We start from the raw sequence: 56,211 nt of genomic DNA, 5'->3' as shown, positions 1-56,211 counted from the left end.
ATGACCGCATCGGCGCGTGGCAGGCGGAGATGGAAGGAGCTGAGGCCGGTCCCATCCATGATCCAGCGTTCCGCCGCCGCGGCAGTGGCGATCAGGCGGTCGATCTCGTCGCGCGGCCTCTTTCTCCAGCCGGGCAGCCAATAGAAGTCGCGGTCCATGGAGATGTAGCCAAGGTCGAGGGCTCGCGAAAGCCGCTTTGCGAGCGTGCTCTTGCCGCTGCCGGGGCAGCCGATCACCAGGATACGGTCGGCGCTTCTGACGATTTCCGCCGGACGATCCGGATCAACGACATGGATTGGCATGGATTTCGATTTCTGTTCCACCGGGTGATTGCCCTGACGATCCTTAATCTTGCCGATATAGTATAGTTATGGCACGCTCCAATAAGATTGCTTGCCAGACCGGACTGCTGAACCTATATGTGGGGCACCCAATTATGGGTGGTGGCGCACATGAGCTTTTTGACAGAACATTTCATCACAAATGCAAAAGATATACTTTTTGCCGGGAACACACCTCTAGACTATAAATTTCTACAGTCCGAATTTTTGTTCGACCACCGATTGAAGAGCAGACAATTCCTCTGTGATTTGCTTCCTAAGGGTGGTGTCGGCGCTGAGCTTGGCGTGTTCACCGGATTGTTCTCGACCATTCTGCTCGACCGGGCCAGACCGAAGTCCGCCTATTTCGTCGACCCTTGGTGGTTGATTTTCGGAAATCGCTATCCGGACTGGGGCATTTATACCGCCAATGGCCGGTTATCGACTAGGCGTGCCCACGATGTGGCTTCGCGACGTATCAAAAAGAATGCGCATGGCGCAAGCGTATCGGTGCATGTGGCCTATTCAGTACCCTTCCTTGAGCAGCTTCCCGACGACCATCTTGACTGGGTCTATCTGGATTCTTCGCATTCCTATGCTGGCACGGCCGAGGAGCTCAAAGTGCTGAGGCGTAAGGTAAAACCGGGCGGTATTGTCGCCGGTGACGATTGGCACGACACTCTCGGGCATACCCACAGCGGCGTAGCTGTCGCCGTTCGCGAGGCAGTCGGGGTTGGCGCGTTCCAGATGATCGGCAGCTACCCCGCGCTGCAATGGGCGATACGCCGACCCTGAGGCCGGCTCTTACTCGGCGGCGATCAGCAGCTTCTTTTCGCGCGCCGCTCTCAGCCGGGCGAAATCGTCGCCGGCATGGTGGGAGGAGCGGGTCAGCGGGCTGGAGGCGACCATCAGGAAGCCCTTGCTGTAGGCGACGGTCTCATAAGACTTGAACTCGTCTGGAGTGACGAAGCTTTCGACCCTGTGATGTTTGCGGGTCGGCTGCAGGTACTGGCCGATCGTCAGGAAATCGACGTCGGCGGTGCGCAGATCGTCCATCAGCTGCAGCACTTCGTTGCGCTCCTCGCCGAGGCCGACCATGATGCCCGATTTGGTGAACATGGTGGGATCGAGTTCCTTCACCCGCTGCAGCAGGCGGACCGAATGGAAATAGCGCGCGCCGGGGCGAACCGTCAGATAGTTGCCGGGCACCGTTTCCATATTGTGGTTGAAAACGTCAGGCTTGGCGGCGACGACGCGTTCCAGCGCACCAGGCTTCTTCAGGAAATCCGGCGTCAGGATCTCGATCGTCGTCATCGGCGAGGCTGCGCGGATCGCCCAGATCACCTTTTCGAAGTGTTCGGCGCCGCCGTCCTCCAGGTCGTCACGGTCGACCGAGGTGATGACGACGTGGGATAGGCCCATCTCCTTGACCGCCTTGGCGACATTCTCCGGCTCGGCCATATCGAGCGCGTTCGGCTTGCCGGTGGCGACGTTGCAGAAGGCGCAGGCGCGAGTACAGATCTCGCCCATGATCATGAAAGTGGCGTGCTTCTTGTCCCAGCACTCGCCGATATTCGGGCAGCCGGCCTCTTCGCAGACGGTGACGAGCTTGTGCTCCTTCACGATCGCGCGCGTCTCGGCATACCCCTTGGAGGTCGGCGCCTTGACGCGGATCCAGTCCGGCTTGCGCATGACTTCCGTATCGGGCCGATGCGCCTTTTCGGGATGGCGCACGCGCTTGGCGTCAGGATTGATCGTGTCGAGAATGGTCACCATTGCAGTATCAGCTTTCTACCGCTCCTTGCGGCAAATCATCCGGATCTAGCGCCGCACGAGCCGCGCCAGGAATATCAGCAGGCAGGCGCCGAGGAAACCCGTCACGAAGTAACCGAGCCGCCCACCGACCACTTCGACATCAAACTGCGCGAGCACGGCGCTGGCGACGACCGAACCGACGATGCCGAGCACGATGTTCAGGAAAATCCCGTATCGCGCTTCCATCAGCTTGCCGGCGAGCCAGCCCGCAAGTCCGCCGATGATGATTGCCGAAATCCAGCCGACACTTTCCATTCTGCCCTGCCCTTCAGTTGCGCCTCAAGCGACCGCTCTGGCGATCAGCACCACGATGATGGCGCCGACGGTGGCGTGGATGATCTGCACCACCAGCGCGTTTTCAATGCCCAGCGAAATGCCGAGCGCGCTGAACAGGTAACCGCCGACGAAGGCGCCGATGATGCCGCTCAGCAGGCATCTTATCAAGCCGCCGCCACCGACGACCAGACTTGCGAGGAAGCCTGCAACGAGGCCGATCAGCAAAAACACCAGCAACGCCTGCGTCTCCATAGACATGATAATTGCCTTTCGTTTTTTCCACCCCGGAGGAATAAGCCACGACGGGGATGGTTTTGGCCACCCGGCGGGACGGCTTTGCCGCCCTGAGATAAAGGGCGGCCCTGGAAATTATCAAGCGTTCAGCACACGGCCATAGGCATCGAGCACCGCTTCCTTCATCGTTTCGGAAACGGTGGGATGCGGGAAGATGGTGTGCATCAGTTCTTCCTCGGTCGTTTCGAGGTTCATCGCGACGACGAAGCCCTGGATGAGCTCGGTGACTTCAGCGCCGACCATGTGGGCGCCGAGCAGCTCACCGGTCTTGTTGTCGAAGATCACCTTCACCATGCCCTGGTCTTCGCCGAGCGCGATCGCCTTGCCGTTCGCCGCGAAGGAGAAGCGGCCGACGCGGATGTCGCCGCCCTGTTCCTTGGCCTTGGCTTCGGTGATGCCGACGGAGGCGACCTGCGGATTGCAATAGGTGCAGCCCGGGACCTTGCCCTTATCAGTGGGATGAACGTTCGGCAGGCCGGCGATCTTTTCGACGCAGACCACGCCCTCATGCTCGGCCTTGTGCGCCAGCATCGGCGGGCCGGCGACATCGCCGATCGCATAGATGCCGGCGACACTGGTCTTGCCGTAACCGTCGATGACGACGCAGCCGCGGTCGGTCTTGACGCCGAGCGCCTCGAGGCCGAGGTTTTCGATGTTGCCCTGAACGCCGACGGCCGAAATCAGCCGGTCGGCAGTGATTTGCTGGACCTTGCCGTCTGCGGTCTCGACATGCGCGGTGATGCTGCCCGCACCTTTCTCGACCTTGGTGACCTTGGCGCTGGTGAAGATCTTGAGGCCGCGCTTTTCAAGCTGTTTGCGGGCGATGGCGGTAATCTCGGCATCCTCGACCGGCATGATGGTCGGCATGACTTCGACAACGGTCACGCCGACGCCCATCGAGCGATAGAAGCTTGCGAATTCGATACCGATCGCGCCCGAACCCATGACGATCAGCGACTTCGGCAGTGCATCCGGCTTCAGCGCCTCGAAATAGGTCCAGATCAGTTTACCATCAGGCTCGATGCCGGGCAGCGCGCGCGGGCGGGCGCCGGTGGCGATGATGATATGCTTGGCGGTATAGGTGCCCTCGCCCTTGACGTTCTTCGGCAGCGGGTGCTGCGGCTCGACGGCGGGCTTCGACGACTTGCCGACGACGATCTCGCCAGGCTTGGTGATCTTGCCCTCGCCCCAGATGATGTCGATCTTGTTCTTTTTCATCAGGAAGCCGACGCCGGCATTGAGACGGGCGGAGACGGCGCGCGAGCGGCCGACGACGGCCTTGGCATCCGGCTTGACCGTGCCTTCGAGAACGAGACCGTAATCCTTGAAGTGATTAGCATGGTCGAGCACCTCGGCCGAGCGCAGCAGCGCCTTTGTGGGTATGCAGCCCCAGTTCAGGCAGATGCCGCCCATATGCTCGCGCTCGACAATCGCGGTCTTGAGGCCGAGCTGGCTGGCGCGAATGGCGGCGACATAGCCGCCGGGGCCGGAGCCGATGATGATGACGTCGTAGGATTCAGCCATGTGTTTCCTGCCTTTGTTACGCTGCGCTGCGGGTCATGAGCACCCACGCGTGTCTTTTGCTGTTTTCGAAGAGCGGCACGGCATCGGCGCGCGCAGCCTCCAGGAATCCGTTTCTTCCATAAAGCGACAGAGCCGCTTCGTTATCACTTGCGGTAATGAGACTGACGGGGCGGCGATCGGCCCTGTCGATCTGATCCTCCAGCAGCCTGCGTCCGATGCCGATGCCGCGCAGATGGCGATAGACGCCGAGACTGCCGACGAACCAGCTTCCGACTACCGTTTTCTGCAAGGCGAGCATCGGCTCGGTCGCTGGAATCGTCGCCTCGATATCGCCTATGCCTTCCTGCAGCGCATGGCCGATCGCCACACCCGCGACCTCGCCATAGGCCTCGGCGATGACGGCATCCTGCCAGCCGCCGACAACTTCCTCTTCGCTCATCTTCAGCCGGCCCCGCTCTAAGGGCGTGTCGCTGATGCCGTTCGCCACATCGGCGAACCAGAGCCGGGAAGCAAAACCGTGCGAGGCAATATCCGCCAAGATCGCCAGCTCCGAGGCATCCCGCCGTGAGGCCTGCCGCAGGGCGATGAAGGCGGTCATGGTCAGATCCCCAGCATCATCCGTACGATCGATTCCAGCCCACGCCCGAGCGCACGCGTATTTTCCGCATCGAGGTGAATGCCGTCGATCGGTGTGGTCCTGGCGACGGAATTGCCGTCGAAAAAGCCGCAGCCGAGTTCGTCGGCAAGATCACGATAAAGGGTTGCAAGCTTTGCCGATTCGTCGATGCCGCCGGGAAAGGATGCGGCGAAAGGCACATTGCCGGTCGCGCAGATCGCCGGCGGCGCCACGATCAGGATCTCCGGCCCGTCGAATTCGAAGGGCCAGGCATGATTGCGGATCAGCCGTACGAGCCGGCTGATGCCCTGGCAGGCGGCAAAAGCCGAGCCGGCCACGACCGGCTTCATGTCGTTGGTGCCGAGCAGAAGGATGACGAGGTCGAGCGGCGCGTGCGTCTGCAGGATCGTCGGCAGAATGCGCGCACCGTTGCGGTCGCAGTCGGCCAGGTGATCGTCGAAAGCGGTCGTGCGACCATTCAGGCCTTCGGCAATGACACGCGCCTCACTGCCGAGCGCTGCCTGAAGCACGCTCGTCCAGCGATTCTTGTAGTCATGACGGCCGATCGTCTCGGCGTCATAACCCCAGGTCAGCGAGTCGCCATAACAAAGAACGGCCTTGGTCATTTCCGCCTCCGCCCAGTTGTCAGACCAGCATGCCCATCGGGTTTTCGATATAGCCCTTGAAGGCCTGGAGCAGCTCGGCGCCGAGCGCGCCATCGACGCAGCGATGGTCGGTCGACAGCGTGACCGACATCACGGTGGCGATAGCCATTTCGCCCTTCTTGACGACGACCCGCTGTTCGCCGGCGCCGACCGCAAGGATGGTCGCATGCGGCGGGTTGACGACGGCGGCGAAGTTCTTCACGCCCATCATCCCCATGTTCGAGACCGAGCTGGTGCCGCCCTGATATTCCTCGGGCTTCAGCTTGCGGTCCTTGGCCCGCTTGCCGAGATCGCGCATCTCGTTGGAGATCGCCGACAGCGTCTTCTGCTCGGCCTTGCGGATGATCGGGGTGATCAGGCCGCCGGGGATCGAGACGGCGACGCCGACATCGGCGTACTTGTGCTTGACCATGTTGTTGTCGGTCCAGGAGACGTTGGCATCCGGAACGTCGCGCAGCGACAGCGCCATGGCCTTGATGACCATGTCGTTGACCGAGAGCTTGTAGGCGGGAGCGCCATCCTTGCGCGGGGCTGCATCGTTCAGCTGGGCGCGCAACGCCATCAGAGCATCGAGCTCGCAATCGACGCTGACGTAGAAATGCGGGATCGTCTGCTTGGATTCGACCAGGCGTCTGGCGATCGTCTTGCGCATGCCGTCATGCGGCACGAGCTCGTAGGAACCCGGTTCGAACAGCTTGAGCACGGCCTCCTCGGAAGCGCCCTTCGGCGCTGCAGCGGCCGGAGCCGGAGCCGCAGCAGCTTGCGGAGCGGTAGCTGCGGGTGTGGCGGCCTTGGCGCCACCACCGGCAACGGCGGCTTCGACGTCGTTCTTGACGACGCGGCCATGCGGGCCGGAGCCCGCGACAGCCGAAAGGTCGATACCGGCCTCCTTGGCGAGCCTGCGGGCAAGCGGCGAAGAGAAGGTGCGACTGCCGTCTGGTGAAACCGATGCAGGTGCAGCGGCAGGTGCCGGTGCTGCAGCCGGAGCGGACTGGGCCGGTGCAGCCTCCGCTTTTGCGGCCGGTGCGGCTTCGGCCTTCTGCGCCGGAGCGGGCGAGCCCGCGCCGCTTGCGGCAGCGGCGACATCCTCGCCATCGGCGGCGAGAACGGCGATCAGCGCATTGACCTTGACGCCTTCGGTGCCGGCGGCAACGACGAGCTTGGCGACCGTGCCTTCATCGACGGCTTCGACTTCCATCGTCGCCTTGTCGGTCTCGATCTCGGCGATCACATCGCCAGACTTGACCGTGTCGCCTTCCTTGACCAGCCATTTGGAAAGATTGCCTTCTTCCATGGTCGGAGAGAGGGCGGGCATCGTGATATTGATCGGCATCGAGATACCCTCCCCTTATTTGTAACAAACAGCCTTCACCGCATCGACGACTTCGCCGACGTTCGGAAGCGCCAGCTTTTCGAGATTGGCGGCGTAGGGCATCGGCACATCCTTGCCGGCAATCGTCAGAATCGGCGCATCGAGATAATCGAAGGCCTGCTGCATGACGCGGGTGGCGATTTCGGTGCCGACGGATGATTGCGGATAGCCTTCCTCGACGGTGACCAGGCGACCGGTCTTCTTCACCGATTCGATCACGGTCGGCAGATCCATCGGGCGGATGGTGCGAAGGTCGATCAGTTCGACGTCGATGCCGATCTTTTCGAGTTCGGCGACAGCCTTCGTCGCATAGGTCATGCCGATGCCGAAGGAGACCACGGTTACGTCCTTGCCCGGACGATGGATGCGAGCCTTGCCGATCGGCAGGACGAAATTGTCGAGCTTCGGCACATCGAAGTGCTGGCCGTAGAGAATTTCGTTCTCGAGGAAGATGACCGGATTCGGATCGCGGATCGCAGCCTTGAGCAGGCCCTTGGCGTCGGATGCCGTGTAGGGCATGACGACCTTCAGGCCGGGGATTGCGCTGTACCAGGCAGCATAGTCCTGGCTGTGCTGGGCGCCGACACGGGCGGCGGCGCCATTCGGGCCGCGAAACACGATCGGCGCGCCCATCTGGCCGCCGGACATATAGAGCGTCTTGGCGGCGGAGTTGATGATATGGTCGATCGCCTGCATGGCGAAGTTGAAGGTCATGAATTCGACGATCGGGCGAAGGCCGGCCATTGCGGCGCCGACACCGACGCCGGCAAAACCGTGCTCGGTGATAGGCGTATCGATGACACGGCGAGGGCCGAATTCCTGCAGCAGGCCCTGTGTGACCTTGTAGGCGCCCTGATATTCGGCGACTTCCTCGCCCATGACGAAGACGTCTTCGCTGGCGCGCATTTCCTCGGCCATGGCGTCGCGGAGCGCTTCGCGCACGGTGGTCGACACCATTTCGGTGCCGGCCGGAATTTCCGGGTCATTCGGCACGACGGCCTTCGGCTCGGCCGGAAGCGGCGCTGCAGCAGAACCGGTGTTGGTCGGCTTTTCTTCCTGGGCAACCGCTGGGGCGGCAGCGGCGGCCGGTTTGGCGGCGGAGATATCCGCGGCGGATTCGCCGTCCTGCAACAGCACGGCGATCTTGGTGTTGACCTTGACGCCTTCGGTGCCGGCGTCGACGAGCAGCTTGCCGATGACGCCTTCGTCGATGGCTTCGACTTCCATCGTCGCCTTGTCGGTTTCGATTTCGGCAATCACGTCGCCGGAGGTGACCTTGTCACCTTCCTGTTTCAGCCATTTGGACAGCGTGCCTTCTTCCATCGTCGGAGAGAGGGCGGGCATGAGGATATCGATAGGCATGGGTTCCCTCCCCGATTAGAGCAGAATGTCGGTGTAGAGCTCGGATGCATCCGGCTCCGGATCGGCCTGGGCGAAGTCGGCGCTGTCGGCGACGATGTCGCGGACATCCTTGTCGATCGCCTTCAGATCGTCTTCGGAAGCCCAGCCCTTTTCGACGAGGCGTGCTTTCACCTGTTCGATCGGGTCATGTTCGGAGCGCATCTTCTGCACTTCGTCCTTGGAGCGATACTTCGCCGGGTCGGACATGGAGTGACCGCGATAACGATAGGTCAGCATTTCGAGAATGATCGGACCCTTGCCGGAGCGGCAATGTTCGAGCGCCTCGTCGGCCGCCGCCTTGACGGCGCGAACGTCCATGCCATCGACCTGAATGCCGGGGATGCCGAAGCCGGAACCGCGCAGCGAGTAGTTCGACTGGGCGGTGGCGCGCGCCGTCGACGTGCCCATGGCGTAGCGGTTGTTCTCGACGATATAGACGATCGGCAGCTTCCAGAGGGCCGCCATGTTGAAGCTCTCGTAGACCTGGCCCTGGTTGGCGGCGCCGTCGCCGAAATAGGCGATCGAGACATTGCCGTTGCCGCGGTAATGGTTGGCAAAGGCAAGACCGGTTCCGAGTGAAACCTGGGCACCGACGATGCCGTGACCGCCGTAGAAATGCTTTTCTTTCGAGAACATGTGCATCGAGCCGCCCTTCCCGTGGGAATAGCCGCTGCGGCGCCCGGTCAGTTCCGCCATGACGCCGCGCGCTTCCATGCCGGTTGCCAGCATGTGGCCGTGGTCGCGATAGGCGGTGATGACCTGGTCGCCTTCCTTCTGCGCCATCTGCATGCCGACGACGACAGCTTCCTGACCGATGTAGAGGTGGCAAAAGCCGCCGATGAAGCCCATGCCGTAAAGTTGGCCGGCCTTCTCCTCGAAGCGGCGGATCATCAGCATCTCGCGATAGGCCTTGAGCTCTTCATCGCGATCGAAGTCGGCTACCGGGCCTCCATTCGATGCTTTGGCTGCCGGTTTTGCTGCAGTTTTGCGGCTGGAAACGGTCGCGGTCTTTCGCGGCGCCATTCAACCCTCCCTATGGGTTTGTCGGTTCTTGGTGGCGCGTACCATAGGGAAGAAAGATGACCACAGCAATGCCATAATTGCATGGCTCATATTCAGCACTAAACAGTTGATTACATTTCGGAAATACCAATTAACCTGATTTCAGTTAATTGGAATAATGGTTGAATATGACGATCTCGTCCGCGCGCGACATGTTGAGCTGATAGCGCGCTTTTTCGTCCAGCATATCCTTGTCGAGCGAGCCGTCACTCAGCAGCGCGACCTGATTTTCCAGATGTTCGCGCTTCGCCTTCAAGATCGCAAGCTCTTTTTCACGCGCGACACGCTGATGCTCGAACGTCTCTGTTGCGCGCAGGCCGTAATCGCCATGAATGCAATGATAACCGAAATAGGAAAGGAAGGCGACCGTCATGGCCGGAATGACGAAGCGGCCGAACTTTCTCTTCTTATGATGCTTTGTCCACATACACGCATGCTCTTGAACGCATTACCAATTCGTTCAGCATAACGCGCAGAGATTAACCGTTCATTGACCGTAAAGACGGGCAACAAAAAACCCGCGCCGGAGAGGCGCGGGCTCAAGCCGTTTGAAAATCAGATTCGATCAGGCGCGGATGATCGAGCGGCCGGCATACTGAGCCTGCGGGCCCAGGCCCTCCTCGATGCGGATCAGCTGGTTGTACTTGGCGAGGCGGTCGGAACGCGACAGTGAGCCGGTCTTGATCTGGCCGCAGTTGGTGGCGACCGCGAGGTCGGCGATGGTCGAATCTTCGGTTTCGCCGGAGCGGTGGGACATGACGGCGGTATAGGCTGCCTTGTGCGCCGTGTTGACGGCGTCGAGCGTTTCCGTCAGCGAGCCGATCTGGTTGACCTTGACGAGGATCGAATTGGCGACGCCCATGCGAATGCCGTCGCGAAGACGAGCGGAGTTGGTGACGAAGAGATCGTCGCCGACGAGCTGGGTCTTCTTGCCGGCCAAGTCGGTCAGCGTCTTCCAGCCGTCCCAGTCGTCTTCGGCCATGCCGTCCTCGATCGAGATGATCGGGTACTTAGCAGCGAGTTCGGCCAGATATTCGGCCATGGCGCCCGATTCGAGCGTGCGGCCCTCGCCTTCAAGAACGTACTTGCCGTCCTTGAAGAATTCCGTCGAGGCGCAGTCAAGGCCGAGGCACATGTCGTCGCCCGGTGTATAGCCGGCTTTCTCGATCGACTTCATGATGAAGTCGAGAGCCTCGGGCGCGCTCTTCAGGCCGGGTGCAAAACCGCCTTCGTCGCCGACATTGGTGTTGTGGCCCTGCGCGGCCAGTTCCTTGCGGAGCGTATGGAAGACTTCCGAACCCATGCGTACGGCTTCAGCGATCGTATCGGCGCCGACCGGCAGGATCATGAATTCCTGGAAATCGATAGGATTGTCGGCATGGGCGCCGCCGTTGATGATGTTCATCATCGGAACCGGAAGCAGGCACGCGGACGCGCCGCCGACATAACGGTAGAGCGGCAGGCCGGAGGCCTGGGCGGCAGCCTTGGCGACGGCCAGCGATACGCCGAGAATGGCGTTGGCGCCGAGGCGCGACTTGTTCGGCGTGCCGTCGAGCTCGATCATGATGTTGTCGATCTGGATCTGGTTTTCGGCATCGATGCCGCCGATCGCGTCGAAGATCTCGGTGTTGGCGGCATCGACCGCCTTTTGCACACCCTTGCCGAGGTAGCGCTTGCCGCCGTCGCGCAGCTCGACCGCCTCATGCGCGCCGGTCGAAGCGCCCGAGGGAACGGCCGCGCGGCCCATGCTGCCGTCTTCGAGATAGACATCAACTTCGACGGTGGGGTTGCCACGGCTATCGAGAATCTCGCGGGCGATGATATCGGTGATTGCAGTCATGGGTTCTTCCTGCTCGGTGGGTGATCAATCGTTCGAAGCCTGTCATAATCGAAGGCGTGCAAATTACAATGGCGCATTGCGACACCCTCGACCTGCATGTCTGAACGTCGCTATAGCACGAACATGTCAGGCTTTTGACTGTCAGCCCTTGGCGACAGCATCGAAGGCGAGCAGCTTTTCCAAAAGCCGCGGCATGTCTTTGAGATAGACCATGTTCGGGCCGTCGGACGGTGCGTTGTCGGGGTCCTGATGGGTTTCGACGAACACGCCGGCGATACCGGTCGCCACCGCTGCGCGCGCCAGCGTTTCCACGAATTCCCGCTGACCACCGGAGGAATCGCCCTGCCCGCCCGGCTGCGCCACGGAATGCGTTGCATCGAAAACAACCGGCGCGCCCATCGACGCCATGATCGGCAGCGAGCGCATGTCGGAGACCAAAGTGTTATAACCGAAGGAGGCGCCGCGTTCGCACAGGAGCACGTTCGGATTGCCGCTGGCATTGAGCTTCTTCAGGACGTTTTTCATATCCCAGGGAGCGAGGAACTGGCCCTTCTTGACATTGACGGCGCGGCCGGTCTCGGCGGCGGCGATCAGAAGGTCGGTCTGGCGGCAGAGGAAAGCCGGGATCTGCAGGACATCGACCACTTTTGCCACCGCGGCGCATTGCTCGGCGGTGTGGACGTCGGTCAGGACGGGAAAACCGAACTCCTTCTTCAGGTCGGCGAAGATCTGCATGCCCTTTTCAAGCCCGATGCCGCGTTCGGCAGAGAGCGAGGTGCGGTTTGCCTTATCGAAGGAGCTCTTGTAGACGAGACCGATGCCGAGTTTGGCGCAAAGCTCCTTCAGTGTGCCGGCAACCATGAAGGCGTGGTCGCGGCTCTCCATCTGGCAAGGGCCGGCAATCAGCGACAGGCGGCCGGTATTGGAAAATGTGACCTGGCCTGCGCCCTCGCCGATCCTGACTTCGGAATTCGTATCAGTGCTCATCGTGTTTCCTCGAAGGCGAAGAGCGTGCCCTGCCCGGGCGCGGGCTTCACCAGAATGCGATTGTTCTTGCGCGTGTAGGTCACTCCGTTAGCAGCCAAATGCGCTTCTGTCACGGCAAGATCGGTGACGGTAAAGAGGATAGCCCGGCCGCGCAGGCCGCGGTCGGCGGATGCGACGGCGATCTCGAAATAGGCCTCCAGCCCTTCCGGCGTCATCAGGCTGATTTTCGCATTCGGCGCCGCGATATTAACGCCGAAACCGGTTTTCTCGACGGCCGATTGCGCCGTTGCAAGGCTGACGAAGGCGGCGAATGCAGAGGGGTCCGGCGCGCAAAGCGCGATCTCGGCAATGCCGGTGACGCCATTGGCATGCGTCTCTAGCGCACCGCGATCGGCCGGCAGAGGATTGATGCGCTCAACACAGAAGAGGAAGAAATCCGGCGCGCGCAACTCAGCGGCAAAGGCCAGCTTGAAGCCGGCCATGGTCTCGGAACCGTCCGGCATTTTCATCGGCCGGCTGAACTGCAGCATGTCGCCGGCGCTCGATCCGCTGCCGACGAAGCTCCGATGAGCGCGGCCGGCATCCCCGGTGCCGAACGCCACCGCCGAAAGCCCCTCCTCGCCACAGCGGAAGCGGAAGGCCCGATTGCGGGCGGTGAAGACATTGCCTTGCCGCGCCGATGCCTCGCTCTCCTCGCGGCTGGCGATACCGAGCGGCTCCAGATAGGTCTTGTCGGCAAAGAAGACGCAGGCATTCTCCGTTCCGAAGGGATGGCGGGCATCGGCGGCAACGGTGAAGCCAAGCTTGCCGAGCCTTTCGCGCGCCAGGTCGATATTGACAACGGGCAGCACGACATGATCCAGCGGGTGCGGTTTGGCCGAGTGCTCGTTCATGATATCCCTCCCTGAAACGCCAAGAGGGTGCGACAGCGCCACCTTCAATGCAAGACATGTGCGCCAATCCGGCGAATGAAAATAAAAAACTCAACGAGTTGGCGGCAAGTTTTACGGAAATTTAGCTACTTGCGGAACACATATGGAACATATAGTGTTCTGTTCTGGATTTGTTTCAATCAAGGGGTCACACGTCGATGCTCACGCGCAAACAACAGGAGCTCCTGCTTTTCATTCATGAGCGCATGAAGGAATCCGGCATTCCGCCCTCTTTCGACGAAATGAAGGATGCCCTGGATCTGGCCTCGAAATCCGGCATTCATCGTTTGATCACAGCGCTTGAAGAGCGTGGCTTCATTCGCCGCCTACCGAACCGCGCCCGGGCGCTCGAGGTCATCAAGCTTCCGGAGGCCTACAGCCCGAGCATCCAGCCCCGGCGCGGCTTTTCGCCAAGCGTCATCGAGGGCAGCCTCGGCAAGCCGCAGCCGGTCGCCGCCGCCGCTCCTGCAAAACCGGTCGCCGATAACGGCAACTCCGTCTCCGTGCCGGTCATGGGCCGGATCGCTGCCGGCGTTCCGATCTCGGCGATCCAGAATAACACCCACGACATCGTCGTTCCCGCAGACATGCTCGGCTCCGGCGAACATTATGCGCTGGAGGTCAAGGGCGATTCGATGATCGACGCCGGCATCTTCGACGGCGACACGGTAATCATCCGCAACGGCAGCACCGCAAGTCCCGGCGACATTGTCGTTGCCCTGGTCGATGACGAAGAAGCGACGCTCAAACGTTTCCGCCGCAAGGGCGCCTCGATCGCGCTGGAGGCTGCCAATCCGGCTTATGAGACCCGGATTTTCGGGCCGGACCGCGTCAAGGTGCAGGGCAAGCTCGTCGGCCTCATTCGCCGCTATCACTGACATTGGAGAGGCCGGATTCGGCAAAACTGTTGCTGCGCCAGTCATAGGCGCGATGGCGCTTCCATGGGCGCGACAGGGTTTCGAATGCGGTCACGACCTCCAGGCCGGCATCGGCGAAGCGCAGCTCGACGGAGCCAGTCCTGCGCAGCGTCTCACCGGTAAAGAGCGTCGCTCCTGATCGGCAGCTGTTGAACCGCAGGCGGACCGACGTCACGACGATATCCGCCGCGTCGCAAGCCGGACCGAGATAGGCAGCGTTGTCGATGACGGCAACCACATGACCATTGCCGAGCCTTGATGTGCACCAGGCCTTTTTGACGCAGGAAAAGCGGTTTGCTTCACCACCGGCGACAGCCGCCCGCATCGCCGCCCTCGCTTCATTCTGCTGATCGCGGGAAAGCCTGACGCGGCGGTCGTCTCCCTCCGGCGGGACAGCGGGACCATCCAGCATTTTCGGCGGGAAATGCGTCGGCAGGACAAGTGCTCTCTGCCACTGATCGAAGATGAAATCCGGCGGGTTTTCGCGGTTGGAAGCGATTGCCGCAGCCGCGACCACTGCGACGAGACTGCCATCCTCCGAAATCACCAGATCCGGCGCCCGGGGAAGCGGCAGAAGCAGCACGCCGAGCGTAGAGACGGCGATAATCGATGTGCCGATATGGCGCAGCCGGGTGCGCAGCAGCGTCAGCAGCAGAAAGCCGGCCACGGCGACAGCGAAATACCAAGCCGGCAAGCGGCCGATGCCGATATCACCGCCCCAACCGGACACCGTTTTGGCGACCGCAATCACCAGGTCGAGGCCGAGGCCGACCACCTTCCAGAGCGGAACGTCCAGACCGAACGGCATGAGCAACATCGCCAGCAGCCCGGCCGGCATGACGATGAAGGAGATGATCGGCATCGTCGCGAGATTTGCCGGCAGCCCGTAAGCGGTCAGGCGATGAAAATGTTCGATCGAAAACAGCGCCGTGGAAAAACCGCCGATCAGCGAGGTCAGGAAGACGCCGCCGAAGAAGCCGGCGACGGCAACGACCGGTCGGAAGACCGGCAGTTTCAGCAAGGCGTTTTCGCGGACGCGCCGGTCCTTCCACAGTTGATAACCCGATACGAGTGCCAATGTCGCGGCAAAGGACATCTGGAAGCTCGGGCCCAAGACTTCGGACGGCGAAATGGCGATGATGACGAGCGCCGAGAGAACGACATTGCGCAGGCTGATCGACGGCCGGTCGAAGAAGACGGCGACCAGCATGATCGCCATCATGATGAAGGCACGTTCGGCCGAGACCCCGAAGCCGGAAATCAGGTAGTAGGCGGTGACGGCGCTGAGCGCGCCGGCGGCGGCGATCTTCTTTGTCGGATAGGCCTGAGCGACGCCCGGAAAAAGGCTGAGCAGCATCCGGAAGCCGACGAAGAAGATGCCGGCCGACAGCGCCATGTTGAGGCCGGAGATCGCGACAATATGAGCAAGGCCGGACTGGCGCAGCGCCTCCGTCGTCGCATTCGAGATGGCGCGTCGCTCGTCGGTCACCAAAGCAGCGGCAAAAGCGCCGGTGTCGCCGGGCAGGATCGATCGTATGCGGTCGCCAATGCTACTGCGCAGGCGGTAAAGCCATTCCAGCAGAGCTGCCGATGTCGATCTGGCAGCCTGCGGACCCGCCTCCAGATCCTTCTCTGGCGCACCGTAGAAGAAGCCGTTGGCGCCGATGCCATCGAAATAGGCACCGAAGGAGAAGTCGTTGAGCTCGGGAAGTGCGGGGCCTGCCGGCGGCGTCAGTCGTGCCCTGCCGGTGATGAGGTCGCCGATGTCGAAAGGCATGTCGGCGCCGCGGACGATCGCGGTTATGCGTCCCGGCGGCCGCTTCAACTCCGGCGCCTCCGTGCCGGTGACGGCAAGAATGTAGCGCCAGCGCCCACGGCCGTCGCCTTCTCGCCGCTCGACTCGGCCGGTCACTGTCGTCGTCACCGAGGAATCGAGGATCACCGTCGAAGCCCGCCAGCTCTCGAATTGTGCGCAGAGCATGCCGCCGGCCACGAGTGCAGGCGCCAGCAGCGTCGCCCGCAATGCCGCCCGGCTGCGGCCGACGATGAGAACCGCGATCGTCAGCACCAACAGAGAGAGCAGCGATGCAACAAGCGGAAATTCGGATGCCGCAACAAACCAGAAGGCCGCCCCGGCGCCGAGAAACACCGGCGAAAAAAGCAGCAAGCGGCCATGATCCGCCTCCTCGCCCAGCATGCGCATGCCGGCGCCAATCGATTGCCGGGCTGCGGCGAGCAGCCGGTGGCGCAAAGATGTCGTCGACTGCGTCCTGGTCGGCCGTATCACCACGATAGGCGGCGAAAAACCGGAGGGACCGGCTGAGCCGGCGCCTGCTTCCGGCCGCAATTCGACTGTCGTCACTTCCTGCATGTGCCGCCCAAGGTCACCCGCGAAGACGGCCAGAATGCATTCTCTAATCAAATCCGGCAAGGATAATCGATTGAAATATGAGGGAAAATCGCCAGCGCCAAAAGACTAAGCGAATCATCGGCTTCCGATATGCACGGGGCTCATCGCTGCAGTGCCTAAAAGGTGATACCGCAATGCACAAAATGCCGGCACGGTAACTTGGCATTAGCTTCACGATCATATAGCTATCGGTAAGGACGCTTAACCCCTATGGCGCTTTTATGGCGCCACCGCCATTTCGGAGGATCAGCATGACGGATCAAAGCGCTACAATAAAAATCGGTGACAAATCTGTCGACCTAGCCGTCAAAAGCGGCACGATCGGCCCGAGCGTCATCGATATCGGTGCCCTTTACAAGAACACGGCTTCCTTCACGTACGATCCGGGTTTCACCTCGACCGCATCCTGTGAATCGAAAATCACCTACATCGACGGCGACGAAGGTGTGCTGCTGCATCGCGGCTATCCGATCGAGCAACTGGCCGAGCATGGCGACTTCCTCGAGGTCTGCTATCTGCTTCTCTACGGCGAACTGCCGACCACCGTACAGAAGAAAGATTTCGATTATCGCGTCACGCACCACACCATGGTGCACGAGCAGATGAGCCGGTTCTTCACCGGCTTCCGCCGCGACGCCCATCCGATGGCCGTCATGTGCGGCTGCGTCGGCGCACTGTCGGCTTTCTATCATGACTCAACCGACATCACCGATCCGCACCAGCGCATGGTCGCCAGCCTGCGCATGATCGCCAAGATGCCGACGCTTGCGGCCATGGCTTACAAATACCATATCGGCCAGCCCTTCGTTTATCCGAAGAACGATCTCGACTACGCCTCGAACTTCCTGCGCATGTGTTTTGCCGTGCCTTGCGAAGAATATGTGGTCAATCCGGTGCTTGCCCGCGCCATGGATCGGATCTTCATCCTGCATGCCGATCACGAGCAGAACGCCTCGACTTCGACCGTGCGTCTCGCCGGTTCGTCGGGCGCCAATCCGTTCGCCTGCATCGCAGCCGGCATCGCCTGCCTCTGGGGGCCTGCGCATGGCGGCGCCAACGAAGCAGCGCTCAACATGCTGCATGAGATCGGCTCAGTCGACCACATTCCGGAATATATCGCCCGCGCCAAGGACAAGAACGATCCGTTCCGCCTGATGGGCTTCGGTCACCGCGTCTACAAGAACTATGATCCGCGCGCCAAGATCATGCAGAAGACGACGCATGAGGTGCTCGGCGAACTCGGCATCAAGGACGATCCGTTGCTCGAAGTGGCGATGGAGCTTGAGCGCATCGCGCTCACCGACGAATATTTCATCGAAAAGAAGCTCTATCCGAACATCGACTTCTATTCCGGCATCACGCTGAAGGCGCTGGGCTTCCCCACGACGATGTTCACCGTGCTCTTCGCGCTTGCCCGCACCGTCGGCTGGATCGCGCAGTGGAACGAGATGATCGAGGATCCGGAGCAGCGCATCGGCCGTCCGCGCCAGCTCTATGTCGGCGAACCGAAGCGTGACTACATTCCGGTTTCGAAGCGCTAATCGCTTCCCCAACCAACGAAAAACCCGGTCACCTCAGAAGCGACCGGGTTTTTTCTTTTTCAGCACGTCGAGAAGGATTTCGGCGGCATGTTCGCCGGGCGGTTTTTCGGTCTGCATGCGCTGCCAGATAAGATCATAGCCTTCCTTCATCGCCTTGAGCTGGTAGGTATCGGCTGACAGTCTTTCTATCCAGCGTGCGAAACTTGCGCCGCGAACGATATCGTTCAGGTATTCCGGCACGACCGCGTAATCGGCAATCAGGTTTGGCAGCGCGCCTGTCCAGGTCTTGATGCCCGATGTCAGCAGACGCATGATCCAGTCGACCTTGTAGGCGGAGACGACGGGAACATCGGCAAGCGCCAGTTCAAGAATGACAGTTCCGGATGCCGCCATGGCTGCATCGGCTTCAGCGAAGGCCTGCCATTTTGCTTCCGCGCCGACCACGATCTCCGGCTTTACTTCCCATGCTGCCGTCAATTGGCGAACCAGCGCTTGCCTGTGCGTCACCGTCGGCAGAATAAAGCGCATCGGCCCATTGCGGGCGGCAAGTTCGCTTGCGGCGACTTCGAAATGCGGCAGGAGCTTCTGAATTTCGGAGGAGCGTGAGCCGGGCAGAAGAAGGATCGGGCCGTTGCCGGGCTGCCTGCCGGCGCGCAGGCGCCGGGTTTCCAACAGCGCAGGGTCGGCGGTCAGGCGATGACCGACATAGGTGGTTGCCGGGCCGTTGAGGCGCTGCATCGTTGCCGGCTCGAAGGGCAGGACGGCGAGCACATGATCGACATAGGCAAGCATGCGCGTGGCGCGATATTCCTTCCAGGCCCAGACGCTCGGACAGACATAATTGACGACAGGCAGGTCCGGCAGCGCGGTGCGGACCCGCTTGGCGACGCGATGGGTGAAATCCGGGCTGTCGATAATGAGGAGAATGTCAGGCTTTGCAGCGATGATGGCGGCGGTCGTCTGGCGGATCAGGGTATAGAGCTTTGGCAGCCGGCTCAGCACCTGGGTGATGCCCATGATCGACAGCTCGGAGAAATCGAACAGGGATCTCAGGCCCTCGGCCTGCAACCCCTCGCCGCCGACGCCGACAAGCTCCACCGGGCCGGCATGAATCCGCTTCAGGGCAGCGATGAGATCAGCACCGAGCAGATCACCCGAGACCTCACCGGCAATGACGGCGATCTTCAGCGGCGCCCCGTTCATTCGAGCCCCCATGCCGGCAGCCCACGATCGATGCCGCAGACAAAGAGTCCGGCCTCATCGGCAGCCTTGATGACGGCGGCACGGTCGAGCACCAGTGAGCGGCCGGCCTCCACCGCGATTCCGGCAAGACCGGCTTTCGCCGCGTTCAGCACAGTGGAAACGCCCATCGCCGGCAGGTCGGCGCGGATATCCTGCTGTGGCTTGCAGAGCTTGACGAGCGCGCCGCGCCGCCGCGGCGAAATCCGCCCGGCGGCTCTGAGACTTGCGACACGGTCCAGCATCTCATCGGTGCCCTCTAGACCTTCCAGCGCAACGACACGCCCGCCGATGCTGATGGCGCCCTGCCCGACATCGAGCCGGCCGAGCATGTCTGCGGCTTCGGCTGCGCGGCTGATATCGCGCCTGTCTTGCTCGCCGGGCACGACGGCACCAAGCGGGCCGACAGAGGCAAGGAGGTCGGGGGCAATTTCATGGGCGCCGACGACGCGGCGGCCGTTTCCTTCAATCAGCCGGATGACCATCTGCAGAACCGTGTCGTCGCCGCCGGACAGCAGGGTCCGGATGGCGGCTGGCACTTTCATCAGGATGCGCAGCGTCGGGCGCACCTCGCGCCATTCCGGCCGGCGGGCGACGCTGCCCGACATCACGACCCGGCCGACGCCATAACGGTTGAGCAAGCCATCAAGAGCTTTGAAATCGCCGATGCCGATAACGGCATGGTCATAACCTTCCCAGCGCCGGTCGCTTTCGTCTTTTAGCGCAACGATGACGGGATTTTCACCTGCCGCACGCGCAGCTGCGGCGACATAGGAAGGCAGAAGACCGCCGCCGGCGATGATCGCCAGCCGGCCCGCAGCGGTTTCGCCTGATAAAGCCACGGACTAGCCCTTCTGCCCCCGGGTCGGCGAGGAGAGAGCGCGGTCACTGTCGGCGGCGATGAAATCGAGGATGTGGACCGCCTGCTCGCAATCGGCATAATCGTCGCGAATGGCGGCGGCGTTTTCGCGGACCGAACCCGTTCCTTCGAAGATCGACTTATAAGCGCGACGCACCCTGTGGATGACGGCACGGTCGACGCCGGCGCGCGTCATGCCGACGACATTGAGGCCGCTCAGCAGCCCGGGATTACCGTTCAGCATGCCGTAGGGAATGACGTCGTAGCTCACCGCCGAAAGCCCGCCGACGAAGGCGTGGCGGCCGACGCGCGTGAACTGGTGAACGGCCGAGCCCCCACCCAGGATGACGCGATCCTCGATGACGACATGGCCGGCGAGCATGACATTGTTCGACATGATCACGTGATTGCCGACCCTGCAGTCATGCGCGACATGGGAATTAGCAAGGAAGAGGTTGTTATCGCCGACGATCGTCTCGCCGCCAAAATCGGCCGTGCCGGTGTTCATCGTCACGCCTTCGCGGATCGTGCAGTTGACGCCGACCGAAAGCGTCGTCTCCTCGCCGCCGTGATGCACGCTCTGCGGATCGCCGCCGATGACGGCCATAGGAAAGATGCGCGTGCCGTTGCCGATCACGGTGCGGCCGGTGACGACCGCATGCGACAAGAGCTCGACATTTTCATGCAGGACGACGTGCGGCCCAACATGGCAGAACGGACCGATCTTGACGCCCTCACCGATAACAGCCCCGTCTTCGACGACAGCCATCGGATGAATATGGGCGCTTTCGGCGATAGTGCTCATGCCTGTTCCTTACGAACGATCATCGCGCCGATATCGGCTTCGGCGACAAGCGCGCCGTCAACCTTGGCGTCGCAATGGAATTTCCAGATATTGCCGCGTTGCTTGTGCTTCCTGACATGGAATTCGACGCGATCGCCGGGAACGACAGGCTTGCGAAAGCGCGCATTCTCGATGGTCATGAAGTAGACGAGGTTACCCGGCTGGCCTTCCTTCTTTGCACAGATCGCGCCCGCAGTCTGCGCCATGCCCTCGATCAGGAGAACGCCCGGCATGATCGGAGCCTCCGGAAAATGGCCGGTGAAATGCGGTTCGTTCACCGTGACATTCTTGATGCCGATCGCGCTGTTGTCGCCGTCGATCTCGATGATCTTGTCGACCATGAGGAAGGGGTAACGATGCGGCAGCAGCTTCATAATCTCGATGATGTCCGCCGAAGAAAGCGTTGTCGTGGCTTCTTCAGTCATTTTCCTTGCCTCCAGGGTTCCGGCCGCGCAACTTGGACTTCGACACTTGTTGTGCGGCCTCTCTCAGATAGTCTTTTAGCGGACGAGCCGGTATACCGCCATATTGCCCGCCGGCGGCAAGGTCGGTCATGATACCGCTTTTGGCAGCGATCTGCACGCCGTCACCGATCGTGACATGCCCCTTGATGCCGACCTGGCCGCCGATCTGAACGCCGTTGCCGATCTTCGCGCTGCCGGCGATGCCGACCTGCGCGACGATGGCGCAGTGGCGACCGATTTGAACGTTGTGGCCGATCTGCACCTGGTTGTCGATCTTGGTGCCTTCACCGATGACCGTATCGTCCATGGCGCCGCGGTCGATCGTGGTGTTGGCGCCGATCTCGACATTGTCCTGGATGATCACTCGGCCGATCTGGACGATCTTGATCATGCCGCGCGGTCCAGGGGCGTAACCGAAACCATCCTGGCCGATGCGGGCGCCGTTATGGATGATGACGCCATTGCCGACCAATGCGCAGAGCACGCTCGCGCCGGCCGCAATCGAACAATCGCGGCCGATTTTGACATTCGGACCAATGATACTGTGTGCGCCGATACGCGTCCCCTCGCCGATCTCGGCATGCGCACCGATGACGGCCATCGGCTCGACGATCACGCCCTTTTCAAGCTTGGCACTCGGGCCGATCACCGCGCTTGGCGCGATCTCGCTTTCAACTGAGGAAAAGACCACCGGACGCAACGCAGCGGGATAAAACAGGCCGCCCGCCATCGCGAAGGCGGCATGCGGATTGGACGACAGGATAACCGGGATATGCGAAGGTACGAGATCGACGAGCGCCTTGTCGCAGATCACCGCCGAGGCTTCGCATGTCGCCAGTTCGTCGCGGTTGCGGCGCGACAGGATATAACAGACATCACCCGCCCGCGCCCTGAGGATCGGGGCAACGGACCTGACAATAACATCGGCGTGGTCGGAATTGGCAAGTTCCGCCCCAAGAAACTCTGCCAGCTCAGCGAGCTTCAGACCTCCATGGGGCAGAAAAAAAACGTTTTGCTCCATCGGCAATGCTCCAGAACGGAATTGAGTCTTACAGTTCCGGACTGCCGATATCAGAATTGGTTGTTGATGCCAAACTTGAAGTTCTGCGTTTTGTCGAAGTCTTCCTTGAGAACCGGGATCGCGTAATCCAGGCGCAATGAACCGAAGGGAGACTGCCAGACCACACCGACACCGACGGAAGCGCGCAGAGAGGCGTCTTCGCCGTCGATGCCGTCGCCCCTCAGGTCAACGTCGTTGCCGAACAACGTACCGGCGTCGGCAAAAACCGCGCCGCGCAGGTTGAAGTCACGCGGGAAGCCCGGCATCGGGAAGGTCGCTTCGGCCGATGCCGTGAAATAAGTCGTACCGCCCAGCGGATCGTCGTTGGTGCCGGAAACGCGCGGGCCGATACCCTTGTTTTCAAAGCCACGAATATCGCCGTTGGTCAGGGTGAACTGATCGAAGACGTTCAGGTGCTCCCCGAAGCCGACGACATAACCCGCCGAAGCAGAAACCGAGCCGATGATATCGGCATCGTCAGCGAGCAGACGGTAATAACGGGCCTTGCCGTAGATCTTGTAGAATTGCGAGTCGCCGCCGAGGCCGGCAAGTTCCTGCGTCGCCGTCGCATAGATGCCTTCGCGTGGCAGGACCGTATCGTCAAGCGTGTTGTAGGTCAGCGTCTGGGAGACGGAAGAACGTGTCCACGGGCTGTCCTCAACGAGATGCTGATACGGAGCGGACAGGTCGGCAAGATCGTTGTTATTCGCGTCATACTTCATCTGCTTGTAATTATAGCGGAACGTCGTCGCCAGGTCCTCGGTGATCGGCGCGGTGACGCGCAGGACGACGCTGGTTTCCTGGTAGTCGTAGTTGTCGTTGCTCGACGTTTCGCTGTGGTTGACGTCGAAACCGGCCGCCAGACGATAACCGAGGAAATAGGGTTCGGTGAAGCTAAGGCCGTAGGCGCGCGACCCTTCCTGACCGCCGCCGGCCGAGATGCGGATGTACTGACCGCGGCCAAGGAAGTTCTTTTCCTCGATGGATGCTTCCAGCAGCAGACCATCGCCGCCTGCGGCATAACCCGCGCCGACACCAAAGGAACCGGTGGACTGATCCTGCACGTCGACGACCACCACAACGCGATCCGGCGAGCTGCCCGGCTGGGTGGAGATATTGACGGAGGAGAAGTAACCAAGCGCTTCGAGGCGGCGCTTGGCCTTGGTGATCATCTGCTGGTTGAAGGCGTCGCCTTCGCTCATGTCGAATTCGCGGCGGATCACGTAATCGCGCGTGCGGCTGTTGCCACGGATCTCGATGCGCTCGACATAGGCGCGCTCGCCCTGGTCGACCAGATATTCGACACCGATCGTGTTGTTGTTGAGGTCGCGGTTGCCGCGTGGCGTGACGCGCGCAAAGGGATAACCGGCAGACGCGACCTGATCGGAGATCGCTTCGATCGACTTCTGCACTTCCTTGGCGTTGTAGACTTGACCTTCGTGGGTGCGCACGAGTGGCTGCAATTGCTCGGAACCGACGCCTTCGACGGTCGACTGGACGGTCACCGGTCCGAAGTCGTAACGCTGGCCTTCCTCGATATTGAAGGTGAGCGTGTATTTGTTGGTCGCGTCGTCAAAGGTCGCATCGGAAGAGACGATGCGCATGTCGGCGTAGCCGCGATTGTAATAGAACTGGCGCAGCGCTTCCTCGTCGGCATGAAGCTTATCTTCGTTATAGACATCCTTGCGGGTCAGGAACGACAGGAAGTTCGAACGCTTGGTAGCAATGACGGCAGCCAGACGGCCGGCGCTGTAGGCATTGTTACCGACGAAGTTGATCGAATCGATCTTGGTGCGGTCGCCCTCGTTGATGACGAAGGCAAGGTTGACGCGGCCTTCGCCGAGCGGCACCACCTGCGTGGTCACCTCGACCTCGCTGCGGCCGGTGGCGGCGTAGGCATCCTTGATCGACTGGATGTCGGACTGGATCTGGGTGTCGCTGTAGGGGCCGGCGGCATGGGTCTGGACAATGGTGGCGAGCTTGTCGTCCTTGATCTTGCGATTGCCGTTGAAGACGACCTGATTGACGAGCTGGGCCTCCTGGACGTTGACGACCAGCGTGCTTCCGGAGACCGAAATCTTGACGTCGGAGAAGTAGCCCGTCCCGTAGAGCTGCTTGACCGATTCATCGATATCGGTGTTCGAAAAACTCTTTCCGGGAGCGATGGTGAGGTTCGACCGGACGGCTTCCGCGCCAACGCGGCTTGCGCCGCGCACATCGATGCGCTGGATGACCGCGGCCTCAGCGGCCGTAGCAGAAACGAACGTCAAAGCACCTGCGCCCGAAGCAACAACACTAGCAGACAGCGCAACCGCCGATACTGCGTTCAAAAACTTTGAACCAGCCTTCATTTCACCTATTACCTTTTTTTCCCTCGTCCCCGGCCTCGAGAGAACCCGATTCCGGTCACGTGTGTCGTTTTACCCGCTTTTGACATACAAGCAAGGGAGGTCGTTAATTTCTGTTTACTTCATTTCGAAGCGTGACCCATTCGCCACTACAGCCTTGAAACATCGTAAATAAATAGTAATTCCTCTGCCTTGCGCGTTTACCCTTAGCTCAGGCCAATGTCGTTCCAGGTCGTGAAAACCATCAATGTTAATATCATCGCCAAGCCAATGCGAAATGCGATTTCCTGAGCCTTGGCGCCCAGCGGTTTTCCTCTCACCGCTTCCACCGCATAGAACATCAGGTGGCCGCCATCAAGTACCGGAACCGGCATCAGGTTAAGCAATCCTATCGAAACCGAAAGCATGGCGGCGAGCTGCAACACTGCCCCTATACCAAGCTTTGCCATCTGGCCCGAAGCTTGCGCCACGCGGATCGGCCCGCCCAGTTGATCGGCCCGCATCGTTCCGCGAAAAATATTGCCGATATATTTGAAGGTGCCGGTGACGATGTCCCGGGTCTCGATCACACTCTCACGCAGCGCCTGGAGCGGCGTATAGGTCTGCAGGCGGAAATTGCCGACCTCCTTGTTGGTGACGATGCCGATCTGGCCGAGCTCGATCTTGTTGCCGAACTGGTCGGTCGTGTCGACGCGTTGCGGCACCATCGGCAAGTCGAGCTTCTGACCGCCGCGCTCGATGGTGACGACGATCGTCTGGCTCGGGCGGATAGCGACATAGCGGCGCACGTCGTCGAAAGTCTCGACCTTGCCGCCGTCGATGGCGACCAAGAGATCGCCGGGAAGGATGCCGGCGGCAGCCGCCACGCCATCCGGTTTGACCTCGGCAACGACGGGATCGGCGACCGAGCGGCCGTAGACCGAGAAAAGAACGGTGAAGATGGCGATCGCCAGCAAGAAATTGGCGATCGGGCCGGCGGCAACCGTCGCTGCACGTTTCCACAACTTTGCTCCGGCAAAGGAGCGCGCCCTATCCTCCTCGGACATGGCGGCGATCTTGTCGGTGTCGGGCTTGCTCGAGGCGTCCTCGTCGCCGAAAAAACGGACGTAACCGCCAAGCGGGATCACCGAGATCTTCCAGCGCGTTCCATGACGGTCGGTGAAGCCGAATATTTCCGGACCGAAACCGACTGAGAAGGCAAGGATGCGGATACCGCTCCAGCGCCCGACGAGGTAATGGCCCATCTCGTGCACGAAGACAAGCAACGAAAGCACGAGGATGAAGGTGACGATATTCCCCATTAGGAATGCGTATATATCGGCCATCACTTCTATCAGTTCCTTCCGTCAGGCTGCGGCGTTATCAAAGGCCGAACAATGCCGCACCGAGCGACGTCATCGCAGTCCCCTTTATCAGCGAAAATAATCCAGCAAGCAAGAACGCCGAAAAACAGGCAAAAATCAGTCCGTCTACCCGATCCATGACGCCGCCATGACCCGGAATGAGACGGCTTGAATCCTTGACGCCGAATTTTCGCTTGATGAAAGATTCGAACAGATCTCCCGACTGGCTGCAAACCGAAAGAACGAGTGCTGCGACCGCGGCGATGGTTTCAGCGCCCGGAAGAAGAAAATGGACGAGAACCACACCGGCTGCGACCGCCGAAACGGCGCCGCCGATTGCGCCCGACCATGTTTTTCCCGGCGAGATCGAAGGGGCAAGCTTCGGTCCGCCAAGCGCCCTGCCGACGAAATAAGCAAGGATGTCGGTTGCCCAGACGACGGCAAAGACGAAGAGCATCGCGTAAAAGCCAGGCCGGTCGTCGCTTCTGATCGCAGCGAGCGCCAGGCCGGTGGCACCGGCATAAAACAGGCCTACCGGCAGCCAGCGGCTGGTGCCATGCAGGATGATCAGCGCTATGCCGACAGCAGTGACGCCGGCCAGCATGCCGGCGGCGAATTCGAAATTGCCGATAAGCACGAGGAAGGCGATCGCCGCCTGGCCGATCCAGCCGACTGTATTGGCGACCCAATCACGCGCTATGCCGGTGATTGTCGACCATTCATAATAGATCAGTAGGCCGATCACCGCCGCCAAAATGCGGAAGGCAAACCCGCCATACCAGGTGGCTGCAAGAACGATGGCCGCAAGAATCAGTCCTGAAACGATGCGGAGCTTCAATTCCTGCTGCATCAGGTGCCAACCGCGGCTGCCTGCGACGACAGACCGCCGAAGCGCCGGTCGCGAGAGGCGAACTTCTCGAGCGCCGAGCGGAAGATCTCAGGGCTGAAATCCGGCCAGTATTCCGGAACGAAGATGAATTCTGAGTAGGCGGCCTGCCAAAGCAGGAAGTTGGAAAGCCGCTCCTCGCCGCTGGTGCGGATGATGAGATCCGGATCGGGGATGCCCGCCGTATCGAGACGGGCGTTGATCAGCGCGGGGGTGATATCCTGCGCCCTCAGGCGGCCGGCCTCGACATCCCTCGCCAGGCTCACCACAGCCCGGGAGATCTCGTCGCGCGAACCGTAATTGAAGGCAATGACCAGTGTCAGCGCCGTATTGTCCTTAGTGGTTTCCTCCGCCTCCAGCAGCAGGCCGAGAATGTCGCTACGCAGGCTGTGGCGGTCGCCGATCACCTTGATGCGGACGTTCTGGCGATGGAGTTCGGCGAGGTCGCGCCGGATGAAGGCCTTCAACAGACCGAGCAGATCGGAGACTTCGGCCTCCGGCCGGCGCCAGTTCTCCGAGGAGAAGGCAAAGAGGGTCAGATATTTTATGCCGGCCGCGCCGGCGGCGCGTACTGTCTCGCGCACCGCCTCGACGCCCTTGCGGTGGCCCATTGTCCGCGGCAGGCCGCGCTGCTTGGCCCAACGTCCATTGCCGTCCATGATGATGGCAACATGCTCTGGCACAGTCACAAATACAGATTCCGACATTTCCCGTCCGGTCTTTCCAGGCAAAGGCACAGATCCACTAGACCTGCATGATTTCCTTTTCCTTCTCGCCAAGCAAGCGGTCGATTTCGGAAATCGTCTCGTCCGTCATCTTCTGTACACGTTCCGACTGCGCCCTGCCCTCGTCCTGGCCGATTACGCTATCCTTTTCGGCCTTCTTAAGGCCGTCCATGCCATCGCGGCGAACATGTCGAATCGCGACCTTGCTCTTTTCGGCATAGTCGTGAGCCACCTTGACGAGCGACTTGCGGCGCTCCTCGTTCAGCTCAGGCAACGGAATACGCAGGCTCTGGCCGTCGACGATCGGGTTGAGGCCGAGATTGGATTCGCGGATGCCGCGCTCGACGGCGCTGACCATCGACTTGTCCCAGACGGAAACCGACAGCATGCGCGACTCGGGCACAGTGATGTTGGCGACCTGGTTCAGCGGCATACGCGAACCATAGGCCTCGATCGTCACCGGATCGAGGATGTTGGCCGAAGCACGGCCGGTGCGCAGCGATGCGATATCGCTCTTGAATGCCGAAACCGCGCCGTCCATGCGGCGCTTCAGTTCCTTGATGTCGATACCTTCACTCATGTCGATGCTCCCGTATAAAGCGCGTCGCTATCTTTCAGATTCGCTTGCCGCAACGTGATTCAGATTTCAGACCAACCGGGCCTAAATCACCATGTTCCAGCGAGGGGCTGCGCCTGATCAAGCGGCGCAGCTTATATCAGTTGTCGGAGACGATGGTCTTGAGGCCACCCCCCGTCAAGATTTCAGCAAAACCGCCTTTCTCATGGATCGAGAAGACGATGATCGGAATGGAATTCTCTCTGGCGAGCGCGACGGCGGCAACGTCCATCACCGCAAGCCCCCTGTCCAGCACTTCCTGGTGCGTCAGGCGGTCGAGGCGAGTCGCATCGGGATATTTCTTCGGGTCGGCGGTATAGATCCCATCCACCTGCGTGCCCTTGAAGATCGCTTCCGCGCCCATTTCAGCAGCCCGCAGTGCTGCGGCCGAATCGGTGGTGAAGAAGGGGTTTCCGGTGCCGCCGGCAAAGATCACCACGCGTCCCATCGACAGATGATAGAGGGTTGCGCGCTGCGAAAAGCTCTCGCAGATCTCGGGCATGGAGATGGCCGAGAGCACCACCGTATCGATGTTCAGCTTGCGCAGCGAGGTCGCCAGCGCCAGCGCGTTGATGATGGTGCCGAGCATCCCCATGTGGTCGCCGGTGACCCGGTCGCCGCCCTTGGACGCTACCGCGACACCGCGGAAGATATTGCCGCCACCGACGACGACGCCGACTTCCACGCCCATATGCCTTGCCTCGGCGATGTCGGATGCAACGCGGTCTGCCACCGCAACATCGATCCCGAAGCCCTGGCTACCCATGAGCGCTTCGCCGGAAGCCTTGAGTAGAACGCGTTTATAGACAGGCTCTATAGACATCTTGGCTCCTCGTAAATTGCCGTGAATGCCCGATACACGAAGGGCACCGCGTTGTCACGCGATGCCCTGGTGTTTTCCCAATTATGGCTGGAAGATCAACCCTTGACGGCAGCCGCGACTTCGGCTGCGAAATCGGTCTCTTCCTTCTCGACGCCTTCGCCGAGCAGAAGGCGGGCCATGCCGGCGACTTCGATCGGCGCGCCGACGGCCTTTTCGGCTTCCTTGACCGCGGCTGCGACCGTGAGATCGGGATTGATGACGAAAGCCTGCGAGAGAAGGGCGACTTCCTCGAAGAACTTGCGCATGCGGCCGTCGACCATCTTCTCGATGATGTTGTCAGGCTTGCCGGAAGCGCGCGACTGCTCGATGAAGACGTTGCGCTCGCGCTCGGCGACGGCGGCATCGACTTCCTCAGGGCGGATCGCCAGCGGCGCAGTCGCGGCAATGTGCATGGCGACCTGACGGCCGATTGCGTTCAGAGCTTCCTTGTCGCCGGTCGACTTCAGGGCAACGAGAACGCCGAGCTTGCCGAGGCCGTCGGAAACAGCATTGTGGATATAGGTGGCGACGACGCCGTCCTCGACGGAGAGCGCGACCGAGCGGCGCAGGTTCATGTTCTCGCCGATCGTTGCGATCGCATCCTTGATAGTGTCCGAAACGGACTTGCCGGATGCCGGGTAGGTCGCAGCCGCAACGGCGTCGACGGTGCCGTCGGTGGAGACGGCGACCTTGGCAATGCCGCGGACGAGATCCTGGAAGGCATCGTTACGGGCGACGAAGTCGGTTTCGGAGTTGACTTCGACGACGACTGCCTTGGTGCCCTGGCTGGAAACGGCGATGAGGCCTTCAGCGGCAGTGCGGCCCGACTTTTTGTCAGCCTTGGCGATGCCCTTGGCGCGCAGCCAGTCGATCGCCGCTTCCATGTCGCCGCCGGTCTCAGCAAGGGCCTTCTTGCAGTCCATCATGCCTGCGCCGGTCTTTTCGCGCAGTTCCTTCACCATTGCAGCCGTAATCTCGCTCATTAGCTTCCTCTTGTCGGTTCATACGGTGGGCCGCAAAGCGCGGCGCGGCACCGGATTGAGGCACGAAATGTACCTGTATGTATGACAGCGTGATGAAGACGCGTCATACCGAAACTTATCTGGCAAAGAGCCTGATGCCCTCGCCCTGAAACAGGCAAGGCCGCCGAACTTCGATGAGTCGCGAGCGGCCTTTCCAGTCATGCAAGCTTTGGCGGACCTTCCGATCCGCCCGCTTTCATCAGCCTTCGGCTGCTTCCTCGAGAGCCGGCTCGACCGGAACTTCTGAGGACGCGCCGAGATCACGGCCGGAAGAGCCCTGCTGACGGGCAATGCCGTCGATGGCAGCGCGGGAGATCAGCTCGCAATAGAGAGCGATAGCGCGCGATGCGTCGTCGTTACCCGGAATCGGATAGTCGATCAGGTCCGGGTCGCAGTTCGAATCGATGATGGCAACGACCGGGATGCCGAGGCGCTTGGCTTCGTCGATCGCGATCTTTTCCTTGTTGGTGTCGATGATGAACATCAGGTCGGGCGTGCCGCCCATATCGCGGATGCCGCCGAGGGCCTTGTCGAGCTTTTCACGCTCGCGCTCGAGGTTCAGACGTTCCTTCTTGGTGAAGCCCTGGGCTTCGCCGTTCAGGATCTCATCGAGCTTGCGCAGGCGCTGAATCGAATTGGAGATCGTCTTCCAGTTCGTCATCATGCCGCCGAGCCAACGCGAGTTGACGTAGTACTGGGCCGAACGCTTGGCGCTGTCGGCGATGATCTCAGACGCCTGGCGCTTGGTGCCGACGAAGAGAACGCGACCGCCGCGGGCAACGGTGTCGCTGACGACCTGCAGGGCGCGCGACAGCATCGGAACGGTCTGAGCCAGGTCGATGATGTGGATGTTATTACGATCGCCGAAGATATACGGCTTCATCTTCGGGTTCCAGCGGTGCGTCTGGTGGCCGAAGTGGACGCCTGCTTCGAGAAGCTGGCGCATAGAAAAATCGGGCAATGCCATGCCTTTGTTATCCTTTTCCGGTTGAACCTCCGCAAGGCGAACAGCATCCTCTTCGAAGATGCCACCGGGCGGAACGATCCGGATTTCTCCCGGACAATCCCATGCCTTACGTGTGGAATGCGGTGCCCATACATTCGTTTTGTCGCAAAAGCAAGGCTTACGCCGAAAAATCCCGGTTTGTGCGCCCGGTCCCGGGACCTCTGCTCCTGCGAAAGCAGCCGGTCAGCTTGCCAGCGTCGGCAGTAACGACAGCATGACGCCGGCGTCGGGCATCGGCAGGATGGCATCGATCTCGGCCGGCAGCAGGCTGCCGATTGCGCTGTCGGCGTTACCGGTGGCGGTCCCAAGGGGGCCGCGGAAGCCGTGTCCCGTCCAGGCAAGTTCCTGCAGCTTCGGGCTCACCAGCGCTTCGATCAGCCGGTTGGCGTTCTCATCGACGACAATCAGCGGATGCGCCGAATAGACGGTCGGACGCGGATAGAGCACCACCGGCTTTGCGCCCGCGCTTGCCTTGATGCGCTCCCAGCGCGCGGGATCGGCAAGAATCCATTCTACCAGCTGGTTCTCATAACCGACGATCATCGGCTCGCCGCCGAGGCCGCCTGCGAGATACTGATCGAAAAGTTTGCCTGACGACGGTGACTTGAAGCCCATGTTGCGGAAGATCGCCTGCACCTTGCCGCCGAAAGCGGCAAGATCGCCAGATGTCGCGACATTGCCGCTGAAAAGGCTGAGCACGAGGCCTGCGAACATGAAGCCGGAATTGGAGCGGTTGGGATCGGTCGAGACGATGCGGGCGCGGCCGTAAAGAGAATTGACGCCGAGTTTCGACCAGTCGACGCCGGCGAGGATTGCGTCGAGCAGCGCCTTGAGATCGAGCTGATGATGGCCTTCGTTCGTCACCGTGACCAATCCCGCTTTGATCAACCCATCGACCACGGGCTGCCAGGAATAGACGACGATCGGTGTGTTCAGCACAACGCGGTCGTTGCGGATACCGATGCCGTTCTGCCTGGCGATATCGACCATGATCGAAGAGGACGGCCAGAGGAATTGCGGATGCTGCGACAGCAACGCCTGTTCACGAACCATCTCGACCGAGCCGGCGACGCGGCTGTCCACCGTCAAGCCGTATCCGCCGAGCGCCCTGATGACGTCGGGGTCGGAGAGGAATGCCTCCTTCTCGCCGCCGACGAAGCCGAACAGCGTCGTGCGGGTGCCGAGCAGGCCCTGCAGTTCGGGCCGGTCCTTGACGGCGAAATAACCGCCGGTGCCGACGATGCCGGCTCCGAGCAATCCCACTCCAAAAGCGCGGCGAGAAAGAGCCATCAACGTCCGATATCCTCTTTGAGCGAAGCCTGAATGAGGCGCAGATCGGTGTCGAGTGTATGCAGCGCCTCATCGATCAGGCTGTCGGCATAATGGACGAAGGCCTCTTCGAGCTTGACCAACACGGCACGGACCTCCTCCAGCTGCTTGGGGTCGGGAACACGTTTAGCCTCGATGACTGCAGAACCTTCCGCCACCTCGGCAGCGCGCGGCAGATAATAGGAGAGGAATCGCCGCACGGCATTGGCGCTTTCGGGCTTGGCCTCGACCTTGCGAAAGACATCGGCGGCGATTTCGGCAAGATGCCGGACGGCGGTTGCCGTCTTTCGATCGCCTATCGCGTCGGCGGCGGTCTCCAGCCTCTGGGCAAAGGGAATCGCGGCCTCCAGCAGGTCGCGGGCAAAGGCGACGCGGCCGCTGCCGATGCTCTTGATATCGAGGCCTTCGAACAGCCGGCGCGGCGCCAGAAGAATGACGAGGCCGGCAAACAGCAGAAGGGCGATGATGGCGGCGATCCAGAATGGCATGCCGGCGATGAAACTGAGCAGTGGCACGGTGATTGCCGCCGCCAATCCCGCCACGATCCAGTTGCCATCATTGCCGAGCCAGTTGCGCATGCCGGTCCTAATTATAGCCGCGTGCGGTGCGGAAGGCGGTGGCGAGGTCCGAACCACCGTCGAACACGCGCGCCGACGTCTGCCTGGCAAGGCTGTCGAGCTGGGTTTTATCGGCGTCGCCGAAGGTGATGCCGAAGATCGGCACGTGCGGCTCCATCGCGATCCATTCGCTCATGAAGGCCCGGCTTTGATCGTCGGACCTGCCGTCGGTCATGATGACGATCGCCGGCAGATACGTCGAGAGCTTGTCGGTTCTGGCGATCTGCTGCAGGGCCCGTTCGGCGCAGGCATACATGTTCGTGCCGCCATCCGCCTTCTGCCGGGAAATCTCATTCAGCAGCCCTTGCTGCTCCAGCGGGTTTCCGCTTGCCATGAAGGTGTTGCGCACGCTGCCGTCGAAGGGAATGACGATGATCTGGTCGGCGGGCGACCATTGCACCAGCACCTTGCTCGCTTCTTCAGGTGTCAACAGGAAACGCATCGCCTTCTGCAACTGGTCCTCGCCGTCGCCCTGCATCGAGCCGGAAAAATCGAGGCAGAGCGCGGTCAGGGACGGCTTGCGCAGTGCTGCCTGATAAAGGGTGAGCGCCTGGCGGATGACACCAGGCTCAGGCATGCGGATCGCGGTCACCAGCCGGGTCGGATCGAAATTCCAGCCTGGTTCCGGCTTTGCGGCGACGCCGGTCAGCGGAATGCGCCGGCCAGTATCGGCGATGCGCTGCTGTACGGGAGCAGAGCCGAGATAGGCGAGCAGATCGTTGAAGAAGGTCTGGACTTCCGGCCCGCGGCCATGATCGACGAAACCGATCGGCGAATCCGCCATGGCAACGCCGTCGGCCGGATAGATCGCGTAAAGCGGTTCCTGCGACAAGGCGGCAAGCTTGTCGTTGGTTTCCTTCAGCACCGCTTCGTAGTTCCACATAGCGTCGTAGATCGTGCCCTTGCCGGCGGATGCGACGTAGAGATCGGCAAGCCAGCCGGACGAGCCGGACGAGCGCACGACACCTGAAAGCAGCGAGCGGACGCTCTCCTGGACTGCTCTGTCGTCGAGATCGCCGGGTTCGATCACCGGCTTGTTGCCGAGTGCGCTCGACAGCATGGCAAGATAGGCGCTGGCGCCGGAGTTGGATTGCGTCGCCGATGTCATCAGGAATTTCAGCGATCCGTTTTCGACGGCGGCGAGAATGTCCTTCATGAACACATCCCTGCCGATCCAGCCGAGCTGCTCGGCCTTCGACCTGCGCACGCCCAATACCACCGGCGTCTGGACGATCGAGGTGAGGCTCTTGACGCGGCGCCTGGTGTCGAACATGTCGACCCAGACACTGGAGGCCGGCCACACCGCATCCTGCTCGACGCCCTGGTCGCTCTGCAGCGCCAGGCCGATATCGAGCGTGCCTTCATATTTGAAGGTGCAGGTCGCATTCTTCTGCTTGCAGAATTCCTCGACGATCGGCTGCAGAACGGTATTCTCCGATCCCGAGACGATCGAGAAATTCGGTCCCTGAGCGAAGGGATTGCAGCCGGCAAGAGTCAGAGCGGCAAGAAGCGCCAGGCCTGAAAGCAGTGCTCGCATCGTCGTCCTGTCGATCACGCCTTGGTCATCGCCGTCTTGAGTTCGATCGTCATCTGCTCCATCTGCTGCTCGGCCTGCGCCCGTTTCCGGCGCCCCTCCTCCTGAACCTGCAGCACGCCCGATATCGTGTCGATCAAATCCCTGTTCGCCTTGGCGAGCGTATCGATATCGACGATACCGCGTTGCGATTGCTGCTCTATGGCGATCGCCTGGTCCTTCATCATCTCGGAGGCCTGGCGGATCATGTCGTTGGTGGCGTCGGTCACCGCCTTCTGCAGCTCAAGCGCCGATTTCTGCCGCGTCAGCCCGAGCAGGATCACCATCTTCTGTTTCCAGGCCGGCACCGTCAGCGCCGAGGTCGCCTGCAGGTTCTCGATCAGCGTCTCGTCGCCCGCCTGGACGATGCGGATCTGCGGCAGTTGCTGAATGCCGAGCTGACGCGCCTGCTGGAGGTAGAAAACCCGCTTCTCCAGCCGGTCGAGCGCCTGCAAGCTGTCCTGATAGGTCTGCGCTTCCAGCATGCCACCGCCGGGGCCAGTCGCGGCCGCCTCGGCTTCAGCCTTCAGCCTCGGCAGCTCGACGCTGCGAAAGCGCTCTGCAAAAGCTTTGCCAGCCTGGACATAGGCCTCGAGCCGCATGATCGACTGCCTGGTTTCTTCATGCAGGTCGTCGAGCAGCGCGATGTCGCGCCGCAGCGTATCCTTGTGACGGTCGAGTTCGAGGCCGATCCGGTCGATCTGACCGGCCACGTCCTCGAATTCCGCCTTGAACCGTTCGAGCCGGGCCTGTGCGGAGAGGAATATGCGGCTGAGGAACCCCTTATCCTTCAACGATGCCGGGTCGAGGCCCTTGGACTTGAGGATGATGTCACTTAGCAGGCGACCGATCTCACCGAGATCCTTGTTGCGGACCTCGCGCACGATTCGGTCGGCATAATCGCTGACCGTCTGCTGGGCGCGGTCGCCATAGACGGAGATGCCGGCGCGATCGGTCATATTGATGCTGTCGGAAATGCGGGCAATTTCCGCCGGATCGGCGGCGGCAACCGGCAGGGCGGCGTTGTGAACAGTCGCTAGATCGGTATCGGCCATCGGTCGGGCTTTCCAGGCTTGCGGCAGGTAATCGTCTGGAGGCCCATTTTCGCAATGAACAGGCCTCATCACGAGAAATTGGCCGCTAGGATCGCACCGACCGGAAGAGCAGGACGACAGATGGCGACTCAATCATCGCTGGTCGCCGCACCATAATGAACTTTATGATACAGTTTTATGACAGTCGAAAAACCTGCAGGCTTACTTGCACGCCTCGGCCTTGCGGTCGAGCAGCTCCAGCTTGGCGAGCTTGCCGGTCAGGACGAAATCGCCGTAATCCATCGTCAGGTCGCGGGTGATGCCGTTCTCATAGAGCTTGAAGGACATGCGGTAGACCGGCAAAGCATCGGATTTCGCATTCTCGTTGAAATAGGCAATCGTCACCGGCCAGAAGGCGGTCTTGGAGAAGGCGCCGGCATTGCCGGCGTCGGCCTCCTCGGCAACAGGGGTCTCCTGCTTGCCGACGATCGTCGTCGTCACCAGCGACTTGTCGCCGTCATCCGAGCCGTCGAAAACGCGGGCCTCGAAGAAGCGCTTGCCGTCCTTGGCGTTCTGGATCACGTCGAGCATATGTTCGGTGGGAAAGCGGCTTTCAGCAAGCTGGAGCTCGCGGCTCGACGGCTGCTTGAGATCGACCTTGACGCCATCCGGCTGATCCTGAGCCGCACCGTTGACCTCCTTGTCGAGCTGTTCGTCGGTGAAGGATTTGGTGTCGAAGGTAAACTGGCCGTCCTTGAGGTTTTCAAAGGTCTTGGTCTGCTGGTCGCTGACGCGGACGCTGTCGCCGGTGTCGATCTGCGTCACGAAGCGGAAATTGGTGGTGAAGCCCTGGCAATAGCTGCCGTCGAACTCATAAACCATGCGACCGTACATGCCGGCGATGCCAGAGCGGTCCGAGGCGTCCTTCAATTCCAGATCGTAGACGGCGCGATGTGCGACGAGGCCGGTCGCGATCGCAGCGCTTACCGCGGGCGCAGCCGCCCATGCATTGGCGGAAACACTGGCGAGAAGCAGAGCGACAAGACTCGATCGGAACATTCATTAACTCCTGTTGGACTCGGTCGCGATGTTATAAGAACGCTTTCGGCCAAATCGAGGCTCGAACCTGTCATATTAAAGATTCTAGTCTTGATGCATAATTTTTGAAGAATTGACAACAAAAGCGGAGCCGAAAATGTCCGATGAAATTGCAAAGCGCCTGACTGAGATGGGGATAACCCTGCCCGAAGCCGCAGCACCTGCTGCAAATTACGTTTCCTATGTCATCAGCGGCAATCTTCTCTACATCTCCGGTCAGCTGCCTCTCGAAGGCGGCAAGATCGCCGTTTCGGGCCATCTCGGCAAGACCGTTGACGTTGCCGCGGGGCAGCGCGGCGCCGAACTCTGCGCCATCAACATCCTTGCGCAGGCGAAGGCGGCACTTGACGGTGATCTCGGCCGTATCCTGCGGGTCATCAAGCTGAACGGCTTCGTCGCTTCGGCGCCCGATTTCGTCGAGCAGCATCTCGTCATCAACGGTGCTTCTAACCTGATTGCCGGCGTGCTCGGCGAGGCCGGCAAACATGCGCGTGCCGCCGTCGGCATGGCCGCCCTGCCGCTCAATGCCGCTGTCGAGATCGATGCTATCATGGAAATCGCAGAATGACCAATGCTGCCTGGATCAGGGACCTGCCGGTCGCTCATCGCGGCTATCACGATCTCAACAAACTCGTTTGGGAAAATACGCTTTCGGCCTTCTCGCGCGCCGTCGAAGCGGGCTTTGCGATCGAATGCGACCTGCATTACGCCTCCGACGGCGTGCCGGTCGTCTTTCACGACGAGGACCTGCAGCGGCTTTGCAATCTCACCGGCGACATCCGCGAGCGCACCTCCAGGGAACTCGGGCTGATCGCCGTCGGCGGCACGGCCGACAAGGTGCCGACGCTGCGCCAGCTCCTCGATCTCGTCCAAAGCAAAGTGCCGCTAGTGCTGGAGCTCAAGGGCCGCGAGGCGGACGATGAGGGTTTCGCCGAAGCCGTCCTCGAAGTGCTTCAGGATTATGAGGGCAAGGTGGCGCTGATGAGCTTCGACCACTGGCTGCTGCGCGATCTGAAGACGCTTGACGCAGTCTACCCGCTTGGGCTGACGGCCAATGGCAACACGCCGGAGGAATTCGAGGCGCATGCGAAGGCGATGGAGATCGGTCTCGATTTCATCTCCTACTATTATGACGATCTGCCGAATGCGTTCATCACCGGTGAACGCGAAAAGGGTATGCCTGTCATCACCTGGACGGTGCGTGACCAAGAGGCGCGCCGGCGTACATTCGCAAACGCTGATCAGATGACCTTCGAAGGCTTCGACCCGCGTGTGGCAGTTTGACGCTCGCTTTTTGGCCACGATCATGCGCAGATTGAGACAGAGCCGAGACTATTTTCCCACAGGCTTCGTATCTGCCCCATGACCGATGAACTATCCATTCGCGTAGAACGCTCCTTCACCGCGATTTCCCCGGAAAGCTGGTCCAGGCTTTCCGGGGCGTCGAAGACTTGCCCGACGCTTGCCTATAACCCCTTCGTCTCCCACGCCTTTTTGTCCTCACTGGAAGAGTCCGGTTCGGCCAGCGCCGAGACCGGTTGGCTCGGTCATCACCTGCTGCTCGAGACTGATGGCGGCGAACTGATCGGCGCCCTGCCCGGCTACCTGAAGAACCACAGCCAGGGGGAATATGTCTTCGATCATGGCTGGGCCGATGCCTTCGAGCGGGCCGGCGGACGGTATTATCCCAAACTTCAGTGCTCCATTCCGTTCACCCCTGCGACAGGCCCGCGTCTGCTTGTCGCCGAGGGACTGCAGCGACTGCCTGTCCAGAGCGCGATCGCCGAAAGCCTGAAGGAGGTCGTGCGCCGGCTCGGCGTCTCCTCGGCCCATATCACCTTCGTGCCGGATGAGGAGATCGGCGTCTTCGAGATGGACGGCTATCTGCACCGCACCGACCAGCAGTTCCATTTCATCAATGAGGGCTACGCCAATCACGAGGAGTTTCTCGAAACGCTGGCTTCGCGCAAACGCAAGGCGTTGCGCAAGGAGCGCCGCGCCGCCCTCGAAAACGGCATCAGCATCGACTGGCTGACCGGCCGCGATCTGACGGAACGCATCTGGGACCAGTTCTTCAAATTCTATATGGATACCGGTGGCCGCAAATGGGGCCGGCCCTACCTCACCCGCAAATTCTATTCGCTGATCGGCGAGCGCATGGCCGACGACATCCTGCTGGTCATGGCCAAACGCAACGGGCGCTATATCGCCGGCGCGATCAACTTCATCGGCGGCGATACGCTCTATGGCCGTCACTGGGGCTGCATCGAGGAGCATCCCTTCCTGCATTTCGAAGTCTGCTATCATCAGGCGATCGACTTCGCGCTTTCGAAAGGGCTGAAACGGGTCGAAGCCGGAGCCCAGGGCGAACACAAGCTCGCCCGCGGTTACCTGCCGGTGACGACACATTCCGCTCATTATGTCGCTCATGCCGGGCTTCGCCGGGCGATCGGCGACTATCTCGCCCGCGAGCGCGCCGATGTCGAACAGATGAGCGAGCTGCTGAGTGAGCACAGCCCATTCCGCAAGGGCGAGCGGCAGCAGGAGGATTGACGCTGCCTCGCCGGCCGCGTTACCCGATCACGGCATGTCGCCCGGAAGTGTGCAGCGGTTACGGGATAACGACATGCAAAACAAAAAGCTTGAGGACATGAGGAGATTTCGCAATGACCAGCGTCTATGACGACAAAAATATCTTCGCCAAGATCCTGCGCGGCGAAATCCCCTCGCACCGTATCTATGAGGACCAGCATACGGTCGCTTTTATGGATGTGATGCCGCAGGCGCCGGGCCATGTGCTCGTCGTGCCGAAGGCAGCGTCGCGCAATATTCTCGATGCCGATCCAGCCACCCTCTCCCATGCGATTACCGTCGTTCAGAAGATCGCCAAAGCGGTCAAGGAGGTCTTCGACGCCGACGGCGTGTTCATCGCCCAGTTCAATGAACCGGCGGCCGGGCAAACGGTGTTTCATCTGCATTTCCACATCATCCCGCGCCACGAGGGCGCAGCACTCAAGCCGCATTCCGGTAAGATGGAGGATGGCGCCGTGCTTGCCGCCAATGCCGAAAAGATCAGGGCGGCACTGGCCTGACATCGACCCTTGCCGACGCGAGGCAGAGGAAAGAGCATAAACCGAAAAAGGCCGCGGATGACGCGGCCTTTTCCAATTCAATGACGAAAGCTCACTTCTTGCGTGGAACCTTCGGAACCGCGCTGCCCTTCTTGGGCGCATCGCGGACCTCAGGCTCGGCCTGTGGGACCGCCTTGGCGCGGGTCTTGGGGGCGGCCTTCGTCTTCAGTTCGCCATCACCGTGGTCGTCGGCTTCGGGATGGGTGACTTCAGCCTCCGGCTTCGGCTTGATCGGCGCCGTCTCCGGTATGGCTTCCAGCACGATGCCCGGCTTGCCGTCTTCCTTCGGGCCGACGGTGACGTTGACGACGCCACCCTTCTTCAGCTTGCCGAAGAGGATCTCGTTGGCCAGCGGCTTCTTGATGGTGTCCTGGATGACGCGGGCAAGCGGGCGGGCGCCCATCTTCTCGTCGTAACCCTTTTCCGAAAGCCAGGCGATCGCATCCTCATGCAGGTCGAAGGTGACGTTCCTTTCGGAAAGCTGGGCCTCCAGCTGCATGATGAACTTCTGTACGACCTTGTGGATCACAGCCGTCGGCAGCGCCGCGAAAGGAATGATCGCGTCGAGACGGTTGCGGAACTCCGGCGTGAACAGGCGGGTCAGCGCCTCCTCGTCCTCGCCGGTGCGCTTGGACGAGCCAAATCCGATCGCCGCCTTGGCCATTTCCGAGGCGCCCGCATTCGTCGTCATGATCAGGATGACGTTACGGAAGTCGATCTTCTTGCCGTTATGGTCGGTCAGCGTACCGTGGTCCATGACCTGCAGCAGGATATTGTAGATGTCGGGATGCGCCTTCTCGATTTCGTCGAGCAACACCACACAATGCGGGTGCTGGTCGACGCCGTCGGTCAGAAGGCCGCCCTGGTCGAAGCCGACATAGCCGGGAGGCGCTCCGAGCAGACGCGACACCGTGTGCCGCTCCATATATTCCGACATGTCGAAGCGCAGAAGCTCGACACCGAGCGACGATGCCAGCTGCTTTGCCACCTCGGTCTTGCCGACGCCGGTCGGACCGGAGAAGACATAAGCACCTATCGGCTTGTTCGGCTCACGCAGGCCGGCACGGGCGAGCTTGATCGAGGTCGAAAGGGCTTCGATCGCGATATCCTGACCATAGACGACCGAACGCAGTTCCTTCTCGAGATTGGCGAGCACCGCTTCGTCGTCTTTGGAGACGGTCTTCGGCGGAATGCGCGCCATCGTGGCGACCGTCGCCTCGATCTCCTTTTCGGTGATCAGCTTGCGGCGCTTTGACGGCGGCAGCAGCATCTGGGCCGCACCGGTTTCGTCGATGACGTCGATTGCCTTATCCGGCAACTTGCGGTCGGAGATATAGCGGGCCGAAAGTTCGACGGCCGACTTGATGGCATCGTTCGAATAGCGCAGGTGGTGATACTCTTCGAAATAGGGCTTGAGGCCCTTCATGATCTCGATCGCATCTTCGATCGACGGCTCGCTGACGTCGATTTTCTGGAATCTGCGAACCAGCGCCCGGTCCTTCTCGAAGAACTGGCGATATTCCTTGTAGGTGGTCGAGCCGATGCAACGGATCGCGCCCGACGACAGAGCCGGCTTCAGAAGGTTCGATGCATCCATCGCGCCCCCCGAGGTGGCGCCGGCGCCGATCACCGTGTGAATCTCATCGATGAAGAGCACGGCACCCGGATATTCTTCCAGTTCCTTGACGACCTGCTTCAGGCGCTCCTCGAAATCGCCGCGGTAGCGCGTGCCGGCGAGCAGCGTGCCCATGTCGAGCGAGAAAATCGTCGCGTCGGCCAGCGCTTCCGGAACCTTGCCTTCGACGATGCGCTTGGCAAGCCCTTCGGCGATCGCCGTCTTGCCGACGCCGGGATCACCGACGTAGAGCGGATTATTCTTCGAACGGCGGCACAGGATCTGGATGGTGCGGCTCACCTCGGCGTGACGGCCGATCAGCGGGTCGATCTTGCCGCCCTTGGCTTTCTCGTTGAGATTGACGCAATAGGCCTTGAGCGCATCCTGCTGCTTCTTGGGGCCGCCCTCTTCCTCGCCGCCGCGGGCCGTCGGCTTGCTGCTTTCGGCTTCGTCCTCGGCGCCGCGCGGGGGGCGAGCGTCCGAAGCACCCGGGCGCTTTCCGATACCGTGCGAGATATAGTTGACGGCATCGTAGCGGGTCATCTCCTGCTCCTGCAGGAAATAGGCGGCATGGCTTTCGCGCTCGGCGAAGATCGCAACGAGCACATTGGCGCCGGTCACTTCTTCGCGGCCGGACGATTGCACGTGGATGACGGCACGCTGGATGACACGCTGGAAGCCGGAGGTCGGCTTCGAATCCTCGTCATAACCGGTGATCAGATTGGAAAGTTCATTATCGACATATTCGACGAGCGTTTTGCGCAGCGCGTCGAGATCGACATTGCAGGCTCCCATGACCGCGGCCGCATCGGCATCGTCGATCAGGGCGAGCAGCAGATGCTCAAGCGTCGCATATTCGTGGTGCCGCTCATTGGCAAAGGTCAGTGCCTGATGGAGCGCCTTCTCTAAGCTAGGCGAAAATGTTGGCACGTTCAGATCCTCACTTCTTTTCCATGACGCATTGCAGCGGATGCTGGTGCTGCCGGGCGAAGTCCATCACCTGGTTGACCTTCGTTTCCGCTACCTCGTATGTGAATATTCCGCATTCGCCGACGCCGTGGTTGTGGACATGGAGCATAATGCGGGTGGCACTTTCACGATCCTTTTGAAAAAAACGCTCCAGAATGTGGATGACGAATTCCATGGGAGTGTAGTCATCATTCAAAAGCAGCACGCGGTAGAGATTGGGCTTCTTGGTCTTCGGCTTGGTGCGTGTGATGACCGAGGTTCGATTTCCGTTCTCCCCGTTCCTTTCGCCGTCATTCTGCATCCGGATCGGCTTTGCGATCATTGTCATTCATTCCTCAAGCAATCCGGCCTCAAGCAATCCGGCGGAGCATGGGAGGGTGCTTTTCCCGCCGAATATCTGAAACACTAACTTAGTTCATAATAGGCCGATTTTAAGCCCCCTGTCAGTCACTGCAATCAAGAAATGGCCGGCATGCACGGGAAAGACCAAAAAAGTCCCCGGCCGATCCCATGGAGGCGTTGCGGCGAAAGTGGAAACAAAAAGACCGGCTACAGATGCGTAGCCGGTCCTCATTTTTCAATATGTAGCGCAGGTTGCGCCTGCAGAATCAGTTCAGGCGGCAGCAGGCGTCGAAATCGGCGCCGGCTTGGTGGTCTTGGCGACGGCAGCGGCTACAGGCGCTTCATAGGGCTTGTAAGCGGATTTGGCCAGATCGGCATACATCTCGCTGAGCTTCGTTGTCTCGGAGACGAAGCCTTCGAAATATGCCTTGACGTAGTTGCTCTGCAGTTCGAAAGCGGCCTCGAAGCTCTTGACGCCAGCCAGGGTTTCGAAATGCGTCACCGCGTCCTGAAAGGATTTCTTCGAATAGTCCGTGGCCTCGGCGGCAATCGCCTGGAAGCCCCTGGTGGTGTCGGAATAGGTTTTCAGCGCCGTATCGACGGCTTCCTTGCTCTTCCTGTTTGCATCGTCAAAGTTGAACATGACCGTCCTCCATTAGGCTGTGGGATGGCGGCAGGGTAGCTGCAACGCACAAATAGTCAAGTAGTCTTGTGCGCTGCAGCACTCCCATGAGTTGTGTGGCAATAATAAAACAAAGGATGCGCGCCGGGGCACGTACGTCTTTAACTGATTTTGCTAATATATATCAGATCACTGCAACCGGAAGCTTTAAAATTAATTTTGGCTCGGCAGCCAAAAAACAAAAAGGACCGAACGGATCGCGCCGTTCGGTCCTTTGAACGCATTCGAACACGATCAGAGATCGACGTCGAGGATCGCCATCGAAAAGTTGTAGGAGCGATCGCCGTCCTCGTCATCGATATAGACGAGGCCTAGAAATTCTTCGCCGAGATAGACCTCCGCAGAATCATCCTTGCGCGGACGCGCCTTGACGGCGACCTGCGGGTTGAGCGTGCGTTTGAAATAGGCGTCGAGCTTCTTGATTTCTTCAGGCTTCACTCTGTCATCTCCGTAAACGGTCTTGATTGGCCGCTTCTTGCACAGGAAAAGCAGCGGTGTAAAGGCAAGGTTGCCACATGGCAATTTCTGTCCCCGCACGGTTTCCGCCGATTTTACCCGATCCTTTTCTCCGGCGGCCGCTCAGATATCGGCGCCTATCACCTGGTCCATGTTGCGCGACGGCTCGGAACAACCGGCTTCGCCGACGACCTTGGCCGGCACGCCGGCGACTGTCTTTTTGGGCGGAACTGCCTTCAATACGACGGAGCCGGCGGCAACGCGTGAGCAGAAGCCGATCTCGATATTGCCGAGGATCTTTGCGCCAGCACCGATCATGACGCCGCTGCCGATCTTCGGATGGCGGTCGGCGCCCTCTTTGCCGGTGCCGCCGAGCGTGACGCCATGCAAGATCGAGACGTTGTCGCCGATAACCGCCGTCTCGCCGACGACGAGGCCGGTGGCGTGATCGAGGAAAATGCCCTTGCCGATACGAGCGGCCGGATTGATGTCGGTCTGGAAGACGCTGGAGGAGCGGCTCTGCAGATAGAGCGCGAAATCACGACGGCCGCGGTTCAGCAGCCAATGCGCGAGACGGTGTGTCTGCAGCGCATGGAAGCCCTTGAAATAGAGCACTGCTTCCATGAAGCGGAGGCACGCGGGATCGCGGTCGTAGATGGCCTGGATATCGACACGCAGAATGGTGCTCCACTCCGGCCAGTCGAGGAGCATTTCCTCGAAGGTCTGGCGAAGCAGGGTCGCCTGTATGTCGGGATGATCGAGACGTTCGCAGATGCGATGGATGGCGCATTCCTCGAGCGAACGATGGTTGATCACCGTCGCGTAGAGGAAGGCGGCAAGAACCGGGTCTCGTTCGGCGGCGAGCCGGGCTTCCTCGCGCAGGTTATCCCAGATGGGGTCCATCACCTTCAACGGTTGGCCTGTCTCAAAAGCTCGAATGTCAGTCTTTGCGACCATCGCCGCTCTCCTCGTTGCCAGCCGGAATGCCATTTTCGGAATGCCAATATATAGGGGAAAACGCCAATAACATAAATGGGTGCCGTCGCCATGGTTTTTTAGCATGGTTTTTCGGCATCACGATGATGTCAGCGCCGATGTCACCGGCAATATCACCCTCTGGCAACCCTCGCGTAGAAGGCCAACACCGCCTGCTTGAAAACCCTGTCGCCGACGGCGAGCATATGATCGCGGCCCGGAATATCGAGCGCTTCGGCATTCGGCATCAGCGCCGCCAATTCCTGCGGCGAGCCGGCGATATCATCCCTGGTGCCGACGCCGATCAGCGTCGGCACGTCGAGCCCGGCGATATCCGAGCGGGCAACGAGATCGCGCGAGCCGCGGATGCAGTCGGCGAGAGCGACGCGGTCACTTTTCGTCTGGTCGGCGAAGGCGCGGAACATGCGGCCGCGGCCATGCGTCACGTCTTCCAGCGAGGGAGCCAGCAGCGCGTCGGCGATGGGGTCCCAGTCGCCGACGCCGTCGGTCATGCCGATGCCGAGGCCGCCGAGCACCAGTGAACGGACGCGATGCGGATTGGCAAGGGCGGCAAAGACGGAAATGCGCGCGCCCATCGAATAGCCCATGACATTGGCTTGCGGCATGCCGAGATGGTCCAGCAGCGCGATCGCATCGCCGGCCATCACCCAGGGGCGATAGGCTTCGGAATCGTGCGGTTTGTCGCTTGCGCCGTGGCCGCGATTGTCGATGGCGATCACCCGATAGCCGGCATCGCCAAGCGTCTTCAGCCAGCCCGGATGCACCCAGTTGACGTTTGCCGTCGAAGCAAAACCGTGGATCAACAGAACAGGCTCGCCGGCCGGATCGCCCTCATCAAAGAAGGCGAGCTGCAATCCGTCATGGGTGAAGCTTGAAAATACAGGCGTATTCAGGTTCATCAGGTCTTCCTTTTTGGCGCGACCATAGTCGAGCGATCTTTCATCGTGAAGCCAAAAACTGTGGCCAAAAACTGTGCCTGGCGCGGCGCTTTGGCTCTACACATTTGCGGCGAAGGCTTATAAGGTCCGCGCACATTTCAAAGCATTCGGAGAGCGATATGGCCGGTCACAACATTCCCCACTTCCAGAACGACGGCGGTCACCGGGTTATCGAAGTCGGCGTCAAGGAATTCATGTGCACCGGCGCTTCGGCCCCGTTCGACCATCCGCATATCTTCATCGACATGGGTGACGATAACGAGAAGGTCTGTTCCTACTGCTCGACTCTCTATCGCTTCAATTCCGCGCTCAAGTCCAGCCAGACCAATCCGGCCGGCTGCGTTTTCCACGTGAAGGCGGCCTAACCGCCGGACGGATCGGACGGATAATGCCGGTCGAACATGCTGCCATCATCGGCGCCGGGATATCAGGGCTGACCGCTGCGCTTTCGCTTTCGCGCCGGGACATCAGCTCTGACATCTTCGAGCAGGCAGGCGAACTTGCCGACATCGGCGCCGGATTGCAGGTTTCGCCGAACGCCTCCCGCATCCTTGCCGAACTCGGTATCCTTGAAGGGCTGTCAAAGGCCTGGCTCGAGCCTGAGGCAATCCGGCTAATATCCGGCAGTTCGCTGCGCCAGCTCGCAGCTGTGCCAGCAGGCAAATTCGTGCGGCAACGCTGGGGCGCTCCCTATGGTGTCCTGCATCGCAGCACATTGCAGAAAGCGCTTCTCGCTGCGGTCGAGGCCGATCCGCTCTGCCGGCTTCACCTCGGCGTCCGGATGGACGCGACGCTGCCGCCTTTCGAGCGCGACGCCGATGTCGTCATCGGCGCCGACGGCGTCTGGTCGAAGCTCCGGCAATCCGTTCAGGGCAGCCCCTCACCGCACTTTTCCGGCAATATCGCCTACCGCTTTACCATTGCCGAGGATGCGGCGCCCGGTTTCCTCGACCGGACAAGCGTTTCGGCGTTTCTCGGCGGTTCGGCGCATCTCGTCTGTTACCCCTTAAGGGAGACCGGCAGCTTCAACATGGTGGCGATCACCGCCGGCAATAGCGCACCGCAGGCCTGGCAAAGCGAACCGACGGCCGAGCAGCGTGCCCAGCTCAGGAGCCGCTTTTCCGGCTGGAACGCCGCGATCGTCTCGCTGCTCGAACAACACCGGACGCTGACCTTCTGGCCGCTGTTCGAGACCAGCGCTGGTGCGTGGCAGGATGGCCGCAAGACTGTGCTGATCGGCGACGCCGCGCATGCGATGATGCCGTTTGCCGCACAGGGAGCGGCCATGGCGATCGAAGACGCCTACGAACTTGCCGCATTTCTTTCCAACCGTCCGGTGGCGGAGGCCCTATTGCTCTTCGAAAGACATCGAGCGCCACGCATTGCCAAGCTTCGCCAGCGCGGCGCCTTCAACCGGTTTGCCTATCATGCGAAAGGGCCGATCCGGATCGGCCGCGATCTCGTGCTCGGCCTCAAGCCGCCGCAAAGCCTGGCGGCGGATCTCGACTGGATCTACGGCTATCGCGCTCTGGGCCTACCATAAAACGCCGCAAGCCGGGCCAGCGCCCGGTATCGCTCAAACCGCGCTTGCCGCCGCAAAGCCCCGTTCGATATCAGCCTTGAGGTCAACCACATCCTCGATGCCGATCTGCAGGCGGATGACCGCACCGTCGGTCGGAGCCTTGGCGACCGTGCGGTCGTTGAGATAGGCGTGCAAAGCGAGGCTCTCATAGCCGCCCCAGGAATAGCCGAGGCCGAAAATCCTCAGCGCATCGAGGAAGGCATGCGCTTTTGCTCTAGATTTCTCGGGACCATCCGCGGCAAGCACGAAGGAAAAGATGCCGCTGGCGCCCTTGAAATCGCGCTTCCAGAGATGGTGAGAGGGAAAGCTCGGCAGGGCCGGATGCAGCACGCGGGCGACGTCCTCCCTGCCCTCCAGCCATTCTGCAATATCAAGCGCGCTTTCATAGTGCCGCTCGAGGCGCAGGCCCATGGTACGCAATCCGCGCAGAATCTGGTAGGCGTCATCGGGTGCGCCGCAGATGCCGAGCACACCGTTTGCTTCCTTCAGCCGCTCCCAGTGTTCGGCATTGGCCGACACCGTTCCGAGCAGGATATCGGAATGGCCGGACGGATATTTCGTCGATGCGTGGATTGAGATGTCGACGCCATGATCGAGCGGTCGGAAATAGAGCGGCGTCGCCCAGGTATTGTCCATCATGACGACGGCGCCGTGGCGGTGCGCAACCGCCGAGATTGCCGGAATATCCTGCATCTCAAAGGTGTTGGAGCCGGGAGCTTCGGTGTGAACGAGCTTGGTGTTCGGCCGGAACAGGCCCTCGATGCCGGCGCCGATCGCCGGATCGTAATATTCCACCTCGACGCCAAGACGCTTCAACATCGTGTCGCAGAAATGGCGCGTCGGTCCGTAGACCGAATCGACGACGAGCGCATGGTCGCCGGCAGCGACGAAACCCAGGAACGGAATGGTGACGGCCGCAAGACCCGAGGGAACGAGGATCGTGCCGGCCGAGCCTTCGAGTGCGTCGATCGCTTCGCAGAGCGCGTCCGTCGTCGGGGTGCCGCGCGTTCCGTAGGTATATTTCTGCGCGCGCGTCTCCATCGTCCGCGCATTCGGGAACAACACTGTCGAGGCGTGCACGACCGGCGGATTGACGAAGCCGTGATAGTCGAAGGGGTCGTTGCCGATATGGGTCAGTCGGGTGTTGATGCCGGCATTCTGCAGCAAGCTGTCTTTGTCTTTCATCTCGTAAATAGCCTTTGGCGAGGGGCACGAAACCAGACTTTTGGACGCCCCGCCGTGTCCGGTCAACCCCTAGACGACCGGTTGCGGGCGCCCTCGGGAATGATGGATTTTCCGAATTTCGCGTTATTTTTCCGCAACCGGACGCCTATTTCATAGTCAATCGCCCGCGAATGCGGCGCAATCTGCCAAAATTCCGAATTTTGCCGCAATTATTGATGGCGACACTTGACCATGGTGACATTTGCGACTGTGATAGGGCACTCGCGCCGGGAGGGTGTCGAGACAATGGGGGCGGCAGGTTTTTCCGCCGGAACTCCCCCACAAGAAAATATAAGACAACGGAAAAGGTTGGGAAAAATGAAGAACAAGCTTCTGTCCGCCGCTCTCGGCGCAGCAGTTTTCGCTCTTGGCGCCTCGGCTGCCTCGGCCACGACACTCACCGATGTAAAGGCTAAGGGTTTCGTTCAGTGCGGTGTCAATACCGGCCTTACCGGCTTTGCCGCACCTGACGCTTCCGGCAATTGGGCTGGCTTCGACGTCGACTTCTGCAAGGCCGTCGCTTCGGCCGTCTTCGGCGACCCCACCAAGGTCAAGTACACGCCGACAAATGCGAAGGAGCGCTTCACGGCTCTGCAGTCCGGCGAAATCGACGTTCTCTCGCGCAATACGACCTGGACGATCAATCGCGACACAGCGCTCGGCTTCAATTTCCGTCCTGTCACCTATTATGACGGTCAGGGCTTCATGGTGCGCAAGAGCCTGAACGTGAAGTCGGCGCTGGAACTTTCCGGCGCCGCAATCTGCGTGCAGTCGGGCACGACCACGGAACTGAACCTCGCCGATTACTTCAAGACGAACAATCTGCAGTACAATCCGGTCGTCTTCGAAAATCTTCCTGAGGTCAACGCGGCTTACGACTCCGGTCGTTGCGACGTTTACACGACCGACCAATCCGGTCTCTATTCATTGCGTCTGACGCTGAAGAATCCCGACGAACATGTCATTCTTCCTGAGATCATCTCGAAGGAGCCGCTTGGCCCGGCCGTCCGTCAGGGCGACGATCAGTGGTTCGATATCGTTTCCTGGACGGCTTATGCGCTGATCAATGCCGAAGAGTTCGGCATCACCCAGGCAAATGTCGACGAGATGAAGAATTCGCCGAACCCTGACATCAAGCGCTTTCTCGGCAGCGAGGCCGATACCAAGATCGGCACCGATCTCGGCCTGACCAATGAGTGGGCCTACAACGTCATCAAGGGCGTCGGCAACTATGGCGAAATCTTCGAGCGCAACATCGGCCAGGGTAGCCCGCTCAAGATCGCACGCGGTTTGAATGCTCTCTGGAACAAGGGCGGCATCCAGTACGCGCCGCCGGTTCGTTAATCGAACTCTGGCATAAAATCCGGGATGGCGGCCAAGCCGCCCTCCCATCTTCCAAAAAGCAAAAAGAAAGCCCGAAAACGGGCACAAGGGGATTGGCGCGGCATGACGCATGGGGCTGTGGATACGACACCTTTGCATGGCACCGGCTGGACTTTCCGGTCGGCAATGTACGACCCGAAATACCGGAGCATATTTTTCCAGGTTCTGACAATCGTTGTCCTCGTGGCGTTTGTGTGGTGGGTGGCCCACAACACGGCCGTAAACCTTGCCCGCAGCAATACAGCATCGGGCTTCGGCTTTCTTCGCGGTCGCGCCGGTTTCGAAATCGGCCAGTCGCTGATCAGCTTTTCGAGCGACTCGACCTATGCGCGCGCACTTGTCGTCGGCATTCTGAATACCTTGCTGGTGGCGGTGACCGGCATATTCACGGCGACCATCATTGGCTTCCTGATCGGGATCGGCCGGCTGTCGCACAACTGGCTGATTGCCAAGCTCTGCACGGTCTATGTCGAAATCTTCCGCAACATTCCGCCGCTGCTCGTCATCTTTTTCTGGTATCTTGGCGTTCTCTCGGTCTTGCCACAGCCGCGCGAGTCGGTGGGTCTGCCATTCAGCATGTTCCTCAATAACAGAGGACTAGCCTTCCCGAAGCCCATCTTCGAGACAGGCATGATTGCGGTCGGGATCGCCCTGGTGATCGGGATTGTTGTCGCCATCGTCATGGCGCGCTGGGCTCATAAGCGCCAGGCGGCAACCGGCCAGCCGTTCCACACGGTATGGGTGTCGATCGCGCTGATCGTCGGCTTGCCATTGCTGGTCTTCGTTGTCTCAGGTTTTCCGCTAAGCTTCGACTTTCCCGTCGCTGGAAAGTTCAACCTGACGGGCGGCTCCGTCGTCGGCCCCGAATTCATGTCGCTGTTTCTCGCTCTGTCCTTTTATACCGCCTCGTTCATTGCCGAGATCGTTCGCGGCGGCATTCGCGGCGTTCCGAAGGGGCAATCCGAGGCAGCCGGCGCGCTGGGGCTGCATCCATCGAGCGTGACGAGACTTGTCGTGGTACCGCAGGCACTGCGTATCATCATCCCGCCGCTGACCAGCCAGTATTTGAACCTGACCAAGAACTCCTCACTCGCCATCGCGATCGGCTTTTCGGATCTTGTTGCCGTCGGCGGCACGATCCTCAACCAGAGCGGTCAAGCGATCGAGATCGTTTGCATCTGGGCTATCGTCTATCTCAGCTTGAGCATTCTCACGTCGCTGTTCATGAATTGGTTCAATGCCAAGATGGCACTGGTGGAGAGATAAAATGTCGATCACCGATAAACCCTTCGTCAGAACGTCAATCCTGGCCGCCGAGCCGCCTCCGCGCGGAGAAAGGGGGGCCGGCGCCTGGATACGCCGTAATCTCCTTGCTACCCCGAAGGACGTGGTCCTGACGATCCTGGCTCTTGCGCTGATCGCATGGGCCGTGCCGCATCTCGTCAACTGGCTGTTCATCCAGGCCGTATGGTCCGGGCCGGACCGCACATTCTGCGCGACGACGGTCCAGGGCGGCATCCAGCCTGACGGCTGGAGTGGCGCATGCTGGGCCTTCATCAGCGCCAAGTACGACCAGTTTATCTTCGGCCGCTATCCGCTCAGTGAGCGTTGGAGGCCGGCGATCGTCGGGATCCTCTTCATTCTGCTTCTTGTTCCGATGCTTATCCCTTCGGCACCGCGCAAGGGCCTGAACGCCATTCTTCTGTTCGCCGCCCTGCCGATCATCGCCTTCTGGCTTCTTCACGGGGGGTACGGCCTCGAAGTGGTGGAGACTCCGCTCTGGGGCGGGTTGATGGTCACGCTCGTCCTGTCCTTTGTCGGTATTGCCGTTTCCTTACCCTGCGGCATTCTGCTTGCGCTGGGACGCCGCTCGAAGATGCCCGTCATCCGCATGCTCTGCGTTACTTTCATCGAGGTCATTCGAGGCGTTCCGCTGATCACCGTTCTGTTCATGGCAAGCGTGATGTTGCCGCTTTTCCTTCCAACCGGCTGGAACGTGGACAAACTCCTGCGGGCGGTGATCGGCGTTTCAATTTTCACGTCTGCCTATATGGCGGAAGTGATCCGCGGCGGCCTTCAGGCGATCCCCAAGGGACAGTTCGAAGGCGCAGATTCGCTTGGCCTCGGCTATTGGCAAAAGACCCGGCTGATCATCATGCCGCAGGCCATCAAGCTGGTGATCCCGAGCATCGTGAACACCTTCATCGGAACGTTCAAAGACACTTCGCTGGTCACCATTATCGGCATGTTCGATCTGCTCGGTATCGTCAAGCAGAACTTCTCCGATGCCAACTGGGCGAGCGCCGTCACGCCGATCACGGGTCTGATCTTCGCGGGCTTCGTCTTCTGGCTGTTCTGCTTCGGCATGTCGCGCTATTCAGGCTTCATGGAACGCCATCTCGATACCGGCCACAAACGATAAGAATGAGGGAAAATAGTCATGGCTGAAGCTCCAGCGAAAAAGCTCACCGTTTCCGCAACGGAAGTGGCGGTCGATATCGTCAATATGAACAAGTGGTACGGCGATTTCCACGTGCTGCGCGACATCAACCTCAAGGTCATGCGCGGCGAGCGCATCGTCATCGCCGGCCCGTCGGGTTCCGGCAAGTCGACGATGATCCGCTGCATCAACCGCCTGGAAGAGCATCAGAAGGGCCGCATTATCGTCGACGGCACAGAACTCACCAACGACCTGAAAAAGATCGACGAGGTCAGGCGCGAAGTCGGCATGGTGTTCCAGCACTTCAACCTCTTCCCGCACCTGACGATCCTCGAAAACTGCACTTTGGCGCCGATCTGGGTGCGCAAAATGCCGAAGAAGCAGGCGGAAGAGGTCGCCATGCACTTTCTGAAGCGCGTCAAGATCCCCGAGCAGGCCAACAAGTATCCGGGACAGCTTTCCGGCGGCCAGCAACAGCGCGTGGCGATCGCCAGGTCGCTGTGCATGAACCCGAAGATCATGCTGTTCGACGAGCCGACCTCGGCGCTCGATCCTGAAATGATCAAGGAAGTGCTCGACACCATGGTGGGTCTTGCCGAGGAAGGCATGACCATGCTCTGCGTGACCCATGAAATGGGCTTTGCCCGCCAGGTCGCCAACCGCGTCATCTTCATGGACCAGGGCCAGATCGTCGAGCAGAATTCGCCGGCCGAGTTCTTCGACAATCCGCAGCACGAACGCACCAAACTGTTCCTCAGCCAGATCCTGCATTAAGCTTAGGCGCTGAGACTTTTCAAAGACCCGCCTCGCCTTTCGGTTTGGCGGGTCTTTCACGTTCAGCGCGAGGCTGACGCCTGCAGCAGGCTACAGAGGCCGGCAAGACCGGAATCAGAGCCGCCTGAAGCAACGCCGCCCGGGGAGGAAATATCAGCGCAACGGACCAGCATCTTGCGCTGTTCATTGACCGGTCTTGCCAGGAAGGCCTCCAGAGTGCGGGCCTGCGATGCACTGAGGGTCTCCCCAGCTGCGGACCTGTTGCTGCCGCCTGCCCTGCCGACGGCAAGATCGGCATCAACGCCGCGGCTGCGCCTGACCGAGGCGGTGGTCTCGGTATCAAGCCCATCGGAACCGCCGATGCGTGCATTGAGATCGGCATTGACGCCGCGCCCGCCGCCGAGCCTGGCATTGGCGGTCGCATCGAGACCATTACGGCTGCCGACATTGGCGGTCGCATCGGCATTGACGCCCCTCGAACCGCCGACGGAAGCATTGGCATCGGCACTGACGCCGCTGCCGCCGCCAAGCGATGCCCCGACGTCGGCGCTGACGGCATTGCCTGCATTCACCGATACGCCGACGTCGATAGCGTGTGCATCGCTTGCCGGCATGGCAAGCAGGGCGCAGGTGGATGCAAGCACCGCCAGGGATAGTCTATTGTGGTTATGGGTCATGTTTTCCTCCGTTTCCATTCGCCGAGCGATCTGCCCGGCAACCGAAAATCGAGGAACGCGCGTACCTTCGATCGTCTGGACGCCTGCAACCTGCAGGACATCCATGGCAAGGCAACGTGAAGGGATGACGAATGTTTCACGACAGGGCGCGGCAAGTCGGCTCGGCGGCGTGCAATGATCTTTCACGGTTATTGAAATACGAATTACCAACCCCGACTGTGCCGAAAGCGAACATGTCTTGCCGTGACTAGAGCGACGGCCGAGTATTTCCTTCCCGGCTGCGTAAGGAACCTTCAGAGCCGGCAAGCAAAGCTCGGCTCTCGATGCGATTGGCGGCGATTGATTCATCCGCAGCCTTTTGCAGATCGGCTGCACTTTAAAGCATGTCGCGCAAAAGTGTGCAGCGGTTTTGCGGCAACGATATACGTAAAAACAAAGAGCTAGAGCGCAAGCAGCGAATCCGAAAGATCGCGACGCGCTTTAGAACTGGACTCTCCACCATTGATTGAGGCGACGAAAAATAACTCGCTTCCGTCTGGATATATCAGGCAGGAAGTCCATGTTTCAGCATGTTCTCATCTAATGGAACTGGAGGTTCAAGAATGGGCATTTTCGACAAGATCAAACATGCAATCTTCGGAGAAGCGAAAGCAGCCGAACCCGTTGCATCAAGCGCGCCAAAGACGCAGCCCGCGCAGGCTCCTGTCTCGCCGTCGGCAGCGCCCAGTCCGGCACCTGCCGCCTCTCCCGCTCAGAGCAAGCCGGCTTCAACCACAGCCCCCGCCACAGCCACAGTCGATATCGTCCCTATCCTCGATGCGGCCGTGAAAAAGAGCGGCCAGAAACTCGATTGGCGCCACTCGATCGTGGATTTGATGAAAGCCGTCGGGATGGATGCAAGCCTGGCCGAGCGCAAGGAACTTGCCACCGAACTTGGCTATACCGGCGACAGCGGTGATTCCGCAAAAATGAATATGTGGCTGCACAAGGCGCTGATGAAGCGGCTTTCGGAAAATGGCGGCAAAGTACCGGCCGATCTCCTGGATTGATCCCTCGATTGATCAGTGACCGATAGCTGCCGCCACGTTGCGGCGGCGGCTATCCGACCGCCGGCGCTTGGCGATGGATGCTCACCTGTTCTTGGAGCGTCGGCAAGCCGGGGCCAACCGCCGATGAGTCCCCTTGCCCGAAGGCATTGGAACCAATAACGTTCTTCTCGATTACTTCGATTATCGATCAGGGGAGAATGAAATCCAATGAGATTGATGGCGGTCGTTGGCGTTGCGCTTAGCTTGAGTTTTATTTCTGCCGCGGAATCTCCTTCAAACTATCAATCCTACAGCGGCATTCGCGTCGATACCGACCCGGTCCTGCTGGCTCGCTACGACAAGGTGCTTCGGTGGTGCGTGCCGGAGGCAGGCTCATGGCGGCGCGGCTCGCCGGATCCACAAAGCCTGCCTTACAACGCAGCGCTCAGAAACTGCCTCTACAGGCACGGCTTCGTCGATAGAGGCGTCTACGCTTACCCCATTCCCCATGTTTACTTCGAGCATTTCTTGGATCGCTGAGAAGATCCGAGCAGCGCAGATCCGCGATAGAAATTCAAAGGTATAAACCCCACCGTATTGCGGGGGTCTTATCGACTACGCCTGCCCACAAATCCGATGAGTTTCCAGATCGAGCCGCTGCCGCGAGGGGCAACTCATAGGTTTGCTGCGACCGTCGATATGCTTCTTTACAACGCGGCGAGCAAACCAGGGACCCTGCGGGGCGGCCCTTATATAAAATGAATATGCTGCATGGATCTTGCACACCGGATTGATCCAAGCCGGGTCGGCCGACGGAGCAAGCTCGATTATATAGAGAGGGACTTCCCCGCCACCGGTCTAAGCGCCACCGTTCCGAGGTCTCGCACCCGGATCCCTCTCGTGCCAGCCGCTTCGGCAATGGGTTGAGTGGCGAGCAATTGACCGGGTGATGCTGACCTGCCACTGCGAATTTCTTCCAGAATTGATTAGAGTCCGGCCTTACGAAGGACGGACGAATGAAGAAGCAGAGATTTACAGAAGAGCAGATCATCGGTGTGCTGCGTGAGCAGGAGGCTG

General features: G+C 60.5%; 56 protein-coding genes (1 of these 56 only partly in view). 15 read left to right on the top strand and 41 right to left on the bottom strand.

The genetic code is table 11. The features are described from left to right. Window positions 1-302, bottom strand: partial view of an AAA family ATPase gene (locus HJB83_RS28310; protein ID WP_221133047.1) — the 5' portion only. The gene continues 259 nt to the left of window position 1, outside the view; 302 of the gene's 561 nt are visible here — the first part of the coding sequence; it begins with the start codon at window positions 300-302; its stop codon lies off the left edge, out of view. 150 nt (window positions 303-452) lie between these two features. Here HJB83_RS28310 and HJB83_RS28305 point away from each other — a divergent pair, with 150 nt between their 5' ends. Next, window positions 453-1,115 (top strand): class I SAM-dependent methyltransferase, encoded by a 663-nt coding sequence (locus tag HJB83_RS28305; RefSeq protein WP_246762746.1) that lies wholly within the window; start codon window positions 453-455, stop codon window positions 1,113-1,115. A gap of 9 nt (window positions 1,116-1,124) precedes the next feature. Here HJB83_RS28305 and lipA read toward each other — a convergent pair whose 3' ends face one another. The 13 genes from lipA to HJB83_RS28240 all read right to left on the bottom strand — a co-directional run bounded on the left by lipA (window position 1,125) and on the right by HJB83_RS28240 (window position 13,065). Continuing rightward, entirely contained in the window at window positions 1,125-2,096 is a 972-nt protein-coding gene (gene lipA, locus HJB83_RS28300; protein WP_221117263.1) for a lipoyl synthase, read from the bottom strand. Window positions 2,097-2,141: 45 nt separating this feature from the next. Further along, window positions 2,142-2,390: a GlsB/YeaQ/YmgE family stress response membrane protein gene (locus HJB83_RS28295; protein ID WP_207584103.1), complete on the bottom strand. Its 249-nt coding sequence runs from the start codon at window positions 2,388-2,390 to the stop codon at window positions 2,142-2,144. Window positions 2,391-2,414: 24 nt separating this feature from the next. Next, window positions 2,415-2,669, bottom strand: a complete 255-nt coding sequence (locus HJB83_RS28290) for a GlsB/YeaQ/YmgE family stress response membrane protein (protein WP_003539329.1) — start codon at window positions 2,667-2,669, stop codon at window positions 2,415-2,417. A gap of 114 nt (window positions 2,670-2,783) precedes the next feature. Then, window positions 2,784-4,229, bottom strand: a complete 1,446-nt coding sequence (lpdA, locus tag HJB83_RS28285) for a dihydrolipoyl dehydrogenase (RefSeq protein WP_221133046.1) — start codon at window positions 4,227-4,229, stop codon at window positions 2,784-2,786. Between the two features lie 16 nt (window positions 4,230-4,245). Then, window positions 4,246-4,827 carry an N-acetyltransferase gene (locus HJB83_RS28280; protein WP_221117265.1) on the bottom strand — a complete coding sequence of 194 codons (582 nt, stop codon included), beginning with the start codon at window positions 4,825-4,827 and terminating at the stop codon, window positions 4,246-4,248. A 2-nt stretch (window positions 4,828-4,829) separates the two neighbouring features. Next, entirely contained in the window at window positions 4,830-5,471 is a 642-nt protein-coding gene (locus tag HJB83_RS28275) for an SGNH/GDSL hydrolase family protein (protein ID WP_207584100.1), read from the bottom strand. A 19-nt stretch (window positions 5,472-5,490) separates the two neighbouring features. Beyond that, a complete protein-coding gene (locus HJB83_RS28270) occupies window positions 5,491-6,843 on the bottom strand; it encodes a pyruvate dehydrogenase complex dihydrolipoamide acetyltransferase (RefSeq protein WP_207584099.1) in 1,353 nt (450 codons plus the stop codon). A 15-nt stretch (window positions 6,844-6,858) separates the two neighbouring features. Then, complete coding sequence (locus HJB83_RS28265) at window positions 6,859-8,244, bottom strand: pyruvate dehydrogenase complex E1 component subunit beta (protein WP_207584098.1); 1,386 nt, start codon at window positions 8,242-8,244, stop codon at window positions 6,859-6,861. Window positions 8,245-8,259: 15 nt separating this feature from the next. Beyond that, complete coding sequence (pdhA, locus tag HJB83_RS28260) at window positions 8,260-9,306, bottom strand: pyruvate dehydrogenase (acetyl-transferring) E1 component subunit alpha (RefSeq protein ID WP_207584097.1); 1,047 nt, start codon at window positions 9,304-9,306, stop codon at window positions 8,260-8,262. Window positions 9,307-9,451: 145 nt separating this feature from the next. Then, window positions 9,452-9,772, bottom strand: coding sequence for a septum formation initiator family protein (locus HJB83_RS28255; RefSeq protein WP_049735204.1), 321 nt, complete (start codon window positions 9,770-9,772; stop codon window positions 9,452-9,454). A gap of 138 nt (window positions 9,773-9,910) precedes the next feature. Further along, window positions 9,911-11,185 carry a phosphopyruvate hydratase gene (eno, locus tag HJB83_RS28250; protein ID WP_207584096.1) on the bottom strand — a complete coding sequence of 425 codons (1,275 nt, stop codon included), beginning with the start codon at window positions 11,183-11,185 and terminating at the stop codon, window positions 9,911-9,913. 141 nt (window positions 11,186-11,326) lie between these two features. Continuing rightward, a complete protein-coding gene (kdsA, locus tag HJB83_RS28245) occupies window positions 11,327-12,172 on the bottom strand; it encodes a 3-deoxy-8-phosphooctulonate synthase (protein WP_207584095.1) in 846 nt (281 codons plus the stop codon). Further along, window positions 12,169-13,065 carry a VOC family protein gene (locus HJB83_RS28240; protein WP_221133045.1) on the bottom strand — a complete coding sequence of 299 codons (897 nt, stop codon included), beginning with the start codon at window positions 13,063-13,065 and terminating at the stop codon, window positions 12,169-12,171. The genes kdsA and HJB83_RS28240 overlap by 4 nt, the downstream gene beginning before the upstream one ends. Window positions 13,066-13,262: 197 nt before the next feature. Here HJB83_RS28240 and lexA point away from each other — a divergent pair, with 197 nt between their 5' ends. Further along, window positions 13,263-13,982, top strand: coding sequence for a transcriptional repressor LexA (gene lexA, locus HJB83_RS28235; RefSeq protein ID WP_221133044.1), 720 nt, complete (start codon window positions 13,263-13,265; stop codon window positions 13,980-13,982). On the opposite strand, the gene HJB83_RS28230 is transcribed toward lexA, so the two are convergent. After that, window positions 13,963-16,392 carry a ComEC/Rec2 family competence protein gene (locus HJB83_RS28230; RefSeq protein WP_207584093.1) on the bottom strand — a complete coding sequence of 810 codons (2,430 nt, stop codon included), beginning with the start codon at window positions 16,390-16,392 and terminating at the stop codon, window positions 13,963-13,965. The two genes, lexA and HJB83_RS28230, sit on opposite strands and share 20 nt — an antisense overlap. Before the next feature lie 290 nt (window positions 16,393-16,682). On the opposite strand from HJB83_RS28230, the gene gltA reads away from it, so the two are divergent. Next, window positions 16,683-17,972: a citrate synthase gene (gene gltA / locus HJB83_RS28225; RefSeq protein WP_007628680.1), complete on the top strand. Its 1,290-nt coding sequence runs from the start codon at window positions 16,683-16,685 to the stop codon at window positions 17,970-17,972. Window positions 17,973-18,005: 33 nt separating this feature from the next. Here gltA and lpxB read toward each other — a convergent pair whose 3' ends face one another. The 18 genes from lpxB to HJB83_RS28135 all read right to left on the bottom strand — a co-directional run bounded on the left by lpxB (window position 18,006) and on the right by HJB83_RS28135 (window position 36,858). Beyond that, window positions 18,006-19,175, bottom strand: a complete 1,170-nt coding sequence (lpxB, locus tag HJB83_RS28220; RefSeq protein WP_207584092.1) for a lipid-A-disaccharide synthase — start codon at window positions 19,173-19,175, stop codon at window positions 18,006-18,008. Next, on the bottom strand, window positions 19,172-20,053 hold the full coding sequence (locus HJB83_RS28215; protein WP_207584091.1) for an LpxI family protein: 882 nt from the start codon (window positions 20,051-20,053) through the stop codon (window positions 19,172-19,174). The genes lpxB and HJB83_RS28215 overlap by 4 nt, the downstream gene beginning before the upstream one ends. A 3-nt stretch (window positions 20,054-20,056) precedes the next feature. Beyond that, window positions 20,057-20,875, bottom strand: coding sequence for an acyl-ACP--UDP-N-acetylglucosamine O-acyltransferase (gene lpxA / locus HJB83_RS28210; RefSeq protein ID WP_221117273.1), 819 nt, complete (start codon window positions 20,873-20,875; stop codon window positions 20,057-20,059). Continuing rightward, a complete protein-coding gene (fabZ, locus tag HJB83_RS28205; RefSeq protein WP_207584089.1) occupies window positions 20,872-21,339 on the bottom strand; it encodes a 3-hydroxyacyl-ACP dehydratase FabZ in 468 nt (155 codons plus the stop codon). Before fabZ ends, lpxA begins: the two co-directional genes overlap by 4 nt. After that, window positions 21,332-22,399: a UDP-3-O-(3-hydroxymyristoyl)glucosamine N-acyltransferase gene (gene lpxD / locus HJB83_RS28200; protein WP_221133043.1), complete on the bottom strand. Its 1,068-nt coding sequence runs from the start codon at window positions 22,397-22,399 to the stop codon at window positions 21,332-21,334. Before lpxD ends, fabZ begins: the two co-directional genes overlap by 8 nt. A 50-nt stretch (window positions 22,400-22,449) precedes the next feature. Beyond that, window positions 22,450-24,789 (bottom strand): outer membrane protein assembly factor BamA, encoded by a 2,340-nt coding sequence (gene bamA, locus HJB83_RS28195; RefSeq protein ID WP_207584087.1) that lies wholly within the window; start codon window positions 24,787-24,789, stop codon window positions 22,450-22,452. A 203-nt stretch (window positions 24,790-24,992) separates the two neighbouring features. Further along, window positions 24,993-26,111, bottom strand: a complete 1,119-nt coding sequence (gene rseP, locus HJB83_RS28190; RefSeq protein WP_259669480.1) for an RIP metalloprotease RseP — start codon at window positions 26,109-26,111, stop codon at window positions 24,993-24,995. A gap of 37 nt (window positions 26,112-26,148) precedes the next feature. Continuing rightward, a complete protein-coding gene (locus HJB83_RS28185; protein WP_221117274.1) occupies window positions 26,149-26,979 on the bottom strand; it encodes a phosphatidate cytidylyltransferase in 831 nt (276 codons plus the stop codon). Beyond that, window positions 26,979-27,722, bottom strand: a complete 744-nt coding sequence (locus HJB83_RS28180; protein WP_207584085.1) for an isoprenyl transferase — start codon at window positions 27,720-27,722, stop codon at window positions 26,979-26,981. The genes HJB83_RS28185 and HJB83_RS28180 overlap by 1 nt, the downstream gene beginning before the upstream one ends. Before the next feature lie 37 nt (window positions 27,723-27,759). Next, window positions 27,760-28,320 (bottom strand): ribosome recycling factor, encoded by a 561-nt coding sequence (gene frr, locus HJB83_RS28175; RefSeq protein WP_164009453.1) that lies wholly within the window; start codon window positions 28,318-28,320, stop codon window positions 27,760-27,762. Window positions 28,321-28,456: 136 nt separating this feature from the next. Continuing rightward, the gene (pyrH, locus tag HJB83_RS28170; RefSeq protein ID WP_007628663.1) at window positions 28,457-29,179 is read right to left on the bottom strand and encodes a UMP kinase; all 723 of its coding nucleotides are present in this window, start codon (window positions 29,177-29,179) and stop codon (window positions 28,457-28,459) included. A 95-nt stretch (window positions 29,180-29,274) separates the two neighbouring features. Further along, window positions 29,275-30,201 (bottom strand): translation elongation factor Ts, encoded by a 927-nt coding sequence (gene tsf, locus HJB83_RS28165; RefSeq protein ID WP_207584084.1) that lies wholly within the window; start codon window positions 30,199-30,201, stop codon window positions 29,275-29,277. Between the two features lie 238 nt (window positions 30,202-30,439). Continuing rightward, the gene (gene rpsB, locus HJB83_RS28160) at window positions 30,440-31,207 is read right to left on the bottom strand and encodes a 30S ribosomal protein S2 (protein WP_003539287.1); all 768 of its coding nucleotides are present in this window, start codon (window positions 31,205-31,207) and stop codon (window positions 30,440-30,442) included. 222 nt (window positions 31,208-31,429) lie between these two features. After that, on the bottom strand, window positions 31,430-32,536 hold the full coding sequence (locus HJB83_RS28155; protein WP_207584083.1) for a substrate-binding domain-containing protein: 1,107 nt from the start codon (window positions 32,534-32,536) through the stop codon (window positions 31,430-31,432). Then, complete coding sequence (locus HJB83_RS28150) at window positions 32,536-33,153, bottom strand: 5-bromo-4-chloroindolyl phosphate hydrolysis family protein (RefSeq protein ID WP_221117276.1); 618 nt, start codon at window positions 33,151-33,153, stop codon at window positions 32,536-32,538. The genes HJB83_RS28155 and HJB83_RS28150 overlap by 1 nt, the downstream gene beginning before the upstream one ends. Window positions 33,154-33,160: 7 nt before the next feature. Next, window positions 33,161-34,729, bottom strand: coding sequence for a substrate-binding domain-containing protein (locus tag HJB83_RS28145; RefSeq protein WP_221133058.1), 1,569 nt, complete (start codon window positions 34,727-34,729; stop codon window positions 33,161-33,163). Between the two features lie 14 nt (window positions 34,730-34,743). Further along, a complete protein-coding gene (locus HJB83_RS28140) occupies window positions 34,744-35,820 on the bottom strand; it encodes a toxic anion resistance protein (protein WP_221133042.1) in 1,077 nt (358 codons plus the stop codon). A 201-nt stretch (window positions 35,821-36,021) separates the two neighbouring features. Beyond that, entirely contained in the window at window positions 36,022-36,858 is an 837-nt protein-coding gene (locus tag HJB83_RS28135; RefSeq protein ID WP_207584080.1) for a cell envelope integrity EipB family protein, read from the bottom strand. 136 nt (window positions 36,859-36,994) lie between these two features. Between HJB83_RS28135 and HJB83_RS28130 the strand changes: the two genes are divergently transcribed. The 4 genes from HJB83_RS28130 to HJB83_RS28115 all read left to right on the top strand — a co-directional run bounded on the left by HJB83_RS28130 (window position 36,995) and on the right by HJB83_RS28115 (window position 39,989). Continuing rightward, window positions 36,995-37,465: a RidA family protein gene (locus HJB83_RS28130; protein ID WP_221133041.1), complete on the top strand. Its 471-nt coding sequence runs from the start codon at window positions 36,995-36,997 to the stop codon at window positions 37,463-37,465. After that, window positions 37,462-38,181, top strand: coding sequence for a glycerophosphodiester phosphodiesterase (locus tag HJB83_RS28125; RefSeq protein WP_207584078.1), 720 nt, complete (start codon window positions 37,462-37,464; stop codon window positions 38,179-38,181). The genes HJB83_RS28130 and HJB83_RS28125 overlap by 4 nt, the downstream gene beginning before the upstream one ends. Before the next feature lie 78 nt (window positions 38,182-38,259). Further along, complete coding sequence (locus HJB83_RS28120) at window positions 38,260-39,450, top strand: GNAT family N-acetyltransferase (protein ID WP_207584077.1); 1,191 nt, start codon at window positions 38,260-38,262, stop codon at window positions 39,448-39,450. A gap of 113 nt (window positions 39,451-39,563) precedes the next feature. Continuing rightward, window positions 39,564-39,989 (top strand): HIT family protein, encoded by a 426-nt coding sequence (locus tag HJB83_RS28115; RefSeq protein ID WP_207584076.1) that lies wholly within the window; start codon window positions 39,564-39,566, stop codon window positions 39,987-39,989. Window positions 39,990-40,080: 91 nt separating this feature from the next. On the opposite strand, the gene clpA is transcribed toward HJB83_RS28115, so the two are convergent. The 6 genes from clpA to HJB83_RS28085 form a co-directional block, all read right to left on the bottom strand. Continuing rightward, window positions 40,081-42,573, bottom strand: a complete 2,493-nt coding sequence (clpA, locus tag HJB83_RS28110) for an ATP-dependent Clp protease ATP-binding subunit ClpA (RefSeq protein ID WP_207584075.1) — start codon at window positions 42,571-42,573, stop codon at window positions 40,081-40,083. 10 nt (window positions 42,574-42,583) lie between these two features. After that, window positions 42,584-42,934: an ATP-dependent Clp protease adapter ClpS gene (clpS, locus tag HJB83_RS28105; RefSeq protein ID WP_221133040.1), complete on the bottom strand. Its 351-nt coding sequence runs from the start codon at window positions 42,932-42,934 to the stop codon at window positions 42,584-42,586. 291 nt (window positions 42,935-43,225) lie between these two features. Next, window positions 43,226-43,597: a phasin family protein gene (locus HJB83_RS28100; RefSeq protein WP_207584074.1), complete on the bottom strand. Its 372-nt coding sequence runs from the start codon at window positions 43,595-43,597 to the stop codon at window positions 43,226-43,228. 273 nt (window positions 43,598-43,870) lie between these two features. Continuing rightward, window positions 43,871-44,074 (bottom strand): DUF3126 family protein, encoded by a 204-nt coding sequence (locus tag HJB83_RS28095; protein WP_207584073.1) that lies wholly within the window; start codon window positions 44,072-44,074, stop codon window positions 43,871-43,873. Between the two features lie 141 nt (window positions 44,075-44,215). Continuing rightward, complete coding sequence (gene cysE / locus HJB83_RS28090; RefSeq protein ID WP_207584072.1) at window positions 44,216-45,049, bottom strand: serine O-acetyltransferase; 834 nt, start codon at window positions 45,047-45,049, stop codon at window positions 44,216-44,218. A gap of 152 nt (window positions 45,050-45,201) precedes the next feature. Beyond that, window positions 45,202-45,987, bottom strand: a complete 786-nt coding sequence (locus HJB83_RS28085) for an alpha/beta fold hydrolase (RefSeq protein WP_221133039.1) — start codon at window positions 45,985-45,987, stop codon at window positions 45,202-45,204. A gap of 158 nt (window positions 45,988-46,145) precedes the next feature. Here HJB83_RS28085 and HJB83_RS28080 point away from each other — a divergent pair, with 158 nt between their 5' ends. Together HJB83_RS28080 and HJB83_RS28075 are read left to right on the top strand one after the other, a co-directional pair. Continuing rightward, entirely contained in the window at window positions 46,146-46,391 is a 246-nt protein-coding gene (locus HJB83_RS28080) for a zinc-finger domain-containing protein (protein WP_207584070.1), read from the top strand. Between the two features lie 23 nt (window positions 46,392-46,414). Further along, window positions 46,415-47,569, top strand: coding sequence for an FAD-dependent monooxygenase (locus HJB83_RS28075; protein ID WP_221133038.1), 1,155 nt, complete (start codon window positions 46,415-46,417; stop codon window positions 47,567-47,569). A 33-nt stretch (window positions 47,570-47,602) separates the two neighbouring features. Here HJB83_RS28075 and HJB83_RS28070 read toward each other — a convergent pair whose 3' ends face one another. Next, the gene (locus HJB83_RS28070; RefSeq protein ID WP_221133037.1) at window positions 47,603-48,793 is read right to left on the bottom strand and encodes a cystathionine beta-lyase; all 1,191 of its coding nucleotides are present in this window, start codon (window positions 48,791-48,793) and stop codon (window positions 47,603-47,605) included. 357 nt (window positions 48,794-49,150) lie between these two features. Between HJB83_RS28070 and HJB83_RS28065 the strand changes: the two genes are divergently transcribed. From HJB83_RS28065 to HJB83_RS28050, 4 genes are all read left to right on the top strand, one after another. Continuing rightward, window positions 49,151-50,176 carry an amino acid ABC transporter substrate-binding protein gene (locus HJB83_RS28065; protein ID WP_207584067.1) on the top strand — a complete coding sequence of 342 codons (1,026 nt, stop codon included), beginning with the start codon at window positions 49,151-49,153 and terminating at the stop codon, window positions 50,174-50,176. A 102-nt stretch (window positions 50,177-50,278) separates the two neighbouring features. After that, window positions 50,279-51,481 (top strand): amino acid ABC transporter permease, encoded by a 1,203-nt coding sequence (locus HJB83_RS28060; protein ID WP_221117283.1) that lies wholly within the window; start codon window positions 50,279-50,281, stop codon window positions 51,479-51,481. A gap of 1 nt (window position 51,482) precedes the next feature. After that, the gene (locus HJB83_RS28055; RefSeq protein ID WP_221117284.1) at window positions 51,483-52,637 is read left to right on the top strand and encodes an amino acid ABC transporter permease; all 1,155 of its coding nucleotides are present in this window, start codon (window positions 51,483-51,485) and stop codon (window positions 52,635-52,637) included. 18 nt (window positions 52,638-52,655) lie between these two features. Continuing rightward, window positions 52,656-53,429 carry an amino acid ABC transporter ATP-binding protein gene (locus tag HJB83_RS28050; protein ID WP_003579010.1) on the top strand — a complete coding sequence of 258 codons (774 nt, stop codon included), beginning with the start codon at window positions 52,656-52,658 and terminating at the stop codon, window positions 53,427-53,429. 62 nt (window positions 53,430-53,491) lie between these two features. On the opposite strand, the gene HJB83_RS28045 is transcribed toward HJB83_RS28050, so the two are convergent. After that, window positions 53,492-54,106, bottom strand: coding sequence for a hypothetical protein (locus HJB83_RS28045; RefSeq protein WP_221133036.1), 615 nt, complete (start codon window positions 54,104-54,106; stop codon window positions 53,492-53,494). A 602-nt stretch (window positions 54,107-54,708) separates the two neighbouring features. Between HJB83_RS28045 and HJB83_RS28040 the strand changes: the two genes are divergently transcribed. Beyond that, the gene (locus tag HJB83_RS28040; protein ID WP_207584063.1) at window positions 54,709-55,155 is read left to right on the top strand and encodes a DUF3597 domain-containing protein; all 447 of its coding nucleotides are present in this window, start codon (window positions 54,709-54,711) and stop codon (window positions 55,153-55,155) included. Between the two features lie 207 nt (window positions 55,156-55,362). Beyond that, entirely contained in the window at window positions 55,363-55,674 is a 312-nt protein-coding gene (locus HJB83_RS28035) for a hypothetical protein (RefSeq protein WP_207584062.1), read from the top strand. Window positions 55,675-56,211: the final 537 nt, after the last annotated feature.

The organism is Rhizobium sp. NZLR11, assembly GCF_019685115.1.
GTDB lineage: Bacteria > Pseudomonadota > Alphaproteobacteria > Rhizobiales > Rhizobiaceae > Rhizobium.
Note: the sequence above shows the minus strand (reverse complement) of the source record. Positions and strands in the feature narration are given on the sequence as shown.

Bases quoted from the DNA above. Each gene is read 5' to 3' on its own strand.
- HJB83_RS28305 (WP_246762746.1), top strand. From the start codon at position 453: ATGAGCTTTTTGACAGAACATTTCATCACAAATGCAAAAGATATACTT.
- lipA (WP_221117263.1), bottom strand. From the start codon at position 2,096: ATGGTGACCATTCTCGACACGATCAATCCTGACGCCAAGCGCGTGCGC.
- HJB83_RS28295 (WP_207584103.1), bottom strand. From the start codon at position 2,390: ATGGAAAGTGTCGGCTGGATTTCGGCAATCATCATCGGCGGACTTGCG.
- HJB83_RS28290 (WP_003539329.1), bottom strand. From the start codon at position 2,669: ATGTCTATGGAGACGCAGGCGTTGCTGGTGTTTTTGCTGATCGGCCTC.
- lpdA (WP_221133046.1), bottom strand. From the start codon at position 4,229: ATGGCTGAATCCTACGACGTCATCATCATCGGCTCCGGCCCCGGCGGC.
- HJB83_RS28280 (WP_221117265.1), bottom strand. From the start codon at position 4,827: ATGACCGCCTTCATCGCCCTGCGGCAGGCCTCACGGCGGGATGCCTCG.
- HJB83_RS28275 (WP_207584100.1), bottom strand. From the start codon at position 5,471: ATGACCAAGGCCGTTCTTTGTTATGGCGACTCGCTGACCTGGGGTTAT.
- HJB83_RS28270 (WP_207584099.1), bottom strand. From the start codon at position 6,843: ATGCCGATCAATATCACGATGCCCGCCCTCTCTCCGACCATGGAAGAA.
- HJB83_RS28265 (WP_207584098.1), bottom strand. From the start codon at position 8,244: ATGCCTATCGATATCCTCATGCCCGCCCTCTCTCCGACGATGGAAGAA.
- pdhA (WP_207584097.1), bottom strand. From the start codon at position 9,306: ATGGCGCCGCGAAAGACCGCGACCGTTTCCAGCCGCAAAACTGCAGCA.
- HJB83_RS28255 (WP_049735204.1), bottom strand. From the start codon at position 9,772: ATGTGGACAAAGCATCATAAGAAGAGAAAGTTCGGCCGCTTCGTCATT.
- eno (WP_207584096.1), bottom strand. From the start codon at position 11,185: ATGACTGCAATCACCGATATCATCGCCCGCGAGATTCTCGATAGCCGT.
- kdsA (WP_207584095.1), bottom strand. From the start codon at position 12,172: ATGAGCACTGATACGAATTCCGAAGTCAGGATCGGCGAGGGCGCAGGC.
- HJB83_RS28240 (WP_221133045.1), bottom strand. From the start codon at position 13,065: ATGAACGAGCACTCGGCCAAACCGCACCCGCTGGATCATGTCGTGCTG.
- lexA (WP_221133044.1), top strand. From the start codon at position 13,263: ATGCTCACGCGCAAACAACAGGAGCTCCTGCTTTTCATTCATGAGCGC.
- HJB83_RS28230 (WP_207584093.1), bottom strand. From the start codon at position 16,392: ATGCAGGAAGTGACGACAGTCGAATTGCGGCCGGAAGCAGGCGCCGGC.
- gltA (WP_007628680.1), top strand. From the start codon at position 16,683: ATGACGGATCAAAGCGCTACAATAAAAATCGGTGACAAATCTGTCGAC.
- lpxB (WP_207584092.1), bottom strand. From the start codon at position 19,175: ATGAACGGGGCGCCGCTGAAGATCGCCGTCATTGCCGGTGAGGTCTCG.
- lpxA (WP_221117273.1), bottom strand. From the start codon at position 20,875: ATGAGCACTATCGCCGAAAGCGCCCATATTCATCCGATGGCTGTCGTC.
- fabZ (WP_207584089.1), bottom strand. From the start codon at position 21,339: ATGACTGAAGAAGCCACGACAACGCTTTCTTCGGCGGACATCATCGAG.
- lpxD (WP_221133043.1), bottom strand. From the start codon at position 22,399: ATGGAGCAAAACGTTTTTTTTCTGCCCCATGGAGGTCTGAAGCTCGCT.
- bamA (WP_207584087.1), bottom strand. From the start codon at position 24,789: ATGAAGGCTGGTTCAAAGTTTTTGAACGCAGTATCGGCGGTTGCGCTG.
- rseP (WP_259669480.1), bottom strand. From the start codon at position 26,111: ATGGCCGATATATACGCATTCCTAATGGGGAATATCGTCACCTTCATC.
- HJB83_RS28185 (WP_221117274.1), bottom strand. From the start codon at position 26,979: ATGCAGCAGGAATTGAAGCTCCGCATCGTTTCAGGACTGATTCTTGCG.
- HJB83_RS28180 (WP_207584085.1), bottom strand. From the start codon at position 27,722: ATGTCGGAATCTGTATTTGTGACTGTGCCAGAGCATGTTGCCATCATC.
- frr (WP_164009453.1), bottom strand. From the start codon at position 28,320: ATGAGTGAAGGTATCGACATCAAGGAACTGAAGCGCCGCATGGACGGC.
- pyrH (WP_007628663.1), bottom strand. From the start codon at position 29,179: ATGTCTATAGAGCCTGTCTATAAACGCGTTCTACTCAAGGCTTCCGGC.
- tsf (WP_207584084.1), bottom strand. From the start codon at position 30,201: ATGAGCGAGATTACGGCTGCAATGGTGAAGGAACTGCGCGAAAAGACC.
- rpsB (WP_003539287.1), bottom strand. From the start codon at position 31,207: ATGGCATTGCCCGATTTTTCTATGCGCCAGCTTCTCGAAGCAGGCGTC.
- HJB83_RS28155 (WP_207584083.1), bottom strand. From the start codon at position 32,536: ATGGCTCTTTCTCGCCGCGCTTTTGGAGTGGGATTGCTCGGAGCCGGC.
- HJB83_RS28150 (WP_221117276.1), bottom strand. From the start codon at position 33,153: ATGCGCAACTGGCTCGGCAATGATGGCAACTGGATCGTGGCGGGATTG.
- HJB83_RS28145 (WP_221133058.1), bottom strand. From the start codon at position 34,729: ATGCGAGCACTGCTTTCAGGCCTGGCGCTTCTTGCCGCTCTGACTCTT.
- HJB83_RS28140 (WP_221133042.1), bottom strand. From the start codon at position 35,820: ATGGCCGATACCGATCTAGCGACTGTTCACAACGCCGCCCTGCCGGTT.
- HJB83_RS28135 (WP_207584080.1), bottom strand. From the start codon at position 36,858: ATGTTCCGATCGAGTCTTGTCGCTCTGCTTCTCGCCAGTGTTTCCGCC.
- HJB83_RS28130 (WP_221133041.1), top strand. From the start codon at position 36,995: ATGTCCGATGAAATTGCAAAGCGCCTGACTGAGATGGGGATAACCCTG.
- HJB83_RS28125 (WP_207584078.1), top strand. From the start codon at position 37,462: ATGACCAATGCTGCCTGGATCAGGGACCTGCCGGTCGCTCATCGCGGC.
- HJB83_RS28120 (WP_207584077.1), top strand. From the start codon at position 38,260: ATGACCGATGAACTATCCATTCGCGTAGAACGCTCCTTCACCGCGATT.
- HJB83_RS28115 (WP_207584076.1), top strand. From the start codon at position 39,564: ATGACCAGCGTCTATGACGACAAAAATATCTTCGCCAAGATCCTGCGC.
- clpS (WP_221133040.1), bottom strand. From the start codon at position 42,934: ATGATCGCAAAGCCGATCCGGATGCAGAATGACGGCGAAAGGAACGGG.
- HJB83_RS28100 (WP_207584074.1), bottom strand. From the start codon at position 43,597: ATGTTCAACTTTGACGATGCAAACAGGAAGAGCAAGGAAGCCGTCGAT.
- cysE (WP_207584072.1), bottom strand. From the start codon at position 45,049: ATGGTCGCAAAGACTGACATTCGAGCTTTTGAGACAGGCCAACCGTTG.
- HJB83_RS28085 (WP_221133039.1), bottom strand. From the start codon at position 45,987: ATGAACCTGAATACGCCTGTATTTTCAAGCTTCACCCATGACGGATTG.
- HJB83_RS28080 (WP_207584070.1), top strand. From the start codon at position 46,146: ATGGCCGGTCACAACATTCCCCACTTCCAGAACGACGGCGGTCACCGG.
- HJB83_RS28075 (WP_221133038.1), top strand. From the start codon at position 46,415: ATGCCGGTCGAACATGCTGCCATCATCGGCGCCGGGATATCAGGGCTG.
- HJB83_RS28070 (WP_221133037.1), bottom strand. From the start codon at position 48,793: ATGAAAGACAAAGACAGCTTGCTGCAGAATGCCGGCATCAACACCCGA.
- HJB83_RS28065 (WP_207584067.1), top strand. From the start codon at position 49,151: ATGAAGAACAAGCTTCTGTCCGCCGCTCTCGGCGCAGCAGTTTTCGCT.
- HJB83_RS28060 (WP_221117283.1), top strand. From the start codon at position 50,279: ATGACGCATGGGGCTGTGGATACGACACCTTTGCATGGCACCGGCTGG.
- HJB83_RS28055 (WP_221117284.1), top strand. From the start codon at position 51,483: ATGTCGATCACCGATAAACCCTTCGTCAGAACGTCAATCCTGGCCGCC.
- HJB83_RS28050 (WP_003579010.1), top strand. From the start codon at position 52,656: ATGGCTGAAGCTCCAGCGAAAAAGCTCACCGTTTCCGCAACGGAAGTG.
- HJB83_RS28045 (WP_221133036.1), bottom strand. From the start codon at position 54,106: ATGACCCATAACCACAATAGACTATCCCTGGCGGTGCTTGCATCCACC.
- HJB83_RS28040 (WP_207584063.1), top strand. From the start codon at position 54,709: ATGGGCATTTTCGACAAGATCAAACATGCAATCTTCGGAGAAGCGAAA.
- HJB83_RS28035 (WP_207584062.1), top strand. From the start codon at position 55,363: ATGAGATTGATGGCGGTCGTTGGCGTTGCGCTTAGCTTGAGTTTTATT.